Raw genomic sequence first — 56214 nt, 5'->3', positions numbered from 1 at the left:
TGGATTCGGATCGACCTGGGCGGCTCGTACGCGATTTCCCGGGTGCGGTTGAACTGGGAGGTGGCCTACGGTTCGGCGTACCGGATCGAGGTCTCCCCCAACGACAGCAGCTGGACCAGCGTCTATTCCACCAGTTCGGCCGACGGCGCCGTCGACGACCTGACCGTCTCGGGGACCGGCCGCTATGTGCGGGTGTACGGCACCGCGCGGGGCACCCAATGGGGCTACTCACTGTGGGAGTTCGACGTCTACGGCACCCCGGCCGGGAGTGACACCACTGCCCCCAGCGTGCCCGGCAACCTGCGCTCGACGGGCACGACCTCCAGCAGTGTGTCGCTGGCCTGGAACGCTGCCACCGACAACGTCGGCGTCACCGGCTACGAGGTCTACCGGGGCGGCACTCAGGTGGCCACGGTCACGGGCACCAGCCACACCGACACCGGTCTGACCGCCTCCACGTCCTACACGTACACCGTCCGTGCCCGTGACGCCGCCGGTAATCGCTCGGCGGCCAGCACGGCGGTAACCGTACAGACCGGAAGCGGCGGCGGAAGCACCCCGGTCGCGGCCAACGGGCAGCTCCGGGTGTGTGGCACCAAGCTGTGCAACGAGGCCGGCAAGCAGATCCAGCTGCGCGGCATGAGCAGCCACGGCATCCAGTGGTACGACCAGTGTCTCAACAACGCCTCGCTCGACGCCCTGGCCAATGACTGGAAGGCCGACATCCTCCGGATTTCGATGTACATCCAGGAAGGCGGCTATGAGACCAATCCCCGGGCGTTCACCGACCGGGTTCACCAGTTGATCGAGATGGCCACCGCGCGCGGCATGTACGCCCTGGTGGACTGGCACATGCTCACCCCCGGTGACCCGAACTACAATCTCAGCCGGGCCAGGACGTTCTTCACCGAGATCGCCCAGCGCCACAACGCCAAGAAGAACGTGCTCTACGAGATCGCCAACGAGCCGAACGGCGACTCCGTCACCTGGTCTGTCATCCGCAACTACGCCAACCAGCTCGTCCCGGTGATCCGCCAGTACGACCCCGATGCTCCGATCCTGGTCGGCACTCCCGCCTGGTCCTCGCTCGGCGTCTCCGGTCCCGGCGACCAGACCGACACCATCCGCGGCAACCCGGTCAGCGGGACGAACATCATGTACACCTTCCACTTCTACGCGGCCTCGCACGGCACCGCATACCTGAACGCGCTGTCCCGCGCGGCTGACCTCCTGCCCATGTTCGTGAGCGAGTTCGGCACCCAGACCGCCTCCGGCGACGGCGGCAACAACTTCACCAGATCTCAGCAGTACATCGATCTGATGGCACAGAAGAAGATCAGCTGGGTGAGCTGGAACTACTCCGACGACTTCCGCACCGGCGCGGCCTTCACCACCGGCACCTGCCCGAACGGCCCCTACGCGGGGACGAGCAGGTTGAAGGAGGCCGGCGTCTGGGTCCGCGACCGGATCCGCACCGCCGACGACTTCTGATCAAGGAGTCCCACGGAACGCGCGAGGGCGTGTCCCTCCGGGGGATGCGCCCTCGCGCGAACCACTCGGACATTCCGGTACCTGGGGTCCGAACGAAATCTCGCGCGCCCGACCCGTGCTTACGGCGTGCCGGAAGTGCACGTGCGAAGACCCTCACACTCGTGGTCGCGATGGCGATCACGTCCAGTTCGTCCTGGTCACGAAGGAACGGTGGGCGGACCGAAGCACGATGGTCAGGGGGAGGTGCTCATGCTGTGTGCAGGTACACGCAGCGTGCGCCAGGTCTCTTAGCTGTTTGTCCGTGAACGCCATTGCGACCCTTGTGCCTGTTGCCGTCCCTCGCTGGCCGTCGGTTCTCCCAAAGTCCGTACAGCAAATCTGCCTGCTTCCAGCTGCTCCATCAGCAGGATCGGCGGGTTCCCCTTCGGCCACGGAGCAAGGCCCTGCTTGATGAGCCAGCGGCCGATTTGTCCGCTTCGAAGTTCGGTGCAGCGTTCCCAGAAAGAGGGTGCGATGGAGACAGCAACGCCTTGATCGGTCTGGCCCCCAGGATGTCACTTCGGCCAGGCTCCACCAGCCAAAAACCACTTTCGTGATCTAGGAAGCGGCGTCCGTACCATTCCCAGTGGGAACCAGCGCGCCAGGTCGGGACAGACTAGGAGCGTGCGGGGGCCGTACAAGCGACTATCGTCAATGTGCCAAGCCCGCTTGGGATCAAGTTGGTGGTCAACTCTGGGGCGAAGGTCATGAAACGCGAGCGCAGGGTTCGCCGCCTCGTGGATGGCGACACCATATGGTTCTGGTCGGTGCGTCAGAAGCTCGACAGGGGCCGGTATGAGAACTGCCTGCTAACCCTGTCGCTGCGCCGCGAAGGCTCACGTTCCCGCCTGTCGATCGTCTTCCGGCCCGGTCCGGACAGAGTTATTTCCAACACGTATTTCGAGGCGGGCACCGTGGTTGCCGGTCCCGAACGGAACTGGTTGAACCTCTACGAGCCCAACGCGGTCCGGGGGCTTCTCCGGATTGCAGCAGCGCGCGGAGACTTGCCGACAGAGCCCGGCACCAGGGAAGTCGACGGGTGGTACCTCTTTGAAGCTTTGGTGGCTGCGCAGAACGCCGGGCCTTGACGAGAACAGCCACCGTACACGCCCGCAGCTCCCAACCCATCGGCCCGCGCGCCACAGTGCAGGGGGCAGCCACTGTCGGCTAGGGCAAGGTTTCGTACGGGATGCCTCATCGTGGGCGAGTGACCGGGACCACGGTGAGGAGGTGGTCGAGGCCCTTGAAATCCTTCGGGTTGCAGGTGTAGAGGGGCAGCCGGTTCGCGATGGCCACGCAGGCGATCATCAGGTCCGCTGTTCGGGGGCGGGGTTTGTGGCCTGAGGCGATGACAGCGGTCCACAGCTGGCCGTACTCGCGGGCGGCGGTGTCGTTGAAAGGCAGGGGATCGAACTCGGCCTCAACGGTCTGAAGGATCTTCATTCGCTGGGCGAGTTCCTGCGGTCCGTTCGTCACCAGCACGCCGACGGAAAGCTCTGCCGTGGTGATGGCGCTGATCATCATCTCGTCGGGCAGTTCGTCGGGGTCGATGCCCTCGCGCAGGATGAGGATGTTGGTATCGAGCAATCCTTGCGTGTGGGTCATTCGTCGTCCTGCGCGAACTCGCCTCTGCCATAGGCGCGGTCGTAAGGGTCGTACAGATCGTCGTTGACGTGGTGATCCATGTCTTCGCGATATTTCCGGTCGTCCAGACGAGGCATCCCTCGGGAAACAGCCGCGAACTCCGCCCGAGAGACAGCCCGGCGCCGACGACGGATGGGCACCAAGTCGCCGATGTGGTGTCCGTTGCGGGTTACGGCGTATCGCTCACCCCGTTCCAATCCGTCCATGATCTCGGCTGACCGGTTGCGAAGGTCGCGCTGGGAAATCTGGTGCGAGGGGTCGGGTTCGGGAGTACTCACTCCTCAAGTTTATAGCCGGTGTGCCATCAAGTGCCACGTGGTAGCACAAAATGCGCGTTCAGAATGTGTACGCGGGATAGAACGAGGCACCGATCGGCGGCGAGGTTCAGGGGAGGGAAGCTTCTCCGGGGGATCTTCCAATCGTCCACTCCCGCCGTCTCATCGGCGGAAGGGAGTGTTCGACTGCTTTGCGGGCCTGAATTCGCGTCCCGCTGCGTTCGCTGGCCTCGACGATGATCGTCGCCATGGCGTGTCCGGACATGGTGCCGTTGCGCATTGGGAAGGTGAGCTTGCTCCGACTACCGCCACTCCCTGGTCATCCGCCCGGACTGTGCTGCGTGCGAAGAGTAGCGGCGGCTTGTCGAACACGTCGCGCAACCGGTAGAGGTACAGATCGTCCCCCATGGTGAGGACCTGGATGCCATCCTGTTCCCACGAAACGATCTCAAGCCGCGCTCCTTCCACAGCGGCATCGATCGGGTCGGAGAAGAGATCTACCGGGCCGACGCGTTCTCGCAGGAATGCCTCGGCCCGTCCCCGATGCGCTGGAGCAGGTAGCGCTCCGCGGGCGCGGGAGGGGCGGCGTCGTGGAATGTTGCGTACATGCGGGTCACCTCCATGAGGCGATCCTCGCCGGGACAGGGTGGGCTCACCTCGGAGTCGTTCGTGAAGCGACACGCCGAGGTTCCAGCGGGCGGACAAGTGGCAGAAGCCGTCAATACACGAGGTGTGAGGGCGATCGACGAGCCGGGGTTTCGTTTCTCGTCGATGTGACCGCTTGCTCGTGGATGTCCGGGATTTCTTGATCGGCACTTGACCGAATGGTCGCAGAGGTTGGCTTCCTGCGCTGTTAGCGTGCTGATGACTTTGATCCAAATGGTTCGGAGTCCAAGATATCTATGAGCTATTCCAGGGGAATCCAGGGGAATGAACAGGCATTTCATTAGCACCCGTTTGGTGGGACTGATAGGAGCAATCGCGTTCGGGGCGGGAGTGCTGACCTCAACGCCCGCCCACGCGGACACGTGCGCCGCGAACACGGCGTGCAGCACCACGACCACGTTCGACGTGACTGCGGGCGTGCTGGACATCACCGTGCCCGATACAGCCGACCTCGCCAACGACGCAGCGCCAGGCGAAAACGCCTACGGACAGCTGGGGGCGATCACGGTGAACGACGAGCGCGCGTCGGCCACTCCCACCTGGACGGCTAGCGTGGACATGACTGGGACGACGGGCTTTACGACCGCCGGCGGCGACGGCGCGGGCGAGGTCATTCCCGAGACCAGCGTGTACTACTTCTCAGGCGATGCCACCGCCACGACCGGCGACGGAACCTTCACAGCCGGCCAGCCGGGTACGTTCACCGAACCACCTACCACCCCGCAGGGGCAGACACTGGCTGCCTCGCGCACCGCGTACGGCCACACAGGTGGCACCGGCAACAACTCCGCGACCTGGAACCCGTACATTACGGCAGCACTGGCCCTCAGCAACGTGTCGGGCCAGTACACCGGCACGATCGCCCACACAGTGGTGTAGCCACGTGCCACTGCGTTCCAAGCTGCTCACCTCCATTGGGGTCCTTTGCCTGCTGCTGCATGGAGCGTTGGGCGTCTCGGCGCTCGCAGAAGGTGGCTCGGGTACGTCGTATCCGAGCCACCGGGAGCCCGACGGCAGCATCGGCATCAAGTTGCTCGAAGCCTCGTCCAATCGTAAGAACGACCCTCGCGCTTATCTCTACATCGTCGACCACATCAACCCCGGCACGAGGGTCTCCCGGCGATTCGAGATCAGGAACACCTCCAGCAGCTCCCAGCGCATCAAGCTTTACCCAGGCGCGGCGGAGATTCGCCACAACACGTTCGTGCCGGCGGCAGATCGCCATGCGAACGAGCTGGGCTCGTGGATCTCTATCGACCGCCCCGAGCTTATCGCGCCGCCAAATAGCCGTATCCAACTGAACGCGAAGATCAGCATCCCGAAATCCGCATCCGAAGGGGAACGGTACGGCGCCATCTGGGCCGAGGTGGCCTCCCCCTCCGTTAAGCCAGGGTCTGCCGGAAATATCCAGATGATCAACCGGGTAGGGATAAGGGTCTATCTCGACATCGGGCCAGGCGGTGATCCACCATCGGACTTCCGCATCGAGCAACTGACACCCGGCCGTACCGAGGTCGGCATGCCGGTGGTGAAGGCAACGGTCAACAACACGGGGGAACGTGCCCTCGACCTGGGCGGACAGATGTGGCTGTCCGACGGGCCGGGTGGACTCAATGCCGGACCATTCCGCGCGCAGGTAGGTACGACGCTTGCACCCGGCTACAGCGCGCCCGTCATGGTCATGCTCGACGATCGGTTGCCTGACGGTCCATGGCAGGTCAAACTCATGCTGGAAAGCGGCCGGGTCCACCACACGGTCACCGGCACGCTCACCTTTCCGGAGAAGCCTGCGACCTGGGGCCTGCCGGCCCTCCTGGACTCGTTCCCGCTGTGGGCTCTCGTCATCGTCGGGTCGCTCGCCGCCGTGGCCGTCGCCTTCTTTCTGGTCCTCGCCGTACGTCGTTTGCGCCGCCGGCGTCGCGTGGCCCAATAATCCGATGCCAACGGTTGAGAGTTCCTCACCGAAACGGGGGACTCCTCCCCGCGTCACCCCCGTCTCAGAGCGGTCAATCAGAAAAGAGTTGGGGGTTCGGCTGGCATTGGGTCGGGGAGTGGGTCGAGGGCAGGTAGCCGGGTGCGTACGTCGTCGTGAAAACGGCGGGCGAGTAGCAAGGCGTCCGCGTTGTCGGGCGTGTGGATGAACACGGTCGGCGAGCGTCCTTCGCGGAGCCACGTGATAACTGTCTCGACCCAGGGTTGCCAGCCCTCGACTGTGCGGGCTGTGGAATCACGGCCGAGATAACGGACGATGGGGCGGTCGGTAAGCGCCCGCATGCGGCGAGCCACGCGAGGCTTCCTCATCCAGGCTTCACGCTCGGCATTAGTGGTCGGCGGACTCTCAAACAGAGTCGTCGTATCGAAAGGAATCCACTCCGCGTTGGCGTTGACGAGCACCCTTTCGAGAAGCTGTGCGGACCGCGGGTCATCGAAGAAAGCGCGATGGCGGACTTCGACGGCGTAGCGCGGTGAGCGGGGAAGACGGTGCAGGAAAGCCGCCAGCGCGCCAAGATCGGCAGGCCCGAACGACCCCGGAAGCTGCACCCAGAGCGCGTGGATTCGCGGACCGAGTGGCTCGATCGCGTCCAGGAACGAGCCGAGGTCCTCGTCGGTATCGGCGAGTCGCCGCTCATGCGTGATCACCTTGGGCAGCTTGACCACGAAACGAAACTCCGGAGCGGTCTGCTGGGACCACGACTCCACGGTGCTCCTCGCGGGCGTCGCATAGAAGGTCGTGTTGCCCTCAACCGCATCGCACCAGGTCGCGTACGCCTTCAGCCGCTCCTTGGGCGAAAGCGGATGAGGCAGGAAGCGCCCCTGCCAAGGCGCGTGAGTCCACATCGCGCATCCCACATGAAGCCGCATGACCTCGACGTTACCGAAGCCGAGGGATAGCCCCGGGGTCGCCGCCCACCGGACTCTCCATTATGGATATGGCGTGAAATTCGCGGACGAGTGGGTGACAATATCATCACTCTCGGTTCATGACAGGCTAAGGACGCCAATGGCCCACGTGCAGCTTCCTGAACTGCCGGAACACACTCTCAGCTTTGTTGTCGACGGCCGGGTGCGTGCTCCGTCCGGACCGGAGGCGGCGGAAGAAGAAGAGCCGGAGGATGAGGCGCCCGAACTGGCGGGCCGGGTTGTTCTCGGCGGGCCGGTGGCCTTTCCGATGACGGCCGAGCGGTATCCCGAGGTCGCCGCCTACATCGAGCAGGAGGCCGCTCACCATCGCTATCACGAGGTCCATCTGTCGGTCACCTTCGTAGAGAAGCAGGACGGGCCGCCGTTGCATTCGGTCACCCTTCGGGTGAATCTCGCGGCGAAGGCCCCGGCGGACCAGCCGATCGCGTGGTCGATGGCGCCCGCCAGGATCGACGATCCGAGCCAACGGGACGTCCAGTTCGAGATCAAGCCGCAGCTCAAGGTGGCCGGAATCGAGGCCTCGATCGGCACGCTGGGCGGGACTCTGCCCGGTTCGCACACCCCGTTCCTGCGAGCGACGCGGGAACTGCGGTCCGATCCCCGATGGGAGCTCAAGCGGACCAAGAATCTGCCCTTGGACGGGACCCAACGCGTGGTGCTGGTCGTCCGGGCCGACGCCGGGGCGGTGGCCTCGATGACGGTGGAGGTCACGGCGGCCACCAGGTCATCGATCTTGCGGCGATATCGGGCGCTGCCCACTCCGCTGCGGCTCGCGGCCGATCTCTGATGAGCGACGCGCTCTCCGACGCCGAGGTGGCGGCATTCGCCGCCGCCTATCCGACGGTACGGGCCGAGAAACTCCTGTGGAACGCGAGATTTCCCGACTCGGTGATTCCGAGCACCGTATTGAACGCCGGTGACTTCTGGAGCGAAGTATCCCGCGTGCTGGCCAACGGCGCGTTTCCGGGAGGGCGACGGCGTTTACTCGCGATCGCGCACCGCAGTTTCCCGGCTAACGCCGCGTTCGCCGCCGGGCGGGTTCGGCGAGTTCTGGTGGTCGGGGCCAGTCCCGACGAGGAGGACGCACTGCGCGCCGACCGTGAGCTCAGGGAGATCCGCAAAGCGGCTCGGCTGGGTCATCTGGAGGTGGCGTCCGTGCTCGCGGCGCAGGTGTCCGATTTGCGAGCCGTACTAGCGGAGCGGCCGGACATTCTGCATTTGTCCGTGCATGGGGATGGGACGTACCTGTATTTCGAGTCGGCGCTCGGGGACGGGCAACCTGTCGCGGCCCGCGACGTGGTGGCCACGCTGGCGCGTTATCGTGACGCCGATCAGGTCAGGCTGACCGGGCTGATCCTCCAGTCGTGCGAGAGCGAGTCGGTCGCCGCGGAGTTCCTGGACGTCGCCGAGGTCGTCGTCGCGCATCGGGGCCGGATCGACGACGCCTGCGCCGTCCTGTTCGCCGCACGGCTGTACGAGGAGCTACGGGACACCCCGTCCCTGCCCTCAGCAGTACGGAATGCGAGCGCGGACGACGAGCCGAGCTGCGACTTCCGCGACAACGTGATCGTTCTCGTGAGGCGGGCCTGACGTGGAACCCGAATGGCGTCCGGCGGTGCTGACCGCGCCCCTGCCCGGGGGTCGGGTCCGATGTGGACTCTGTCCGTACAACTGCGGGCTTGACGAGGGCCAGACCGGGCCCTGCCAAGTGCGCAGGAATCGGGACGGGGTGCTGGAGACGGCCACGTTCACGGCGGCGGTCGCTCATATCGACGCGATCGAACGCAAGCCGTTCTACCATCTGCGGCCCGGCGCGCGAGTGCTCACCGTGGCCAGTCCCGGGTGCACGTTCTCCTGTGGATACTGCATCAACCACCGGCTCTCCCAGTACGGCCGGGAAGCTACGTCGCCATGGCTCGGCTCGGCTGCGGTCCCCGCGGAACTCGCAACCCAGGCCCGGGAAGCCGACGCCATGCTGGGCCTGTCCTACACCGAACCGGGACTCGCGCCCGAACTCACATTGGCGCTGGCGGAACACGGCCTGCCGATCGTATGGAAGACCAACGGGTTCCTCACCCCGGCGGCGATCGACCTGGTGGCCCCGGTGCTGCTCGGCGTCAACATCGACGTGAAAGCGGCCGATACTCGCTCACACCGGGATCTCACAGGCGCCCCACTCGGACCAGTTCTGGACGCGATCGAACGTTTCCTCGCCGCCGATGTCTGGGTTGAGGTCTGTACGCCCCTGATCCCCGGAGTATCCGCGTCACCCGAACAACTCGACACCATCGCCCACCGGCTGGCCGCGATCTCCCCCGACCTGCCCTGGCATCTCCTGCGCTTCACGCCGGACTTCAAAATGCTGCTGGACCCACCCACCCCGCCCGCCATGCTCGAATCCGCCCGGGAGATCGGGCACCAGGCCGGCCTCCGATTCGTCTACGTAGAACGGGCACTCGGCACGCCAGGCCGACGAACGGAATGCCCGGATTGCGCGGCCACGCTGGTGGAACGCGGGATCTGGGCGACCCACGAAGTCCACCTCCGCGGCGACAAATGCCCCAACTGCGGCGCCCACATCCCCGGCCGCTGGGAGGTTCGCCCATGACCGACCCACGCCTCCGCGCCTGGGCCACCGCCCACGCCCGCTCGGCAGGCCGCTCGGGCATGCACCAGTCCGCCGGTACGGCAGGCGCCATCGAACTCGTCGACCAGGAAACCTGGCTCCCCCGCGACACCGCGATCCGCGCCCTGGACTGGACGTTCCTCGAGGACGGCCGCCCGGCGCTCGCCTGCTCCGACGGCGCCTCGGTGTACGTGCTGGACGGGGAGACCGGCGCGATCATGTCAGGCTGGGGGACACCCACCGCGGTCGTCCAATGGTGGCGGCGGCGAAAGCCGGACGCCGACTACCTCATGATCGCCAACGGCGACCTGGCGTTGCTCTTCCACCCGCACGGCGATTCCCCGGAGCGGCCCGAGATCCGCGCGGCCCCCCTCGGCACGGCCATTCAGACCGTCGCCGCCTCCTCGGAGAATTCCCTGTTCGCGGCCGCCGGGCTGAGCAAGGAAGTGGTCCTGTTCCGCCTGAGCCGGTCCCATGGGCTGACCCGGGACTCCACCCTGCTCGGGCATCGCGACTGGGTCGTCGACCTGGCCTGGTGCCGTGATCTCCTGGCCAGCGCGAGCGCGGACGGCACCGCCAAGGTGTGGAACGGCAAGACCGGCCGGCTCCTCCAGACGCTCGACCACCGCGGCTGGGTGTCGCACGTGGCCTTCGCGGAACTCCCCGACGGCACCATGCTGCTGGCGACCGCCGCCCAGGACGGAAAGGTACGCGTCTGGAACCCCCTCACCGGCGAGCTGATCCACACGCTGACCGGCCACATGATGGAGGTCTCCTGCGTCGCGTGGACGGTGCTCCCCAACGGCCGGGCGTTGCTGGCGTCGAGTGGTTACGACCAGATTGTCCGGGTGTGGGATGGTCAGACCGGTGCGCGCCTGACCGAGAGCGCGCCCCTCGGCGACATCCTGCACGCCGTCATCTGGGGACCCACCCGCGACGGCAGGCTCAGACTGGTGGCCGGCGGCGCGGCGGGCGGCCTCGACGTCTTCACTCTGGCCATCGACACCTCGACGGCCGAGACCGACTCGCGCAAGGCCAAAGCGGCCAAGAAGGTCAAGCCGATCAAGTCGCTGACCGCCGACTCCGTCCCGCTGCCCGCTGGAGTCGACCCGAATCTGCGATCCTGGCCCCTACCCGGCGATCTGATCGCCACCACGCTCAAGAACCACACGATACGCGTGGTCAACCGAACCGGCGAGCACGTGTTCGATCTTGTGGGTCACCAGGGATTGATTCTGTCGGTAGAGGGATATGTTGACGCCGCTGGGCGATTTCTGGTGGGGAGCGTGGCGGCTGACGGAGCGCGAGTGTGGAGCGACATCAGCCCCCATCTTGGGGGGATTGAGTCGGGACCCCGCTGGATGCGGGGAAGCGCGGTGGATGACGGTGTGGGAGTGCCGACCGGCGTCGCCGGCAACCCGGTGGAGATCGCATCATCACGTGAATCATCATTCGGCCAGATGCGAAGCGTGGCCTGGGGGACACGTCCAGATGGTGATGTCATTCTCACCGTGGGGGGTACTGCGGGCGACTTAGCGTTGAACTTGTCGCGCGACCGAGCCCCCATACGTCATCGTCGAGGTCAGGTGACTTCGGTTGCCTCGGCCGAACTCCCCGACGGAGAGCTTTGGCTGGCCATCGCTGTTCCCCGCGCGGGCATCGAGATCCTCAACTCGAGGAACGAAACCATCGCCATGCTGCGCCACACCCCCTCGCCGAACGCCGTCGCGTGGGCGGTTCTCCCTGACGGAGATCTGCGTCTGGCGAGTTGTGGTGTCGATGGTGTCGTCAAGGTCTGGAACGCCGAAGACGAACAGGTCACGACCTTGTCCGGGCACAACAAAGCCGCCAACGCGGTCGCGTGGGCCGTGCTTCCCGACGGCAGGCTGCTGCTCGCGAGCGGCGGCAGCGACGCCGTCGTCCACATATCCAACGGCCACTCCGGCAAGGTGCTGGCCTCGGTGACCGGATACGGCGGGCCGGTCATCTCGCTCAGCTGGGAGATCCGCCCGGACGGCACCATCGAGCTGTGGACCAGATCGTCCAGCGGCACCGACCGCTTCGAGGTCAAGATCACCCCACCGCTCCCACCGGCTGAGCCGGTAAAACCGGCACCCCCTCCGCCGATCGAGCGTGTCCTTCCCGGATCGATCGCAGCAGGACTGCTCAAACTGGGCGAAGGAGCCCTGTGGCCCGCGCTTGGACTGACCGCCGACTTGATCAGCCTCACCGCCCCCACGATCGGCACGCTGCATGATCCGCAGCTCAAAGCCTTCGAGCACCACCCGGGCATCGTCCGGCTACGCGCCCTCGCCTGGCCGGAAGCGGCCCGTACCGCATTCGCCGCCCTGCTCCTGGCCCCCCTCGACCACAGCCCGATCTTCACCCCTCCGACCGACGGATCGGACGTGATCGAGACAGCCCTCGCCCACGCCCTGACCACCGACCCCATCCGCGCCGTCGCCACCGGCTTCGACCTGGACCAGCTGAGCCGCGCCGCCTACGGAATCACCGAACAGACGATCACCCTTCTGTCGCTGATCGGGTCACAAACCGCCATGGACGACCCGCTGCTCCCCCTCCGGATGAACCACCACGTCCCGCAACTCCCCGCTCTCACCGAACGCCAACTCCGCCTGCTCGCCGACCACAGCCACACTCCTGACCGGCGGTTACGCCGTTCCGGCGGTGGAACGCTCCGGCACACTCCCGGCACGGCGGGCATCATCCGCCACGGCCAGCCCACCCACCTTCTCCACACCGACCTGGCCCTCCCGGTCGACCTGTTCAACCTCCGCAGCCTGCAAAGCCAACTCCTCTACCGCCGCCACACCACCCCCCAACCCCCGGTCCCCCGCCCGCTGACCCTCATCCTCGACACCACCCCGCCCACGTACGGCCCGGCAGAACAAGCCCTGCGCCTGGCCGCCCACGCCCTCACGGTGGCCTCCTGGTCGTACGGACTGGAACCCATCCTGATCACCCTGACCGACCCCGACCAACCGGTCCCCCTCGCAGGAATCGAACAACTGCTGCGAATGTGGACAAGCAGAACCCTCGAAGCCCCGCATCCCGCCTTGGAGAAGGCCCTCGACACCGCCTCGGCGACCGCCAGAACGACAGTGGCTCTGCTGCACCAGCACGCGCCACGCCGCGGCCACGCCGCCAGCTCGTCCGTCCCTTTCGTCACCACCCGACACCCGGCCGAGCCGGTGGGGCCGCGCGCCGGAAACGCGTACCACCACGAACTGCCGCCCAGTCCGGGCGGCGCCGACCTCACCGCGCTCATCAACGCGCTCCTGCTCCCCGGAACGGCCCGCCAAGCCTCCACCCGACCACGCCCGTGAGGAGTCAGCCCGATGGCCGACCACAGGTTCGTCGCCTCCCTGCCCGACTTGATCGACCCCGCCGAATATGACGCCCACCCGGACGGCGGCCTGATCCGGCTGCGGATCACCGTCACGGACACGGGCGTCGAGGTGCTCGGCGACGGCATGCGCCCCGAGCAGATCGAAGCGGTCCTCAACGCCCTCAACGGCCCGGACGACGAAGGCCCCGAAATGGAGCAGATGCTGTGCGGCTAGATGACGCCCTCGCCGGTCCCGAAGCCACTATGCCGTTTGACGCCCTTACCGGGAGCCCCGAAATGGAGCAGATGTCGTGCGGATAGAGGAGGAGTTGACGCGTGGCATCGAGGCCGGGCTCGCGCCGGCGCCGAGTGAACCGGAGACGCGCGAGGGCCGGGCGGTGACCGTGCCGTCGCACTGGTGGTTCAACCTGGTCTGCCATACGTGCGGGCACACGTTCCGGCGCGGCGATGCGGTCCTGGTCGACCTGGCGGCCCGTACGGTACGGCATCTCGAACCAGGTCTGGACTGCGCGGGCGGACCCGGCACCGAGCCGTCCGCCACGGTCGCCGAGTTCGCAAGCGGCTTGCAGGACGGGTGGCCCGCGTCCGTTCCTTTGGTACGGCTGGCGAAAGACGACTGGCGGGTACCACGCCCGGGACAGCGCCACCCGGCCCCGCGCTGTCGCTACTGCGCCCACACGTTCCGCCCGGGCGAGCACGTCGTGGTGTGCCCGTGCCGGATCGAGGATCCCGCCTGCGGCGCGGCCGTGCACCGCGACCCGGCACGCGGCCTGTCCTGCTGGGAACGCTGGCAACCGGACGGCGTGGTCGCCATCTGCCCGGTCGCCAAGACGAAGGTGACCGACCATGATTGACGGCTTGCCCGGCCGGGAATCCGTGGCGACCGACATGGCTGACGGCCTGCGCGGTCGGGAGTCCGCGTACGACCGGCAGCGGCTTATCCCCGGCTGGGATCAGGATCGGCTGGCCGCCGCGACGGTGGTGGTCGCCGGGGTGGGCGCTGTCGGCAATGAGATCGCCAAGAACCTCGCGCTCGCGGGTGTCGGCCGATTGATCCTGTGTGACCCGGACGCGGTATCCGTCACCAATCTGAGCCGTACCGTCCTGTTCACCCCCGGAGACCTGCACGGTCCGAAGGCCGAAGTGGCGGCCGAGAGCCTGCGCCGCCTGGTCCCCACGCTCCAGGTGGAGCCCCGGATCGCGCCCTTGATCAGCGGCGTAGGTCTTGGTGAACTGGCGGACGCGGCCTTGGTGATCGGCGCCGTGGACACCATCAGGGCCCGCATGCAGCTGCTCGGCCGCTGCGCGCTGGTCGGCGCCGCCCTCGTCGACTCCGGCACCCAGCCCTGGGGCGGCGAGGTCCGCTTCCGCCCACCCGACCAGCCGGACGAACCGTGTTACGCCTGCACCCTGACCGAACATCAGCGCAGCCACAGCGACCTGCCCTGGAGCTGTTTCGAACCACGTGACACCGGCCCGGAGCCCGCCAGCATCGCGGCCGCGGCACTGGTCGGAGCCTGGACCACCACCGCCGCGCTGGAGTTCCTGATGGGCCGCCCTCCAGCCTGGCGGCTGCTCTCCATCGAGTTGACCGGCCGCACCAGCCCGGTACAAATCAGCCGCAACCCATCCTGCCCGTACCACCATCCATGGACAGACCACCCGTCACCACTGGCGTCAAGCGCCGACACAACCGTGGCCGAACTCCTCACCGAGTTCGCCCCAGAAGACGAGCCGGAAACATGGACCGACTTCCCGCTTCCCCTGTTCTGCCGAGTGTGCGGCCTTTATCCTCAACTCGCAGATCGGCCCGACCGTGACCACGTCCAGCTGTGCGCGCGGTGCGGCGCGCTGCTGCGGTCCGTCACCAGCGTGCGCCTGCGGGACGCCGGATCTGACATCCGGCTGCGGGAGCTGGGCGTCGCACCAGAGGAGATCCTGCCCGTCCGCGGAGCACAGGGAGAGCGCCGATGTGTGCGTTTGAGTCGCGGCTAGGCCGCGAGCAGGAGCCCGACGGACCGGACGCCGTCGAGGACATCCAGATGACCCGGGCCGATCGGGCGGACTTCCACGGCGTGCTGGCCAACATCTACTCCACGGTCGCCCGCGCCGACCTGATCCTGGACGCCATCGAATTCCCGCCGCTGCGCCGGCCCTCGTTCACAGACACCGCGGAAAGCGCCTGGAACGACATCTTCCGCGAGATCAACAACGGCATCGTGCAGGCCGGCTATCGAGGGCTGCTGGAGCACGCGCTGCGCGTCTACGGCAACAACCCGCACCTGCAGCGGCTGCGCGACCGCTACCTGCGCCCGTCACCCCGGCCGGCGCCCGCGCCGGAAGCCCAGGAACCCCAGGAACCCGAGGAGCCCGCGCGGGCGGCGCCGCCGGAGACCTGCCACGTGATCTTCCGGGCCGACAACGAGAACGACCGGGCCGCGGCGCGCGACCTGCTGGAGGCCGCCGGACTGGCCCCGGCCGAGGTCTGGTCGACCCCGTCCGCGGTGTCCTTCCGGGTCGGCTCCGCCGACTCCACGATGATCCGCCGGATCCTCGACCACACCGACTTCGGCTGGACGGTGGTGCCGCCCGGCATCCCCGACTACCTGCTCAGGCAGCTGTTCATCGAAGGTCCGGACGGGCGCCAGTTCCGGATCGTGGACGCCCCGGCGCAGCAGACGGTGGGGCATGTCGCCGCCGAGGTCGTCGGCGCGTACGGCCAGAACTTCCCGGGCGGAAAGCGGCCGACGGTGATCGACCACGTCAACCCGGACGGCTCGGGCCGGCGGTTGAATCCGGACGGGACCCTGCACGAGGAGGGCGTGCACGACGGCGATCGCCTGCGGGTCGGGTTCCACGCCACCGCCGCCGCGGTGAACCCGGTGGATCGCGAGGACGCCCTGTTCCGGGTCAAGAACCAGGTGCTCGACTACGCGGCCGCCCACCCCGATTTCCGGGTGGAGGCGAATTCGCTGCTCGCGCCCACCGAATACCGGCTGGAGTTCGAGCAGCCCAGTTTCGGGCCGCCGGAGGTGCCGGGCGGCGAGCCGGTGGACATCGGCTTCCACGTGGTCGTGATCATGCTGGGGCCGGAGTTCCCGGTGGTCGCGCCCCAGGTGTTCTGGATGACGCCGTTCTTCCATCCGAACGTGTGGCCCAACTACGACAGCCCGCGCATGCGGGAGAACAAGTCCGCGGCCGGTCTTGTCTGCCTCGGCGCGCTGGACGAATCGTATGAATCCTCCCTCGACTTCGGCACCCTGTGCGCGATGCTGCGCGAGATCGCCGCCTACCGCAACTACAGCGTGTGGAAGGACGACGGCTCGGTGGACTTCTTCGACGGCGACGCGGCCCGGTGGGCGGAGCTGGCGGGCGGGCCGCGCATCGCGCGGATCGGCGGCACCCCGTCGCACGCCAGGCTCCAGCGGAAGGGCAGCTACATCAACGTGATCGAGCAAGCATGAGTTACGAGGTGGAGCTCTTCCGGGGCGGGGATCAGACGCCGGTGCGCCGGGTGCCGCTGGAACCCGTCCTGCGCCGGTTCTTCGAGAGCCAGCTGGACCAGGCGCTCAGCGGCGCCGTCATCCAGCTGCTCTTCCTGCCCGAACCGGAACCAGGACCCGCCGTCTCGCTGGAGAACACCGGCGGCTTCTCCGTCGCCAACCTCCGCCCCAGATACGGCCACGTACAGGTCCGGGTGCTCCTCAACGACGAACTGCTGTACCAGCATCCGCACCCGGTAAGTGAATTGCTGGGACGCGCGTTGCGAGACACACTCAGGGAGTTGGCACCCGACGAACGGCATTGGGGGTTCGGGTTGCACGGGCCGAACTTCGACCATGGACCGCTGGTGCGTCCGGTGCCCGAGATGGAGCACGGTGTGCACATCGAGGTCGGCGCGCACCGGGGCCGCATCTTCGATCTGGAGGAGTTACCCCCGCCGGACCCGCCGCTGAGCACCCTCGCCGCCCTCGGCGCGGATGCCACGCCGAGTCCGGGCAAACCTATCGCGGTGGTCCTCGGCAAGAGCATGTACGCCTCGTTCACCGAAACCCACCCGTTCTCCACCGAAGTGGAGGAGGGCGGCTTCCTCGCCGGGCGCGTCTACCGGGACGCGGCGGCCCCCGACCGGCACCTGATCGAGCTGACCGCGATGATCCCCGCGCAGCGCACCGGCGCGTCCATGTTGAGTTTCACCTTCACCGGCGAGAGCTTCCTGAGCGTCGGCGAGCTGCTGGCGGTGCGGCGGCAGGGCGAGGAGCTCGTCGGCTGGTACCACACCCATCTGTTCGCGGCCGGTCGCGGCCTCGGCCTGTCGTCGGTGGACGTACGGCTGCACCGGTCGACGTTCCAGCGTCCGTGGCAGGTGGCGGCGCTGGTCAACATCTCGCGGGGCGCCCGGGTGCTGCGGTTCTACTGCCGGGATGACGCCAGGGGGATGATGCTGGCGCCGTACTGGACGGTGCCCTGATGGGGGCGGTGGAGACGGCGCAGCGGGTGCTCGACTGGGTGGCCCGCCCGGCCGGAAATGTGCCCAACGGCACCTTGTGGAAGGCCGCGCGGCTGGCCGACCCGCCGCCGGACGTGGTTCGCAGGCTTGCGGAGATCACGTGGCGGAGCAACGCGGTGCGGGGGATGGGCAATCCGCCGTTCGGGGAGGCGGCGCGGGTCGGGCTTGGCGGGGTGCTGCTGGCGGCGGTGATCGGCGGTCGCGATCATCCGGAACCGGCGATGATGATCGCGAACTCGCTGGTCAGGACGCGGTCGCGGCTGCCGGACGCGACGGCCCGGCACGCGGTGGTGCTGCCCGCGCTGCGCGGCGTTCCGTCGTGGCAGGGCGTCGAAGGGCTGCCCGACCTGCTGCTCCGCGCCTCACCGCTGACCGCCGTCCTGCACCATCCGCCGGGCGATCCGGATTCCTCGGAGTATCGCGCCGTGCAGGAACGCGTGGCCGAGCTGGTCACGCGGCCACATGGACGGGCGGTGGTGGTGGGCACGCTGGCCGAGTGCGACTCGGACGTCCGGGTGCTGGGCTGGCGCGCGTACCTGCTCAACCAGTGGTTGCGCCACGGCGAGCTGGACCTGGTCAGGGACGTCTACGCCACGGCCTGGCTGCGGCACGGCAAGGCGTGGGCCAGGCAGATCGGCCAGGCACTGCGCTGGGAGGGCAAGCCGACCCCCGTGATGAAAGCCACCGGAGCCTACTGGGCGGCCGCCGAGCGAGTGGACCTCGGCAGAACACGACCGGTCGCGCGCGGCTACGACAGCGCGCTCCGGCTGGTCCACCGCTACCGCACCTGGAGAGGGAGATGATGGCGCCCCGGCCGCACTTCCGGTTCGTGAGCGCGGATCCGCAGCGGTTCGACGATCTCGTCATCATGCACTCCGACGACTGGACGCTCGGGCAGCTGCTGGCGGAGGTTCCCGCGTTCCTGCTCGAACCGGACTTCGATCCCGCCCATCTCGACGTCGGTCTGAGATCGCTGAAGCTCACGGTGACCGGCGATCCGGGTGGTCGTCCGCTCTACCTGCCGCCGGGTGTCGCGCTGACCTCGCTCACGCCCGCCGAGCCGCCCCCCGCCGAACTGGTCGTGGAGGTATCCGCACCCTTGCGGGAGTTCGCGGACGAGGGCCACCCGGAAAACCTGAGCGAGCGAGCCGCGGTGCTGATCGCCCACCAGGTGGAGATCGACCGCGCCGGCGCCTACCTCAAACGCGGCTTCTCCGTCCTCATCCAGTGCGAGAAACTCCTGGTCGAGCACCTCATCGACGAGATCGTGCACCAGTCCGACCGGGCCAGAACCGTGATCAAGGCGGAGCCGGACACCGACTCCACGCTCGGCCTGCCCCCCGCCGGCCGGCGCAGCGCCCAGCTGGCCGCGCTGGAGAAAGAGGTCAACGACGCCGACGAGGAGCGGATCGTCGTCGTCCCCCACCTCGACCTGCTCGCGGGCGGCAGCAACACGGCGATCAGCTCCGAGGCCCGCGAGCTCACCGACGTCCTCTACGAGAACAGCACCCGGGTGCTGCTCGCCTTCACCGACCCGTCGCTGGTGCTGCCCGAGGTCCTGGCCGACCGGTTCGCGGTCCGCCTCTCCCTCGACGTGCTGCCCCGCGAGGTCGCCACCGCCGGCGGCCGCCGGGTCCCCGTCGGCCAAGCCCTCGTACGGCGGGAGGAAGCCGAGCTGTTCCGCGACTTCAACCCGATCGCGCTCTACAAGAACATCGCCGGCATGAACGCGGTACGCCTCCGGCACGGCCTGCGCTTCGCCTACCACGAGCACCACCAGCGCCCCGAACCCACCTTCGCCGACCTGCTCCAGGAGCTGGCCCTGTTCAAGGCGCACACCTCGAACTCCTTCGAGGTCCCCAACGTGCCCTTCAGGAAGATCGGCGGCTACCAGCCGGTCAAGGACGAGCTGAACCGGGCGCTGTCCATCATCTCCGGCGCCGCCGCGGGCTTGGCCGACCTGCCCGAGGAGGTGCGCCAGGACCTGGTGCCGCGCGGCTTCATCTTCCACGGCCCGCCCGGCACCGGAAAGACGCTGTTCGCCAAGGCGGTGGCCAGCGAACTGGACGCCACCATCCTGGTCGTGTCAGGACCCGAGGTCACCGACATGTACGTCGGCGAGAGCGAACGCAAAGTCCGCGAACTCTTCGCCGAAGCCCGCCGGAACGCCCCCTCGGTCCTGGTCTTCGATGAGTTCGACTCGATCGCGGCCAAACGCACCGGCCGGGACGACGGCGGCAGCCGCGCGGGCAACGCGGTGGTGGCCCAGCTGCTGACCGAGCTGGACGGCTTCCGCCCGGAAGTGCCGGTCCTCATCATCGGCACCACCAACCGGATCGACATCATCGACGACGCGCTGCTGCGGCCCAGCCGGTTCCGGGCCATCAAGATCGACCTACCGGACGAGGAGGCCAGGGCGGCGATCGCACGCGTGCACGCGGGCACGTTCCTGCGCGAGCAGCCCGACGACGAGCTGTTCGCCGCGATCGCCCGGGCCACCGAGGGCATGAACGGCGACGAGATCCGCTCGATCTTCCGCGACGCCCGCGCCGACGAGCTGATCGGCGGCCCCGACGCCCGGCCGGACGCCCGACGGCTGGGCGAGCTGATCGGCGCTCTTCGCCGGGCGGCGCAGCAGCGCGAGATCGACCAGCGCCGCCCTGCGGGCCGGCCGGCCGAGGCCGCTTCCTACCTGCCGCTCACGCCGCGGCACCGCCCGATCCTGGCGGAACTGACGGTTCCCACATCGCGGGAGGATGAGTGAAACGTACTCCGGAAAAGCTTGGGAAGGCTTTCGCCGGGCGTCTCGACGATGTCAAGGACATGTTCGTCGACCGCGGCGACGTGGTGGACGTGCTCGCCCTCGGCGTGCTGAGCCGGGAGCACGTGCTGGTGGTGGGCCCGCCAGGCACCGCCAAGTCGCGGCTGCTGGAACGCTTCTGCCGGTTGCTGGAGACCAAGCCGTTCAGCTACCTGCTCACCCGGTTCACCGAACCGGCCGAGATCTTCGGGTCGATCGACGTGAAGGAGTTCCAGGACAACAGCGTCTACAAGATCAACACGGCGGGGATGCTGCCCGAGGCCAGGATCGCCCACCTGGACGAGGTGTTCCGGGGCAGCTCGGCCATCCTCAACACGCTGCTCAGCCTGATCAACGAACGGACCTTCCACACCGGCCAGACCGTGCTGCGCAGCCCGCTGATCTCGCTGGTCGGCTCGGCCAACGAGATCCCCAACGACCCCGAGCTGGAGGCCTTCAGCGACCGCTTCCTGCTGCGCTGCACCGTGCAGTACGTCGGCGACGACGACCTGGACGACGTCCTCACCCAGGGCTGGAAGGACGAGCAGAACCGCATCAAGGCGGACATCTCTTCTGACGACGACCGCTGGGACCGTGATCTGGTCCCGCTGCAGCCCGCGGAGCTCGCCGACTTGCAGCAGGCGGTCGGGAAGGTGGAGTTGGCGCCGGTGCGGGCCACGTACACCAAGATCCTCCGGTCGCTGCGGGCGGAGGGCGTCGCGTTCTCCGACCGGCGGGCGGTGAAGGCGCAGAAGGTGTTCGCGGCGTCGGCGCTGCTGCGCGGCCGGATGACGGCCGATGAGAGCGACCTTGCCCGGATGGTGCACCTGTGGACGGATCTGGCGGACGAGAGCACCTTGCGAAGGATCGTCGCCGACCATGGCGTGCCCGTGGACGCCCCTGGCAGCGGGGCCAGGGACCCGGTGCTCATCAAGATCGACCTGCGCGGCATCGCCCGGCTGCGGGAACAGGCGACCACCGGTGCGGAGCTGCAGAAACTCGCGCAGGACAACAAACGTCTCGCTCACGAGCTGCGGCGGCAACATCCGGGCGAGGCAGATCTGATCAAGGCGGTCGAGCAGGAACAGATCGCGCTGATCACCAAACTCCGGGAACTGGACCCGGAAAGGTGGCTGAGCTGATGTGCAACCCGCGCCGGATCCGTGTCCGCGCCACCCGGCTGCTGGCCGAGTCCTGGGATCACGAGGTACGCCGGTCGGTCGAACTCACCGACCAGGTCGTCGGCGAAGCCCGGGTCCGGGAGCGGCTGAGCCGGTCGGTCGGGCTGCCGACCTTGACCGCGCTGGCTCGCGTGCTGGGTCGTACCGAGGGGTGGGAGGAGGGCGAGGACGGTGTGTTCCGGCACCCGCTCGACGGGGGTGTGCTCTCCTACGATCCCGACTCGCGTGACCTGGAGATCGTGGCCCGGGTGAGCGACCGGGTGCGCGCCACCGGTGCCGCCAGTACGACCGTGCGGGCCGAGATCAGGCACACCCTGGCCGCGACCGGCATCGGCACCTACTACGACGACGAGTGGGGCGGCGTCACCGAGGAGGACGCCCGCAGGGAGGCCAACCGCGACGCCGAACTCGCTCTCGGCGAGGCAGCCGAGACCGCCAGGGTCAAGCAGCGCGAACAGGCCGAGAAGGCACACGGCGACGCCTTGACCGGCCAGGCCCACCGCAACGCCCTCGACACGCTGGCGACACTGCGCGGAACCCGGGAACGTGAACTCGCCAACGAGGCGTCCCGGCTGCTCAGCGACATCGGCGCCGACGCCCGCGCGCTGTTCCATCGCGCTCTCGCGGAGGCCTACCGCGACGCCATCCTGGCGTACGCGCGGACCCGGAGGGCCACCGGGATCAGCTCCACGGAGGGTCCCGACGGCGTTCTGGACATCGAATTCGAGCTGGAGGTCTGAGGTGCGGGTCCGGGTCAAATTCCGGTACGACCCTGTCACCGGCGAGGTGGTGATGTTCCAGGTCGAGGACGTGTCCACCGGCCCTCAGGAGGCCGACCACAACGCCCGCCACGACCGGATCACATCCGAAATCGCAGGCTTGGTCGAACGCGGCGCGCAGATCGTCGAGCTCGCCCCCGGCCAACTCCCCGACCGATTGATCGGACCCACCGAGACACCCGAAACCGAGGACGAACAACGGGAACGGGGTCGCGATGGTTGATGCCATGTCGTGCCCGAAGGTGGCGCTCTGTCATGAGCTGCGTGTCACCTTGTGCCGGAGGGCGGCGCTCTGCTGCGGGGACGGGGTCGTGATTGATGCCACCCTGTGCCGGAAGCGGGGGTCGTGATGGTTGATGCCACGCTGTACCGGAAGGCGGCGCTTTGCTATGAGCAGGCCAGGCATTGGGAGGATGCGGCGCGTTGCTATCGCGCGGCCGGTATCCCGTTGCGCGCCGCCGCGCTGCACGAGCAGATCGGCAGGTACGACGAAGCCGCCACGGACTACCTGGCGGCCGACGAGTTCGAGATCGCAGGCTGGCTGCGGGTTCACCACCTGAACCAGCCGGAACCGGCCAGGGAGGCGGTCGAGGCCGCTGAGGACGGTGCTCGCCGCGCGCTGGTGCTGGCTCGGTGCGATCTGGCCGAGCATCGCCCGTTCGAGCTGGTCGTGCCAGCGCTTGACCTGGTCAGAGCGGATCTCGCCGATCCGATCAACGTTCCGTTCCCGCATCGGGAGCTGGAACGGTGGGCGGTCGCGGTGGCGGAGCTGGCGGGCAGGTTCGACCAGGTCGCGCTGATCTTCGCGGCCGCGGTCAGGGGCGGACGGCACAACGCGGGGGAACGCTGGACCGACTGGGCCAAGCGGGTGCTCGCCACTCCGCTGGTGATCCCCGAAAGGTAGACGCGATGGCAGGGCGGTTCCCTCGGGTGGGGTTTCAGATGAGCGGTTGTCCTTTGGCAACGGCGCGGATGGGGTCGTCCTCGGGTGGGGATTCGGATGAGTGATTGTCCTTTGGCAACGGCGCGGATGCGGGTCGTCCTCGGGCGGGGATTCGGATGAGTGGTTGTCCTTGAGCAGGGGCGCGGATGGGTGGTTTCCGTCGGGCGGGAATTCAGACAAGCGGTTGTCCTTGGTAGAGGACGTGGAAGGGCGGTTTCCTTTGGGCGGAGGTTTGGAAGGGTCGTCGCGGCCTGAGCTTGTGGTGCGCTTCGGGGCCGCGACCACGGCGTTGATGTTCGCGGCGCAGTTGCACCGTTCGGACGATCTTGCCGGGATGGGCTTCCTGCGCGCGGACAACGCCTGGTGGGTGCGGGTGGATCTGTCCCTTGACGTGGTCAGGGAGGCGGCGCTCAGCTGTGGTGGGCGAGTGCACGTGACGTATGCCGGGCAGCTCGTCCCAGACCGCGGCTGGGGCGAGCCGCCCACCGAGGGCGTCGGACTGGAGCTGTCATCCCTCACCGAGACGCCACTCGTCGAGGCCGTCAGGATCGCCGGGTTGGTCAAGACGCCGCCGACGCCGGTGTCCCAGGTCACGATCGTGGTTCCGGGGCTGCGGCTGGCGGAGCTGATCCGGCGCGCGCTGGACCTGAACCTGACAGTCACCTACCAGCGGGTCGATCTCACACCGCTGTTCGAAGCCGGGGACGGCGATCGAGCTCACGCTCCGGGTGGCGGGCCTGGGCGATCCGGGTACGCCGGCACCCAATCGCACGCTTCGGGTGGCCGATCCGGGTACGCCAGGGGCAGTGACCGAGTTCACCCTTCGGGCGGTGGGCCTAGGCAATCCGCGTATGTCAGAGACGTCGATCAAGCGCATGCTCCGAGCGGCGGGTCTGGCCGATCCGGGTATGTCGTGGATCTGGTGGCGGGTGCGGGGAGCGTCTCGCCGTCCCTGGTCGCGGCGCTGGAACGAGACCCGTTCGTGCTGGTCTGTCGCAGGGTGCGGGACCGGCTTCTGATCCAGCACCGCCACGCGTCACCGCTTCCTGATCGGGTCCTCGCTGCTCTCGTCGACCACGGCGTCTGGGTGCTGGCCGCCGACGGGTACGGCTGCGCCCGCCTCACTGCCCACGGCGAGCCGCAGCCGGGAACCGCGTTCGTACGCTCGCCCGTCGACCGGCCCCTGCAACCGCTGGAATCCCTCCCTGAATGGCCTGACGCGGTGCCGGAGCCGCCCACCCTGACCGTGGTTCCCGCCAGGGCGCACGGCCAGAAGATCGACGCGGTGCTGCTCAGCGACGAGGGACTGGCCGCCTTGCCCTTGGTGCTGGAGGGCTTGCCCCTCGCTGAGACCGCCCAGCTCACGCTCGGCCGTGACCGCCACCTGCTGACCGCCACCGGCGGCGTGCTGGAGGACCTGCCGGTAGGGGAGCCGCTGCGTTGCGTCGGACCCGGCCAGCTCTACCTTCCGCTCGGCTTCCGGCTCAAGCCCCGGCTCCCACCCGCGGCACGCAGGGCCCTGTTCCCGACCGACCAGGGCGACGCGATCGTGCTGACCGCGAACGCCTGCTACGCGTTCCTGCTCAGGACCGCCGTACCCGTCTGGCAGTTGTGGGCGGGCGAACCGCTTGAGGTCGATGTACAGCTACCACCCGAGATGGAGCGTTCGCTACGTCTGATCGACGATGGGCTGACCCCTCCGGAACGCACCCGGCGAGTCGGTTTCCTCCCCAGCCTGAGCCGCCCTCGCCGGTCTGGACCCCGCGGGATCAGGCGGGAGCCGATGGAACGCGGCTCCTGGCAGGACCAGGCCTGGGCCTTGGAATCCGACGGCCAACTGATCCGGGCCGCCGAACTCCACAACCGCCACAACCAGCCACTCCAGGCCGCCCGCCTGTACGAACGAGCCGCCGAACTAGAAGAAGGCTGAGCCCGACGCCGCAGCCCGGCTAAGCGGAATCTGGGTTTGCTGTCATCGAATTTTCAGATCCGAGGTGAAGGGTGGTCGCTACCAAACGGAGGAGGGCACATGCACGATCACGACCGAGGACTCGCGTTCGATCTTTCCCGCTTGATGGGCCGCCGAGGGATGCTCGGCCTAGTCGGCGGCGCAGTGCTGGTCGGCGCAGTGGGCTGCTCCGAACCCGAACAGAACACGTCCACCCAGACAACCGGCCAGCCAGCGAGCGGCCAATCGCAGGAAGAGATTCCCGACGAGACCGCCGGCCCTTATCCAGGGGACGGATCCAACGGACCCAACGCGCTGACCCAGAGCGGCGTCGTCCGCCAGGACATCCGATCGAGCTTCGGCTCCGCATCGGGGACAGCCCAAGGAATTCCCCTGGTCGTGGAACTCAACATCATCAACGCGGGAGCGGCATACGCGGGCGCCGCCGTCTACCTATGGCACTGCGACCGCGAAGGCAGATACTCGATGTACTCCGAAGGCATCACCGAGGAGAACTACCTCCGCGGCGTCCAGGAGGCCACCCCAGCCGGCCTGATCCGCTTCACCACAATCTTCCCCGGCGCCTACTCCGGCCGCTGGCCACACATCCACTTCGAGGTGTACGGCAACCTCACCGAAGCAACCACCGCCTCAGACCCCGTAAAAACCACCCAACTGGCATTCCCGCAGGAAGCCTGCAGCGAGGTATACGCAACTCCCGGCTACGAACAGAGCGTCACCAACCTGGCAGGCTCCTCGCTAGAAAACGACAACGTATTCAGCGACGGCTACACAACCCAACTCGCCACCGTCACCGGCAACACCACAAACGGCTACACGGCCAAACTCGACGTACACGTCTAAAGCCCGGGCAGGGGTCGCCGTGGATGAGGTCATGGTGGCCGATGGGGTCGAGCCGGTCGAGCAGGTCGGCGAGTTCGGTTTCGGCGCTCAACACCGTGCCACTGCCACTCCTGGCCCCGATACCCCGAGAACCCACAGGATGCCGCCACTGTTGGTGTCGGTGCGGCGAGAAATAACGCCTGCGTGAACGGCGCCGGGTGACGGCGAGTGACTTGGCGACCTGTTCACGCTGTTGGATGCTCCAGGACGCTCGTTCAGGTTCAAGGACACTCGACGTTCGGGCCGAAGACACTCAACCGGATGCCGCTGGTGGCGCCGGTGCGGCGAGAAGTATCACCTGCGTGAACGGCGCCGGATAACGGCGAGTCACCTGGCGACCTGCTTATTCTGTTGGGTGGTCTATGGGGTGGCGTAGCCGGGGATTGATGGCCAGCGGACGGTCATGACGACGGATTCTTCTTCGGCGTGCCAGGAATGGTCGACGTTCTTGCCCCAGAGGACGTAGCCGCCCTGCTTGGACAGGAGGACGGTCTGGCCGGGGAGTTCTACCCGGAATCGGCCGCTGATCAGGATGAGTAGGGCGGTGCGGTGTTCGCCGGTCACCCATTGGGCGCGTTCGTCACCGGCGGGGTGGATACCCCATTTGATCTCGACGTCTTCGCTGTGCCGTACGTCGTCGGGGGATTTGAAGTGGCCCAAGAGCCAGCCTCGGTCGGTTGCCGCGTCCACGTTCGCGTTGCCTACGTACACGTTCACGGGCGATCACGGTAGCAATTGGGCCGGCGCCGCGTGGCGCCGACCCGGTGATGGTGTTGTCAGGGCATCGGGTGGGCGAGGAAGTAGTCCCAGCTGATGCCGGTGGCGTCGGGGCCGGCGGGGTCGCCGTAGAGACTGCAGGAGCAGCCGCCGGGGTAGCTGTGCCCGGCGCCGTTGATCATGTATTGGTCGACGATGGGCTGACCGGTGTTGTTGTGGTAGGTGAGTTTGGTGTAGCTGCGCCCGCCTGGAACCTGCCCGTTGTCTGTGACGTCGGGTGTGGTGTCCGTGCCGGCGACGGTGGCCCATTGCCCGGCGATGCGGTAGGCGGTGGAGGGTGCCACGGCTGGGTCGACGGTGCCCTGGAAGATCGCGACCGGGACGGTGCGGGCACGGCTTCCCATTTCGCGTAGTGCGGCTTGGCCGGATTGCTGCGGGGTGGTGATCTGCAGCGGGTCGCATTGGTATTCGCAGCCGGCGACGAAGCTGGCGGCCGCGTAGACGTCGGAATAGGCGACGGCCATGATGTTGGCCATGACGCCTCCGGCGGAGATGCCGGTGACGTAGACGCGGCTGCGGTTGATGCCGTACTGGCCGCTGACGCGGTTGGTGATGCCGGCGATGATGGCCGGCTCGCCGCGACCGCGGTGCTGGTTGCCGGACAGGATCCAGTTCCAGCAGCCGGCGGGGTTGGCGAAGTTGTTCTGGTCGGGGAAGACGACGGCGAACCCTTCCTGTTCGGCTTTGGCGCTCCAGCCGGACAGGAGGTCGAAGCCGACGTCGTTCTCGGTGCAGCCGTGCAGGGCGACCACGAGTGGCAGTGGCGTGCCAGGACGGTACGACGAGGGCAGGTAGCCGTGGTAGTCGCGGACGCCGAATACCGACACGTAGACACCGTGGAACAACGTTCCGCCGGCGGCCTGTGCGGGCATGGCGAGGGTTGCCGCTGCGGTGGCGCCGGCGATGACGCAGGCAGCCAGTGCACGCCACCACCGGGCAGAGGTGAGTGCCATGTTCCGCTCCTTACGAACGATCGGTTGTTCGGCAAGCATCAGAGTGAGTCGCGACCGTGTCAAGATGACGACGAAGTTTCGTCAGCGTGAAGTGCTTGAGTCTTGACGTTTCTTTCCTACGACATGAGACTGTGGCAAACAGTCGTTCGTTAGGGAGCTGCTATGGATGTGTTGACGGGACGGGAGGCGCGCGGCCGCGTCGCCGGTGACGGTGTGGAGCTGGCGTTCGGGTTCTGGCCGGGCCGGGGCAAGCCGGTGGTGGCCTTACACGGGATCACGGCGTCGTACGTCAACTTCGTCGGCATCGCCGAAAGGCTGGCCGGGCGGCGCCCGCTGCTGGCCCTGGACCTGCGTGGGCGCGGGGACAGCGACAAGCCGGATGGCCAGTACGGCATGGCACAGCACGCCCGAGATGTCGCCGCGGCGATGGACGCCTTCGACCTCGATGACTGTGTGATCATCGGTCATTCGATGGGCGCCTTCGTGGCCGCGGCGTTGGCAGCCGAGCACCCGGGGAAGGCGGCCGGGGTGATGCTCGTCGACGGCGGACTGCCGCTGCCGGCGCCACCCGGGGTGGATCTGGTCGCGCTGCTGGACACGGTGCTCGGGCCGCAACTGGCCCGGTTGCGGCAGCAGTTTCCCAGCCGGGAGTCCTATTTCGACTTCTGGCGGCCGCTTCCGGCATTCCCGGCGGCGGCGTGGGGGCCGTGGGTGGAGGCCTATCTGGACTACGACCTGGGCGGCACCGAGCCACAGCTCATGCCGAAGGCCGCGGAGGCCGCGGTGCGTGGTGACTATCTGGACACACTCGACGCCGAGGCACTGCGGGAACGCCTGTCGGCCATCAAGGCACCGGTGCTGATGCTCTCCGCGCAGGAAGGCTTCTATCCAGGACAGCCGCCGCTGTACGGCGAGCCGGTGGTTTCAGCGGAAAGCGCGGCGGTGACCCGTTTCGAGCATCAGCTGGTGCCGGACACGACGCACTACACGATCGCGCTGGCCGATCCCGGCGCCACCATCTGCGCGGACGCGCTGGTGGAGTTCGCCGGCCGCTGCGGCAAGTGATCCGGCCATGATGGACATTCCGCTCAACATCTGGACCTTGTTCGCGTCGGCGCAACGGCATTACGGCGACGTCGACATCGTCACCAGCCACGCCGACGGCTCCAGCCACCGCTACACCTACGCTGATTTCGCGCAGCGGTCACAGCAACTGATGCGCGCTCTGGACAGCCTTGGCCTGCCGGCGGATGCGGTTGTGGGGTCGCTGGCGTGGAACACCTACCGGCATCTGGAGGCCTATTTCGGTGTCCCGGGCAGCGGTCGTGTCCTGCATACCCTCAATCTGCGGTTGTCGGCGCAGGAACTCGCGGCGGTGATCGACCATGGCGGTGACGTGGCGATCCTGGCCGACCCTGAGTTGATTCCGTTGCTGGAAGACGCCTACGCGGCCGGCGGGCTGCGCAAGGTCGAGCACGTCATCGTGCTGGCCGGGGAGGCGCCGGACGCCGACCTGCCGGGCCTGCTGGCGTACGAGCCGCTGATCGCCGACCAGCCGCGGCAGTACCCGCGCACGCCGTGGGCCGAAGACCGGCCGCTGGGCATCTGCCACACCTCCGGCACCACCGGCCACCCCAAAGGTGTCGTCTATACGCACCGGTCGACGGTGCTGCACGCCCTCGGTGTCGCCTCCGGCGCCGGGTTCAGCCTCGGGCCCGGCGACTGTGTGCTGCCGGTTGTGCCGATGTTTCACGGCAACGCCTGGGGTGTTCCGTACGCGGCGGCCATGGTCGGGGCCAAGCAGGTCTTCGCCGCCGGGCCGTTCACCGCGCAGCGCGTCATCGGGCTTCTTCGCGAGGAACAGGTCACTGTCACCGCGGGTGTGCCGACGATCTGGATCGACGTCGCCGCGCACCTGGACGGCCCGAAGCCGTTGCCTGATCTGCGGCACATCATTTCCGGCGGAGCGCAGCCGCCCCGGTCGCTGATCGCCCGGTACCGGGCCGACTTCGGGATACCGATCCTGCAGGCGTGGGGGATGACCGAGACCTCACCGCTGGCAAGCGTCGCCTGGCCCAAACATCATCTGCGCGGTCTTCCCGACGACGAGTTCATCGAGCAGGCCGCGTCGCAGGCAGGGCTGCCGGTACCCACCGTCGAGCTCGTCATCCGCGATGGCGACGGAGCGGACGTCGACTGGGACGGCACCCAGGTCGGCGACCTGTATGTGCGTGGACCCTGGGTCGCCGACGGCTACCTGCACGGCGATGGCGCGGACCAGTTCCACGGCGGCTGGTTTCACACCGGAGACGTCGCCGTCGGCTCGCCTGGCGGTTACTTCCGGATAGCGGACCGCACCAAAGACCTCATCAAGTCCGGTGGCGAATGGATCTCCTCGGTTGACATGGAAGCCGCGCTGATGTCCCACCCGGACATCGCGGAGGCAGCCGTGATCGCCATCCCGGATGCCAAGTGGCTGGAGCGGCCTTTGGCCTGTGTGGTCACCCGCGGCGTACTGACCCTGGAGCAGATCCACGAGCACCTGATGTCCCATGGCTTCGCCCGCTGGCAGCTGCCGGACCGCGTGGAGTTCCTGGATCAGGTTCCCCGCACCAGCGTGGGCAAGTTCGACAAGAAGGTGCTGCGCGCACGGTTTCCCGCCTGAGGTGGGGCATACGAACGAACGGTTGGCAGGTGGTGTTATCGGCGCAACATGTTCCGTGCGAGGCCGGCGTACTGGGCGGCCAGATCATCGATGGTGATGCCCAGCTCAGGGTTCCACCATTCGGCGACCCGGATACCCATGGCACCGATCGCGGCAACCCCGATCAGCGGGTCCACCTCGGCGCTGAAATCGCCGAGCTGCTGGCCGCGGTTGATCACATCCATGAACAGCCGCTCGGACTCCAAGCGGATGCCGGTGACCTCATCGCGGGCGGCGCCTTCAAGGGCGCCGAGTTCGCGATTGGAAACCCTGGCCAGCAGCGGGTATTCGGCGTGCATCCGCACGTGGGCCCGGGTGAGAGCGGCGATCTGGTCGCCTGGGTCGGCGCCGCATTCCAGCAGCGCCTGGCGCAGCCGGTCACGATGCTCGGCGTGCCCGAGGCGCAGCAGCTCGGCGAGCAGGTCCGCCTTCGCCGGGACGTGGGAGTAGATGGAACTCGGGTGAATGCCGACACCGGAGGCCAGGTCCCGCACCGAGACGGCGTGATAGCCGCGGGCGGCGAACTGGCGCACCGCCTCCTCCTGGATCCGGCGCAGCGTTCCGGCCGCTTTGGCACGCGGCGGAAGCAGCCCTCCCGCGCCTTGCGCGGGCGGCCCGGCCGCGCTGATCTCGGTCAGCAGCCGGTCGGTGTCGGCCGGTTTCGCGGTACGGCGCCTGCGACTGCCAGCGGCCTGTTCCGTCACACCCGTACTCCTTCGATCTGATCTGCCCGCTCCACCTTGACACACCGTTGGAGGCGGCATCAAACTCGGCAGCCAAACGATCGTTCGTATGTAACTCTTTGGGAAAGGGCCGGACATCATATGAGCCGCACCTATTTACCGGGCCGCAGGGCGGCCGTGGCCGCCCTGCTCGCCGTGACCGCGGGATGCACGAGCCCAGACGCCGCACCGCAGCCTGACGCACCGGTCAAGTTCGGGCTGATCTCCACCACGTCCGGGCCGCTCGCCGCGTACGGACAGCAGTATCTGCAGGGCTTCGAGGCCGGCCTGCAGTACGCCACGAAGGGCACGGGCAAGGTCGGTGACCGCATGATCGAGGTCACCCAGGTCGACGACGGCGGCGACCCGGCCAAGGCGGTCGCCGCAGCCAAAGACCTGGCCGGTAAAGGCGTCAAAATCATTGGCGGATCGACGTCGTCGGCCACCGCGCTGCAGGTCGCCACGGTGGCCGCACAGAACAAGATCCTCAATTTGTCCGGGCCCGCGGCCGCGGATGCGATCACCGGAGTGAACCGGTACACCTTCCGTACGGGCCGGCAGACGTTCCAGGACATCGCCTCAGCCCAGTCCTACCTTTCGGCAGCCTCCGGCAAGAACGTGGTGGTCTTCGCTCAGGACAACACGTTCGGCCAGGGCAACCTCGCCGCCGTCAAAGCGGTGATGGGCGCCTCCGGCGCCACGGTCGGCAGTGTTCTGGTGCCTGAAGCCACCACCGAATTCACCCCGTTCGCCATCAAAGCCAAAGAGACCAAGCCGGATCTGCTGTTCGTCGCGTGGGCCGGCACGACAGCCACCGCGATGTGGCAGTCACTGCAGCAGCAAGACGTGCTGTCCGCCACCACGGTGGTGACCGGGCTCGACGCACCGCAGACCTGGCCGGCGTTCGGGCCCGCCGGCGCGGAGATCTCCTTTGTGGCGCACTGGGTCGACGGCGCCGCCGACAATCCCGCCGCCACCGCGCTCAAGGCCGCACAGGGCAACACTCCGGGCGGAGTGTTCGGGCCGGACGGGTTCAACCTCGCGCTCATGCTGGTACGGGCCATCGAACAGGGCGGTGGCGACGACCCGGAGAAAATGATCGCCAGCCTGGAGGGGTGGTCGTTCGACAGCGTCGCCGGCAACTTGACGGTCCGAGCGGCCGACCACGCGCTGCTTCAGCCCGCGTTCCAGGTCAAACTCACCGGCACCGCGGAGGCGTACACCGCGCAGATTCTCAAAACCCTGTCGGCGCAGGAATGCGCCCCGCCCGTCACCGCGATGAAGGGCTGACCCGTGACCGGCACCGCACCGCTTCTGAGCATGCGCCGACTGTCCTGGTCGGTCGGCGGCATGTCCATTGTCGACGACGTCAGTCTGGACGTGGCGGCGGGTGAGTTCGTCGGGGTGATCGGCCCCAACGGCGCCGGGAAGACGTCGCTGTTCAATCTGCTCACCGGCCTGTGCAAACCCGTAGCCGGAAGGATCATGCTGGCGGGGCGTGACATCACCGGTCTCGCGCCACACCGCCGGGCCCGGCTGGGGCTGGGCCGCTCCTTCCAAGCCTCGGCCATCTTCGCCTCGATGACCGTGCACGCCAACGTGCAGCTGGCGTTGCAGGCCGCGGCCGGCGGCCTGAGGTCCCTGCGCCGCACCAGCGACGACCGGATCCTGCACGTGCTCAGCGACGTGGGGTTGTCGATGCTCGCGACCCGTCCGGCCGGTCTGCTGTCACACGGCGACAAGCGCAAACTGGAGATTGCGATGCTGCTGGCGGCGGCCCCCGCCGTGCTGCTGCTGGACGAACCGCTGGCCGGCGTCGCGACCGCCGACATCGACAGCCTCACCGAGGTCATCGCCGGCCTGGCCGCCGGCGACAGCGCGCGCGCCGTTCTCATGGTCGAACACGACCTCGACGTCCTGCTTGGACTGTCCACGCGGGTCGCGGTCATGCACCAAGGGGCCCTGCTGGCCGACGGCAGCACCGCCGAGGTGATGGCCGATCCGGCCGTCCAGCGCGCGTATCTCGGGGCTGCCACATGACCGGATCCCTGCTGCGGGTGCGTGACCTGTCGGTGCGCGCAGGCAGCCTGCAGTTGCTCCATGACATCAGTTTCGACGTCGCGGGCCAGGGCACCACCGTCATCCTCGGCCGCAACGGCGCCGGGAAGACCACCACCTTGCGCGCGATTCTCGGCCAGCTCCGCAGCTCCGGAAGCGTCTGTTTCGCCGGCCAGGAGGTGGCGAACATGCCCACACATGCCCTGGTGCGCATGGGCATCGGCTACGTGCCCGAAGACCGGCGCGTGTTTCCCGGCCTGACGGTGGCCGAGAACCTGCGCCTGGCCGAACGGGACCGGCCCGACTACGACCGCGTCCACACCCTGTTCCCGGATCTAGCGCACCGGGGCAAACAGCGCGCCGGCACTCTGTCCGGTGGACAGCAGCAGATGTTGTCGCTGGCTCGCGCGCTGCTCAACGACAACCGGCTGCTGGTCATCGACGAGCCGACCAAAGGACTCTCCCCCGCCGTGGTCACCACGGTCACCGCCGCGCTGGCGGCCGTGGCGCGAACCGTTCCGGTCCTGCTGGTGGAACAGAACCTGCAGGTGGTGTCCGAGCTGGCCCACGGCGCGGTGGTCGTCAACGCCGGCCGGGTGGCCTGGACCGGGAACACGCGTGCGCTCCTGCACGATGCGCACCTGACCCGAACCCTGCTGGGCGTGGCGGCATGACCACCATCGTGCTGCTCGCCGTTACCGGCCTGGGGCTGGCGGCCCTGTACTTTCTGGCCGCCAGCGGCCTGACCCTCGTCTTCGGACTGGCCGATGTCCTCAACCTCGCCCACGGCCTGCTGGTATCCGTGGGTGCGTACACCGCCTGGGTGACGGCGACAAGCCTTGGTGGCAGCCACCCGTCCACCCGGGACATCGCCATAGCCGTCGTCGCCGGCACGGCCGCCGGGGCGCTGGTGGCCACCGTGGTCGAGGTGACCATGATCCGGCCGCTGTACCAGCGCACCTTCGAGCAGATCCTCGTCACCGTGGGTCTGTCGCTGGCCGGTGTCGCGCTGCTGCAAATCGTGTGGGGCACCCAACCGCTGACCTTTCCCAAACCGGCCTGGACCGCCACCGTCAGCACCATTGCCGGGATGGCCGTTCCCAATCACAGCCTCATCCTCATCACCGCCGCCGCCGCTGTCCTGATCGGGCTGACGCTGTTTCTGCGGCACACCCGCATCGGCCTGATCGTGCGTGCCGGGGTGCAGGACCGGGAAATGGTGATCGCCCTCGGTGTCAACGTGCGGACCGCGTTCACCGTCGTGTTCGCCATCGGCGGCGCCGCCGCGGCGCTCGGCGGCGCGCTCGGCGGCATCTACTTCGGGGCCATCGACCCGTCCCAAGGCGCGGCGCTGCTCATCTTCGCCATCGGCGTCGTCATCATCGGCGGCAAAGGATCCATCACCGGGACCGCCGTCGCCGCAACCGTCGTGGGCCTGCTGCAGCAGTTCGTCAACTACTACGCCGCCGCCGGGGTGGGCGACTTGTGCGTCATCGCTTTGCTGGCCGCGGTGGTACTGGTCCGTCCACAGGGTCTGGCCGGAGGGAAAACCGCGTGAAATCCCTGCCGTACCGCGCATGGCCTGCTGCCGTAGCGGCCGTCCTGGCGGTCCTTCCGTTCTCCGCGGTCGATGTCCCGGTGCTTTTCGACGGGCCGTTCGCCCAGCCGGGAACGCTGCAACTGCTGGCCATGTGCTTGATCTTCGCCGGGGTGGTGCAAAGCTACGACCTGCAATTCGGCCGTAGCGGCTTGATGTCGTTCGGTCATGCCCTGTACTTCGCCGCGGGTGCCTACCCCACCTGCGTACTCGTGCGCGCCGGATGGCCACTGTGGCAAGCCGCGGCAGCCGCGCTCTGTGCGGGAACGCTGCTCGCGGTGGTGCTCGGGGCGATCGCCCTGCACACCGAGGGCATCGGCTTCGCCATGGTCACCCTCGCCTTCGCCCAGGCCGGAACCCTCACCATCAGCCTCAACCCCGCTGGTCTCACCGGCGGCGACGAAGGCCTCGCCCTCAACGGTCCCGGTCTTCCCGCCTGGCTGACCGGTGTCACCAACACCGCCAACCTGTACTGGCTCGCGTTGGCCTACGTGTGCGCCGCCGTGGCCGTCGTCTGGCTTCTCATGGCCTCACCGGCCGGGCGGATCATCACTGGCGTCCGGGACGACGCCCGCCGGGTCTCCGTTCTCGGCCTGAACTCCTACGTGGTCAAGCTTTCCATGTTCACCCTGTCCGGTGTGCTGGCCGCAGCCGGCGGCATCGTCTACGTGCTGACCACAGGAGGGGTGTCGCCGCACGTCGCCTCGACCGCGTTCACCCTTACTCTGCTGGTCATGGTCGTGATCGGCGGGCCGGGGACCCGCTGGGGACCCGTGCTCGGCGCCGTCGTCTACACCTACCTCGACCAGCGCCTCACCGCCGTCTCCGGTGCGGTCTCGGTCTCGCCTGGCACGCCGGGATGGCTGGCCGGCCTGCTGTCACAACCCTTGCTGCTGCTTGGAATCGTGTTCATCCTGCTGGTCTACTTCGCGCCAGGAGGACTCTCCGCGCTGCGGCCACGGCTGGATATCACTTCGCCCGGCCATTTCCAGAAGGCGCGGCGCCGGTGATCTTCTCTTTACCGGCGGGTACGGCCTGCTTCTGACCACGTTCTCGCCTGTTGCGGGCGGGAACGGCCAGCTGCTCCTCGACCGGCATTCTGGTCACAGTGAGGTGCACGCTGCCGCGGTTGTTCCCGTAGAAACCCCAGGCGTCGTTGGCGAAGGCGTACAGATACCCGCTCCTGGTCACCCGGCAGGAGGCGCCGGCGCCGATGGCGATGCGCTCGTGGGCCCTGTACTCACCGTCGACCGCTATCGCATCGTTGGCGACGACGCCGGCCAGCGACATCCATGGCATGTCCTCCTCCCGGCGCGTGCCGATGAAGTCGACCATCTTGTTCCGCGTCACCAGCCGGAACAGCTTCTCGGCCTGACCCAGCAGCGTGCCCACGAGCCGGAGCCGCTCCACCAGCGGATTGAAGCGGCGCGGACCTGTGGTGCCGGCGGGACCGGACAGGATGGCGGCGTCGCGCCACTGCCCCTCAGCCGTGAAGCGATAGTCGCCGGCTTCGAGGTAGAGCCCCGTCTCGTTCCACGGCTCGTGGGCGAGCACCTCGACCGTCCTGCTCTGCCCTGGAGCGAGCACCTGGGTAGGCCGGTAGGGCCCGCTCGTGATAGGCGGGTTCTGGTATCGGTCGTATACCGACTGGTGGATCAGGGGGGTTGTCGCGTCCGGGTCGATTCTGGGCACGGCACGCGGCCGTGGCTGCAGGAAGATCTCCAGCACCGGCTCGAGCTGCGGGTCGATCAGAGGTTCAAGCACGCCGACCACGCCATGGTCGTCGTCGTGCAGAACGTCGAGCGGATTGGGAGTGATCTGGTCTTCCACGGTCGTCTTGTAGAAACCGATCCCGACCGCCTCGCGCGCTTCGTCGATCATCCACCGCAGCGCGCTGTCGCTCAGCCCTCGCTGAAGATGACCGCCACCGACGTCCATATGGCTGCCGGGGAACCACACCTGCTTGACGACCTGTTCCGTCCCGTACGGCTCCGACCAGAGCGCGGGCGTATAGGGACTGCGGCGCTCGTCCATGGCCACGGCGTGGCGGCCGTGCTTGATATACGGGTTGAGCCGCACGTCGTGAAAGTCGTGCCGATGCAGCGGGTCCAGCAGGCTGAGCCAGCCCATGTAGGCCGGAATACCGAGGGCGCCGACGGTTTCCCACACCCCGATGAAATGGATGGGGATCTGGTGGCAGTCGTCCGGGTCCCAGCGGAAGGTGAGCCCGTTCCGCCATTCCCGGCCCTGGGGGTCGCGTTTTCTCTGCCGGTACCCGCGGTTGTACAGATCTTCGATCTGCGGCCAGAGCCTGGCCGGGTCCATCTTGGTGGTGTCGATCAGCCCGCACGCCGAGATCATCCCGGCGAGGCTCCGGGCCGTGTAGGCGCCGCGGCTGAATCCGAACAGTGAGATGCGGTCCCCTGGGGTGTATCGCATGGTCAGCCAGAGGTAGGCGTCCATCACGTTGTCGGACAGGCCAAGCCCGACAGCTCCGCCCAGCAGCCTGTTGCGCAGAGCGCCCACGCCGGGCTGGTAGTAGGCCGATTGGCGGCCTCCGTCGACGCCTGTCTCGGTGAGGGCGTTGTACAGCCGGCAAACATTGGTGACCGACTCGATCTCCGGAGAATTCCAGGTACCGTCACAGCACACGATGAGATGGGTCATGGTTCCCCCGCGATCCGCCGGAGCCTCGTCGAGGCCGTGATCGTACGATTACCGGTCGTGGTTCCATGGAAACTCACCACGAATTCAAGGTTGGGGTTCTTCCCTAGAGGCGAGGGTTCCTTGTGGGCACGTTCCCAGGTCCGGGGTCCCGCGGCGCCAGTCCCGGCGCATCATGTGCACGTTGTACCGTCGCGCGATTGACGATGTCGGAGTGCACGGGTGCCCGCAGCGTCACCTTGGGGCTTGCAGGCCGCTTCCCATCAGGCGGACACCGCCCGGTCGAACCGGGCGATCATCTCGTTCGCTGGTCGACCGCCGGCTGGCTGTTCAGGCATGCGCAGGAGGCCGACGAGCGAGCCCCGGGCCGGGGCCTGGGCCGCCTGCGGCCGCCCAGGCAGGCGGATTGGACGGATCCGTCACGCCGAATCCGTCCGGCAACGACGCGCGGGGTGGTTATGCGAGGCGGATTGAGCCCTTCTTGACGGTGATTCGCTTCTTGGGGAGGGGCTTGGTGGCGGGGCCTTGGACGACGTGGCCGTCGGTGATGGCGAACTTGCTGCCGTGGCAGGGGCAGTTGATGGTGCGGCCGCTGACGCTTGCGATGGTGCAGCCCTGGTGGGTGCACTTGGCGGTGAAGCAGCGGAAGACGTCCTTGCTGGGCTGGGTTACCACGTATCTGGTCTTCTTGACTTTGATGATCTTTCCGCCGCGGAGCGGGATGTTCTTGGTCTTGGCCAGGAAGGCGCCCCGCGCGGCTTCGGTTTCGGTGTCGGCGGTCGCGGGTCTGACGAGCGCGACGGCTGAAGTGAGCGCGGCGGTGAGACCGCCGGTGATGCTGCGGAAGATGAACTTGCGGCGGGAAGTTCCCGGTTCCTCCATGGAAGTGCCCTTCTGATCGCACGAACACGGATGCCCCCGTACGGGTGAACGGACGCCGGGATGATGTGGTTCATAGTGGTTTGAGGCGAAGGCGCAGAGTGGTCTCCGGGGTGTCGGCGACGGTGAGGGTGCCGCCGTGGGCATGGGCGATGTCGCGGGCGATCGCCAGACCGAGCCCGGCGCCACCGGCGTCGCGGTCGCGGGCCTCGTCGAGCCGGGTGAAGCGATCGAAAATGGATTCGCGGTGTTCTGGGGGGATGCCCGGGCCGTCGTCGATGATGTCGAGGGTGGCGTCGGGGGTGACGCGTACGGTGATCGCCGATTCGGCGTGACGGAGGGCGTTGCTGAGGAGGTTGGTGATCACGCGGGTGAGGTGCGCGGGGGAGGCGTTCACGAGCACATCGGGCGCTATGTCCAGAAATATCGGGATCGGGGGGCGGGTTGCCTCTCCCGTGGCTGGTTGGCCGGTGTCTTCTGCGCGTCCCCGATCTCGGCGATACGGTCCGTGGTGGAGGGCCTCTTCCGTGCCTGGTTGGCCGGGTGCGGCTATCGGCTCGGCCGCGAGCCTGAGGTGGAGGGCCTCTTCTGTGGCTGGTTGGCCGGGTGCGGCCGTCGGCTTGGTCGCGAGCGCCGACTTGAGGCGGAGGGTCTCTTCTGTGGCCAGCTGGCCCAGGTCGACCTCTTGGGTGCGCAAGGGTTCGCCGGCGTCCAGGCGGGACAATAGCAACAGGTCAGTGGCCAGGGTCTGGAGTCGGGCCACATCGGTCAGGGATTCGCGGGCCAGTTCGGGTGCGGCGCGTTCGCCCAGCTCAAGGCGGGTGCGCAGGGTGGCTATCGGGCTTCGTAGCTCGTGCGCGGCGTCGGCGACGAATCGTTTGTGGTGTCCGACCGCGGTTTCGAGACGGTCAAGCGTGGCGTTGACCGTACAAGCTAGGGCGTTGATCTCGTCGCGGCCGCTGGGCACCGGAACCCGTTGGTGCAGGTCGCGTGCCGTTATATCGGCGAGTTTGGCGGTAATTCCAGATACGGGAACCAGAGCTTTGCTCATGAAGAGCCAGGTCAGCACGGCTACCAGGATCAGCAGGGCCGGAATTCCGAAGATCAGCAGTGTTCGAAGGGCGGTGAGGGCGCGTTCGGCGGGCTCCAGCGAGGCTCTCCCGTGGATCACCAGCGTCCCGGACTTGGTGGCCACCGTCTCCGCGACGACGACGTAGCCCTCTTCGGCCCACGCCTTGCCAGTCGTCCCCGCCCGCAGAACCTGCACGTCCGGATCGAGCACCGCACTGAGAGATCCCTCCCCGGGGGTGGTGATCGTGGTGAAAGGTTCCGTTACGCCGTAGAGGGGCAACGCCGGAGCCGCGGCCACCGACAGACGCCCCGCCGCACTCGTCGCCCGCATCTCCGCCTGGTCAGTCGCGCTTCGCTCCAAACTCCCCCGCAACACCCCATTCAGCACGGACGCCGCCCCCGCCAGTGCCACCGCGACCACCAAGGTCGCCACCACAGTCGCCCGAACCCGCAACGACCACCCCCCAACCAGCCCTTTCACCGACCACCCACTGACCAGCTCTTTCGCCGATCGCCGTGGGATCAGCCCGGTCACCGGCCATCGTGGGACTGGCCACTTCACCGGCCTCTTCATCGGCCGGCCTCCAGCCGGTAGCCGGCGCCTCGCACCGTCGTCAGGGTGGTACGCCCGAAGGGTGCGTCGATTTTGCGGCGAAGCGCACTGACATACACCTCGATGATGCTGGGGTCACCGTCATAGGCGAAATCCCAGGCCTGAGCGAGGAGCTCCGCTTTTGAGACGACTTCCCCTGGTCGGCGCGCGAGTGCGTGCAACACGGCGAACTCCTTGGGAGTGAGCGGAATCGTGGTGTCCCCCCGGCGGCACGTGAGGCTCGCGGGATCCACAACCAGATCCCCGACAGTGAGCGCAGCCGGACGTTCCCGGCCACCCCGGCGGATCAGGGCACGCAGCCGCGCCAGGAGCACGACGTACGAAAAGGGCTTGGAGAGAAAGTCGTCAGCCCCGGTGTCGAGGGCCTCGGCTTCGTCGTATTCGCCGTCTTTGGCGGTGAGCATCATGATGGGCGTCCAGTTCTCCGCATCGCGGAGCCGCCGGCACACGGCATACCCGTTGAGACGCGGCAACATCACATCCAGCACGATCGCGTCATAGGGATTCTCACCGGCCAGCCAGAGACCTTCTATCCCATCGTTGGCGATATCAACAGCGAACCCCTCCTCAGCCAGCCCGGTCTTCATCAGGTCGGCCAACCGCCGCTCATCTTCCACCAACAGCACGCGCATGCGCTTCAGCGTGCCCGACCCCACCTAAAGTCAGGCTGAAGATCACTTCAGGCGCCTTAAGCTCCATTTCAGGTACGACCCGCGAATGTGGACCCACCCAATCAGAAGGAGTCCGCATGCGCCCGAAACGCGTGCTCATCGTGAGCGCCCTGGCGATCGCCCTCGCCACCACCCTCACCGGTGCCGCCAACGCCAGCGAACCCACCGAACCCACCCCCGACTCGATCTCCATCGCGGCCTGCGGCGAAGGCAAGATCGTCGTCATGCAGCTCAAGGACGGAAGGGTCTTCGTCAACGGCGAAGAAGTCGAAGCCGTCCCCGCCACCAAGGCGATCCCCGCCCTGCCCGGCGATGCCGCACCGAGTACCCTCCCCGGCTCAGTGGACTTGGCCGTCCCCTCCGGCGCCCCAGACGCACCGGACGGATCCCCCCAATTCACCGTGACCACCGAGGCCGGCGCCGTACACGTGAGCGGCAAGGCCACCCGAACCCTCGAAGCCGGCTCGACCGAACTCCCCCCGCCACCCCCCGGCGCGATAACCCACGCCACCACCTGCGCGGAACCAGCCCAGCCCTCCACAAAGTAGCCAGCCAGCCGGGTTTCTCGCCGTTATCCGGCGCCGTTTACGTCTGAGCCGCTTCCCACCGCTCCGGCGCCAAAAGGGCTTGGCCATGGCGACCGCCCATCCGGCAAGCGCTCGTACCACATCAAGGTACGGCCGGTTTCGCTAACCGGCCGTACCTGGAGATAGAGGTCTACGGCTTCTTGCCGGGGACCTCGTCAGTCCGCTTGCTCGGCTTTTCGCCCATGGAACCCATGGATTCAGCTGTCTCGCCGACCTTGCTCTTCGCCTCGTCCGCGCTGCTCTTCATCACTTCCGCCCAATGCTGGGCATTCCTGCGATACATCACGAACCCGGCTGCTCCCACCGCAAGCCCTGCGAAAAGGATCATTGTCGGCCAGGAGCGTGACTTCACCTTCATCGGTGTCGGTTCCACCCGACGCGCCGCCTGCGCGAGCAACATGCTCAGGCGTGGCGCGAGTTGATCCTCGACCGAGTGGGCCGCATGGTCTAGCTTGGGTGCTGCCCAGAAACGGGCATCTTCCAATCGGTGGTACGCGCCCTCGCGGGCGCTGCTGGCCATCGGGCCGACCCTGTCGGCAGCCCGCACGGCCTGGGCCTTCATGCGGCCCGACCACGTCGTTGGTATCACCATTTCGACGCGGCGTCTTCTGAGATTTAGGGACACGGCAAACCTCCCCTGTGGTTGGGGCCCCGTTGCGTCCCCTTCCCGCCTGACTAGCCCTCAATCCTGGCCGGGCTCCGCCGGGAGCCTCGATACCCTGTCATCGGACAATGAACACCGAGACCGGAACAATCACCGACCAAGGGGGCGGCATTCTCATGGCTGAGAACCTCATCGCGAATCTGCGCACCAACCATGGCACGATTCGCGTCAAACTCTTCCCGAACCACGCGCCCAAGACGGTGCGTAACTTCGTCGAGCTCGCCGAGGGCACCCGGGAGTGGACCCACCCGGAGACCGGCGCCAAGACCACCGACCGCCTCTACGATGGAACGATCTTCCACCGGGTCATCGGCGGATTCATGATCCAGGGCGGCGACCCCCTGGGCCTGGGCATCGGGGGCCCGGGCTACGACTTCGACGACGAGATCCACACCGAGAACATCTTCAACCGCAAGTACCTGCTGGCCATGGCCAACGCGGGCAAGCGCCTCGGCCGGGGCACCAACGGCTCGCAGTTCTTCATCACGGTCGGCCTCACGCCGCACCTGAACCAGGGTCACACCATCTTCGGCGAGGTGATCGAGGGCACCGACGTGGTGGACGAGATCGCCCGCACCGAGACCGACAGCCGGGACCGGCCGCTCAAGGACGTCGTGATCGAATCGGTCACCATCGAGCGTTCCTGACCCACGCATAACGCCGCCCCGGCCGCTGATCTCGCGGCCGGGGCGGCGTCTTCGTGTGGCAGTCTGTGGATAGACCCCTTTGGAAGGACCCCATGACCACCCAGCCACCCTCGATGCAACCGGGTGCGGTGCCGGTCCCCACCTGCTACCGGCACCCCGAACGAGAGACCTACGTCCGCTGCCAGCGCTGTGACCGCCCGATCTGCCCCGACTGCATGCGTGATGCCGCCGTCGGCTTCCAGTGCGTGGAGTGCGTGCGGGACGGGAACAAGGACGTCCGCCAGGCGAAGGCGGTGTTCGGCGGCGCCGCGGTGAGCGTGCCCCGGGTGACCTGGACGCTGCTGGCCATCAACGTGGTCGCCTACTTCGGGGAGATCGTGCTGGGCGGCGATTTCGTCAGCGAGTTCAACACCGCGCCGGGGGCGATCGAGCAGGGCGAGTGGTGGCGGCTGCTCACCGGCGCGTTCCTGCACCTGCGCCCGACCGGCACGTTCGCGATCACCCACATCCTCTTCAACATGTGGGCGCTGTGGGCGATCGGCCCCGAGCTGGAGCGGCGGCTCGGCCATGTCCGGTTCGCGGCGCTCTACCTGCTGTCCGCGCTGGGCGGCTCGGTGGCTGTCTTCCTGTTCAGCATCTACCCGTCGGTCGGCGCGTCCGGCGCGATCTACGGCCTGTTCGGGGCGCTGTTCGTGGTCTCGCGGCGGCTCGGCTACGACGCCAGGGGCGTGGTCTGGCTGATCGGCATCAACGTGGTGCTCACGTTCCTGATTCCGGGGATCAGCTGGCAGGGCCACCTCGGCGGCCTGGTCATCGGCGTCCTGGTGTCGGCCGTCTTCGCGTACGCACCGGAGAAGAACAGGAACACGATCCAGCTGGCCGGCGCGCTGGTCATCCTGGCCATCCTGGTGGCGGCCGTGGTGCTCGGCGATCCGTACGCGCTGATAGCGGAGATCGAACGCAGGATCGGCTAGGGTTCCGGGCTGTTTCCCCAGGCTGTGGATAAGTCTGTGGAAAGTTCCAGCCCGGAACGCCGGGAGCGGCTTAGCGCCACTTCGTGGAGAGCACCACACCGAAGATGATCAGGGCGAACCCGATGAGCAGGTTCCAGTTGCCGAGCGGTCCGAAGACCGGTCCGGTGTTGCTGACGATGTAGTATGCGGCGATCCAGCCGATGCCGAGGATCCACGACGCCACCATCACGGGCGCCAGCCAGCGCGGGCTGACCTTGACCGTTGAGGTCTTCTGCGGCGGCGTGTAGACGGCCTTCTTGCGTACGTTGGACTTGGGCACGGGAAGTCTCCTGGTGGTCACCCGCGCTGTCTTGCGGGTTTGTCAGTAAGCGTAGTCGCTGGCGAGCGAAGTCCGGAGTAAGAATAGTCGCCGCCCGTCGTCAGGGCCATTCCGAGCAGGTTCGATCCTGATCGCGGCGATCAGGTCCCTGGCGATGAAATGCAAACAATGCGCCAAACGCGGGCCCGGCGGGCGGGCTCCGCGGCGCCCCCGGTCATAGCGTGGGGCATCGTCACATGAGGGGGTGTGCGGTGCGCGCGGTGCTCCGGACGTTCGGTGAAGTAAGCATCACCCTCGGCCTGGTCCTGCTGATGTTCTGCGCGTATCTGCTGTGGGGGACCACGGCCTACACCGAGCAGCACCAGGAGCTGCTCCAGCGCGAGCTCACGTCGGAGACCACGATCACGGGGGACGGCAAGCTCGACAGCATCGAGCTGGGCCGTGCGCTGGCGATGATCCGCATTCCCCGGCTGGGGGTGGACTACAAGTACGCCATCGTCGAGGGCATCGACGCCGAACACCTGCGCCAGGGCCCCGGGCACTACCCCGGCACCGCCCTCCCCGGCGAAGTAGGAAATTTCGTAGTTTCGGGCCACCGCACCACGTACGCGGCCCCGTTCAACCGCATCGGCGAGCTCCGGCCCGGCGACGAGGTGATCATCGACGCCCGCGAGGCCCGTTACACCTATCGGGTCACCAGCAAGAAGATCGTCTACCCCACCCAGGTCGACGTGATCGAGCCCGTCCCGGAACACCCCGGCAAACGTCCCAAACAGGCCCTGCTCACCCTCTCCACCTGCCATCCCGAATACTCGGCCCGGCAACGCCTGATCGTGTACGGCGTCCTCGACGCCACCCACGAACGCCGTACCTAACCGAAAGCAGACATGTACGGATTTATCTGGCGAAAGCTTCCCGGCGGCACCACGCTCCGGCTCTGCGCCACCCTGGTGCTGCTCACTGTCATCGCCGCCCTACTCTGGTATGTCGTGTTCCCTTGGGCGGAACACCACATTCCGCTGGACCGGGTCACCGTCGGGTAAGGAGCAAGTCGCCATGCGCGTCCTCGTCGTGGACAACCACGACAGTTTCGTGCACACGATCGTGCAGTACCTGCGCGAACTGGGCGCCCACTGCGACGTCCGGCCCCGCGACGTCGTCTCCACCGCCGACGCCGACGCCGACGGCTTCGACGGCGTGCTCGTCTCGCCGGGACCCGGCACCCCCGAAGCCGCCGGAGTCAGCGTGCCGCTGGTCCACCACTGCGCCGCCCGCCACCTCCCGCTGCTCGGCGTCTGCCTCGGCCACCAGGCCATCGCCATCGCGTACGGCGCGAAGGTCGGTCGGGCGCCGGAGCTCATGCATGGGCGTACGAGCAGGATCCAGCACGACGGGCGCGGGGTCTTCCGCGGCGTGCCCACCCCGGTCACGATGACCCGCTACCACTCGCTTGCCGTCGAACCCGGCACCGTCCCCATCGACCTCGACGTGACCGCGACCACGCCGGACGGCGTCATCATGGGCCTGCGCCACCGCACCGCCCCCATCGAAGGCGTGCAGTTCCACCCCGAGTCGGTCCTGTCCGAACACGGCCATCGACTATTCGGAAACTGGCTCGCTCAAATCGTGTAACACCAGCCGACCGCCAGACGACATCTGAGTGAGGGTTTCCGCCATCGCCCCCGAGTGGCGGAAGCCCTCTTTTCACGCCCAAAAAACAGGGCCTCCCCCCGGAGGGGAAGGCCCTGGACGATCACTGGTTCGGATCGACGCCGATGTCCACTTCACCGTCCGTCGGGGTGTCGGTCGGGAAGTCGTTCGGATCCTCGGTCGGCGGGTCGGTCGGGAAGTCGTTGGACGGGCCGCTCGACACGATCAGCGTGATCGTCCGGCCCGGCGGGTGCTTGCTCCCGGCCGCCGGGGACTGGTCGATGACCTGACCCGCGACCACCGAGTCGCTCGCCTGCTCCACTTCCTTCACCTTGAAGCCCGCCTGCTCCAGCGTGGTCCTGGCATCCTCGATGGTGATGCCGATCACGCTCGGGAGCTCCACCAGCTCGGTCGGCAGGATGATCCGGACCTTGCTCTCCTTCGGCGCCTCGGCGCCCGCCGCCGGCTTGGTCTCGATGACCTTGCCCTGCTCGGCGGAGGAGTTCTTGTAGCCGAACGTCACCGAGAAGCCCGCGTCCTGGAGCATGGCCGTGGCCTCCTCCTTGGTCTTGCCGGTCACATCGGGCACCAGGACCGTCTCGATGCCCTTGGAGACCTTGAGGACGACCGCCTCACCCTTCGCCAGCTTGGTGCCGGGGGCAGGATCGGTGGTGATCGCGCGGCCCTTCTTGACGTCGGAGCTGAACACCTGCTCCGGGGTGACGTTGAAGCCCGCCTCGGTGAGCAGCTTCGTGGCCTCCGCCTCGGTCTGGTCCTCCACGATCGGGATCTCGACCTGGTCGCTCGTCGTCGGCTGGTTGGGCGAGCTCAGGAACATGTATCCCACGCCGATGAACGCGCCGATGATCAGCAGCGGGATGAGGATCCAGGCGGCCGTCTTGAGCGCGGTGTTGCCGCCCCGGTCCCGGTGCCGGTCGCTGCGGCTGCCGCCGCGGTCCTCCGGACCGTACTCATACGGCTGGATGTTGCGGGTGCTCTGGGTGGGCGGGCCGCCCGCGGCGGTCATCGACCGGGTGCGGTCGGCCCCCGCATACTGCCCGTAGTTGTTGGCCAGCGCCATCGTCTGCGGGTCCATCGGCATGCCCTGGACCGCGCGCTGCAGGTCGGCGCGCATCTCGGCCGCGCTCTGGTAGCGCTGCACCGGATCCTTGGCCATCGCCTTCAGCACGATCGCGTCGCACCAGCGGGGAATGTCCGGATCGATCCGGGACGGCGGGATCGGATCCTCCCGCACGTGCTGGTAGGCGATCGCCACCGGCGAGTCCCCCGTGAACGGAGGCTGGCCGGTCAGCAGCTCGTAGAGCACGCACCCGGTCGAGTAGATGTCGCTGCGCGCGTCCACCCGCTCGCCGCGCGCCTGCTCCGGCGACAGGTACTGCGCGGTGCCGATCACCTGCGCGGTCTGGGTCATCGTGGCGGCCGAGTCGGCCATGGCCCGGGCGATGCCGAAGTCCATCACCTTGACCTCGCCGTTGCGGGTCACCATGATGTTGGCCGGTTTGATGTCCCGGTGCACGATCCCGCCGCGGTGGCTGTAGTCCAGCGCCCGCAGGATGCCGTCCACCAGCTCCGCCGCCCGCTCCGGCATCAGCCGCCGGTCGGCGCGCAGCAGGTCGCGCAGCGTCCGCCCGTCGACATACTCCATCACGATGTACGGCACTGGCGTCCCGTCCGTCATGTCCTCGCCGGTGTCATACACCGCGACGACCGCCGGATGGTTCAGGGACGCGGCCGACTGTGCCTCACGCCGGAACCGCGCTTGAAAGGTGTGATCCCTGGCCAGATCCGAGCGGAGCGTTTTGATCGCGACGATGCGGTCCAGCCGGATGTCCCGGGCGCGATACACCTCGGCCATGCCGCCACGCCCGACGACGCCGTCGAGTTCGTATCGACCGCCGAGTAGTCGTGGCTGAGTCATTTCCTGCACTGTCCCTTGCCGTTCATCTTGGGGTGCCGCCGGTGTCCATCATCGACCCCGTACGTCATGGCGTCTCCTCATTGGAGAGGGTCGAGGCGCTTGGGGTAATTGAGGGGGTTGGTGGAGTCTCACTTGGCGTCAGAGTCTCGCTCGGCGTCGGGGTCGGGGTGGGAGTCGGGGACGGAGACGGCGACGGACTTGGCGTAGGAGTCGCCGTCGTGCTAACGGTAGCCGACGGGGGCGGTGTCGGACGGGCCGACGGCACCGTTGGCGTGGGCTTGGACGCCTTCGGTGACGGTGATTTCTTGGGCGTGGGTACCTGTGAAACAGGGATGACCTGCGTAGGTTTGCCCTCATTCGCCGGTCTGCCCGGGTCCCGCAATTCCATGATGGCAACAGTGCCCAGACCGAGGGCCAAGGCAACACCCGCGAGGGTGAACGCCAGGAGTGGCGACCTCCGGCGCGGGGGCGGCGGCGTGGGCGGCAGCGCGGGAGCCGTACGGGTGCCGGGGCCGCCGGACGGCGGCGAGCCGACCCGGGTCAGGCCGCCGGTCACCGGGAAACCGGACGGATCGGTGAGCGTGCTCAGGGCCTGGCTGCCACCCCCGGCGAGGGAGTCGCGCAGCACGAGCGCCCGGTCGCCGAGCTCCCGGGCGCTGGCCGGCCGCATGGCCGGATCCTTCGCGAGCATCGCTGCCACCAGGCCGCGCAGCGGCGGCGGCACGCTGTCCGGCAGCGGCGGCGGCGGATCGTTGAGATGGTGCAGCGCGATGGCCACCTGCGTCTCGGCCGTGAACGGCGGCCGGCCGGCCAGGCACTCGTAGGCCACCACGCCCAGCGAGTAGATGTCGGTGGCCGGGGTGAGCGTGGTGCCGGAGGCCTGCTCGGGGCTCACGTACTGCGCGGTGCCCAGCACGGTCCCGGTCTGGGTCACCGGCGCCGCCTCCAGCGCCCGGGCGATGCCGAAATCGGTGATCTTCACCATGCCGGAGTCGGTGATCAGCAGGTTGCCCGGCTTGATGTCCCGGTGGATGATGCCCGCCCGGTGCGCCACGTTCAGGCCCCGCGCGGACTGCGCGATCACGTCCAGCGTGACCTCCGCGCTCAGCCGCCCGTTCCTGGCCAGGATCGCCGACAGCGGCTCGCCGTGCACCAGCTCCATCACCAGGTAGGCGGTGTCGTCCTCCTCGCCGTAGTCGAAGACCTGGGCAATGGCGGCGTCCGTCAGGCCCGCGGTGAACCGGGCCTCGCTGCGGAACCGTTCCCGGAACGCGGGGTCGGCGGCCACGTGCGCCCGCAGCAGCTTCACCGCCACCTCGCGGTGCAGCAGCTCGTCGGTGCCGCGCCACACCTCGCCCATCCCCCCGGCGGCGATACGGGCGGTGAGCCGGTAACGATTACCGAGCAGAGGATGGCTCATTTCGCCGACAGCACCGCCTGCATCACGTCCTTGGCCAGCGGCGCGGCCGTGTGGCCGCCGGTGGCGTCGGTGCCGGCGCTGCCGGACTCGATGAAGACGCAGACCGCGACCTCGGGGTTGTCGGCCGGGGCGAAGCCGATAAACCAGGCGTGCGGCGAGGGACTGTTCCCGTGCTCGGCGGTGCCGGTCTTCCCGGCCACGCTCACGCCCGGGATCTGCGCGGCGGTCGCGGTGCCGGCCTGCACGACCGAGACCATCATGTCCTTCAGCTTGCCGGCCACCTCGGAGCTGACCGCCTCCGACATCGGGTCAGGCTCGGTCTCGTCCAGCACCCCGCCGTCCGGGCCGACGATCTTGTTGATCAGGTACGGCTTCATGACCTCGCCGTTGTTGGCGATGCCGGCCGCGACCAGCAGCATCTGCAGCGGCGTCATCTGGTTGTTGCGCTGGCCGATGGAGAGCTGGGCGAGGGCCGCCAGCTCCTCCTCCGGGCCGATGTCGCTCTTGGCCACCGGCAGCGTGAACGGGATCGGCTCGCCCATGCCGAACTTGGCGGCCTGCTCGCGCATCTTGTCCCAGCCCAGCTCCATGCCGAACTTGGCGAACGGCGTGTTGCACGAGCGCTCCAGCGCGTACCGCAGGGAGACCTGGCCGCCGCCGCAGGCGGCGCCGCCGTAGTTGGGCAGGCCGACCGTGGTCTGCGGCAGATCCAGCACCTGCGGCGCGGCCACCTGCGTCTCCGGGGTGCGGCTGGGGTCGTCCTCCAGGAACTCGGCCGCGGTCACCACCTTGAACGTCGAACCCGGCGGGTAGGTCTTCTCGGTGGCCCGGTTCAGCAGCGGGTCCTGCTCATCGGCGTCCAGCTTGTTGTACGCCTTGGCGGCCGTCGACTTGTTCGGCACCGCGATGGTGTTCGGGTCGTAGGTCGGCAGCGACACCATCACCTGGACGGCGCCCGTCCGGGGGTTCATCGCCACGATCGCGCCCCGCTTGCCACTGGCCCGCAGCGCGTTGTACGCGACCTCCTGCGCCTTGGGGATGATCGTCAGATCGACGCTGGCGCCCTTCGGGGGCTCGTTGCTGATGAAGTCGATCGCGCGCCGGACCAGCAGGTCAGGGTGGCTGCCGTCGAGGTACTTGCCGGCCGCCAACTCGATCCCGCGGGAGCTCTCCGGCGCGAAGAAGCCAAGAATGTGGGCATACATCTTGCCGTTCGGGTACTGCCGCTCGAAGCGGTAGTCGCTGTCGGTCTCCACCGTCTTGGCCAGCGTCGTCTTGCCGTTGTCGGCGGTGATCCAACCCCGGTCGACGCTGTAGCGGGCGTAGAAGGCGCGCTGGTTGCGCGCGTCGGTGCGGTAGTCCTCCGCCTTGACCGCGCCCAGATAGTTCACGTTGAGCATCAGCAGGCCGAACATGAGCAGGCAGGCCAGGGCGGCGCGCTTCAGAGTACCGTTCATCGCTGGAACACCTGTGTCAGTCCCTCGTCCTGGATGGCCTGGGGCGGCGGTCTGCGGGCCGCGTCTGACATGCGTACCAGCAGGGCGATAAGGATCCAGTTAGCCAGGAGCGCGGAGCCGCCCGCCGACATGAACGGAGTCACCAGGCCGGTCAGCGGGATCAGGTTGGTGACACCGCCGACGATGATGAACACCTGCCAGGCCAGAATGAAGGACAGGCCGCCCGCCAGCAGCTTGGAGAACGGGTCCCTGGCCGCGATCGCGGTGCGCAGGCCCCGCTCGACGATCAGCGCGTACACCATCAGCAGCGCCATCAGGCCGGTCAGGCCGAGCTCCTCGCCGGCCGCGGCGAAGATGAAGTCCGAGAACGACAGCGGGATCAGATCGGGGTGGCCTTCACCGAGGCCGGTGCCGAGGATGCCGCCGGAGCCGAGGCCGAACAGGCCCTGCATGAGCTGGTAGCTGCCGCCGAGTTCGCGGTCGTAAAGCTCCGCCGACTCGGGTTGGAGGAACACCTCGAACCGGGCCGCCACGTGGTCGAAGACCTGCCCGGCCAGGATCGCGCCGCCGAGGAAGAGCAGCACGCCGATGAGCACCCATGAGGTGCGCTGGGTCGCGATGTAGAGCATCACGATGAACGTGCCGAACAGCAGCAGCGAGCTGCCCAGGTCCTTCTGCAGGATCAGCACGGCCAGGCTGAAGCCCCAGGTGATCAGGACCGGGCCGAGGTCACGGGCCCGGGGCAGATCGATGAAGAGCAGCCGCCGCCCGGCCAGCGCCAGCACGTCCCGCTTGGCGACCAGGTAACCGGCGAAGAACACCACCAGCGCGAGCTTGGCGAACTCGGCGGGCTGGATGGTGAAACCGCCGACGCCGATCCAGATCCGGGCGCCGTTGATCTCCTTGCCGATGAACGGCACCAGCGGGAGCACCAGCAGCCCCAAGCCGACAAAGCCCATCGTGTACGTGAGGCGCTGCAAGGCGCGGTGGTCCTTCAACACGATCAGAGTCGCGGAGAACATGACCACGCCGAGCGCCGTCCAGAAGAGCTGGTTGGTGGCCGAGGCACCGGGCTGGCCGGCCTGCTCGATCCGGTAGATGACCACCAGGCCGATCCCGTTGACCAGCGTCACCAGCGGGAGCAGCAGGGGGTCGGCCCACGGGGCGAACCTGGCCAGCACCAGGTAGGCGGCGACCATCAAGCCACCGAGCCCGAGGCCGTAGGTCAGCATGCCGGCGGGGATCTTCCCGTCCAAGCCGAGACCGACGCTCGCATACGCGACCATCACGACGGCGATGGCGAAGGCGAGCATCGCGAGCTGCGCCCCCCGCCGCTTCGCGGTCATGGGGACGGGCGCGACCTCGACCGCCGGCGCCGCGGTCACTTACCCGACTCCGTCGGGGAGGGCGACGCGGACGGTTCCGGGGTCTTGACGGTGCCCTGCAGCGTCAAGATCCGTTCCTTTCCGGCTTCCAGGCTGTCGACAGGGATGGTGCCGCGGACCCGGGCCTGCTCCACCGGAGGCAGCGCGGAGACCGACAGTTTGGGGTCGTGCACGATGTGCTTGAGCGACACGATGCCCAAGTCGGCGTTGACACCCTGGAAGACGACCAGCTTGTCGCCTTCCGCGCCGACGTAGAACTGCTGTTGAGTCCACTGATAACCGTAATAGCCGCCGAGCCCGAGCGCGGCGGCGAAAACAACCAGCAGACTGACCAGAACCGGCCACGATCGTCGTTTCCGGGCCCGGCGGCCGGAGGCCAGGGCCTCCGGCGCCGGTTCGCCGTCCAGGTCGATGATCACCGGTTGCGGCGCGGTCACGGTCGCGGCGCGGCCGGCCGGGGTGTCCGGCGGCGCGGAGCGCACCCGGCCAGAGCCGGCGGCGCCCACCACCGCCGCGGCGTGGTTGTGCGGCTGCACGTCATCGATCTCCATGACGTCGGCCACCACGCAGGTGATGTTGTCCGGCCCGCCGCCCCGGTTCGCGAGGTCGATGAGCTGGCGCACCACATCGTCGGGATCGTCGATCGTCGACAGCGTGTGGTGCAGGGTCTCGGCGCTCACGACGGTGGACAGGCCGTCCGAGCACAGCAGGTAACGGTCGCCCAGCTGGGCTTCCCGGTCCTGCAGGTCGGGGTCGACCTCACCGCTGCCGTCGAGGGCGCGCAGCAGGATCGAGCGTTGCGGGTGGTTGGCGGCCTCTTCCTGGGTGATCCGGCCGTCATCCACCAGCGACTGCACGAGCGTATGGTCGTGGGTGATCTGGTAGAGCTCGCCGCTGCGCAACAGATAGGCCCGCGAGTCGCCCACATGGACGAGCGCGAACCTGGTGCCGTTCCACAACATCGCGGTGAGCGTGGTACCCATGCCCTTGAGGCTCGGATCGCGGGCGACCATCGAATGCAGCTGATGGTTGGCGTCACGGACCGCTGCCTCGATTGTGCCGAGCAGATCACTCCCGTAGGCGTCCTTGTCCAAGGACGACAATGCGGCGATGGCGACCGAGCTGGCCACCTCACCGTGAGCATGCCCGCCCATGCCGTCGGCGACGGCAAGCAGGCGGCCGCTAGCGTACGCCGAGTCCTCGTTCCCTTCGCGGAGGAGGCCGACGTCCGAGCGGGCGGCGTAGCGGAGTGCGATTGTCATTTGCGCAATTCGATGACGGTCTTGCCGATGCGAATCGGAGTTCCGAGGGGCACCGGCATCGGGCGGGTCACTTTGGAACGGTCGAGGTACGTGCCGTTGGTCGAACCGAGGTCTTCCACGATCCACTGGCCGTCCTGGGGGAAGAGCCGGGCGTGCCGGCTCGAAGCGTAGTCGTCGCTGAGGACGAGCGTGGCGTCAGTCGCCCGGCCGATGGTGATGGGCGTCTCCGTGAGGTTGATGATGGTCCCTTGCAGGGGGCCGCCGACGACGACCATTTGACGAGGTTCCCCCCTCTTGGGCTTCGACACCGGTTTAGCCGGTTTGGGTGGCTTCCGTGCCGTAGCCGGAGCCGTGCGTGGACCGAACAAGTCTGTCCGGATCACACCGACCGCGGCAATGACAAAGAACCACAGCACCGCCAGGAAGGCGAGCCGGATCAGCAGCAGCGTGAGCTCGGACATGGACCGTTTGTCTACCTCTAATCGCGCCTGAACACTAGAGTCGTGCGACCTAGTGTCACCCTCGTCCCGTCTTGCATCTCGACCCTGCGGACCGGTTGCCCGTTGACGAAAGTGCCGTTCGTGGAGCCAAGATCAACCAGGACGACCAGCTGACCTTCGACCCGTAGCTCGGCATGATGCCGCGATACGCCCGGATCCACCAGCCGTAGATCACAATCGGTACCACGACCGAGCAGTGTGACCGGCGTCGTCAACTCGTAGGACCGCTGGCCCTGCGGGTCGTCCTGGGTGGAAACCAGCAGCCGGGGATGGCCGCCGAACGCGCTCGACCGACCGGCGGGCACATCGCTCACCGGCTGGCGGATCTCGTCCTGCTCCACCGTCGCGCCCCGGATCACACCCGAACGGATCCGGAACAGCCCGACCGCGAGGTCGTCGGCCGTCTCGAACCGCACCCGGACCGGGCCCACGAACGAATACCCCTGCTCCTTGGCATACTCCCTGGCGAGGTTGGCCAGCTCGTGACTGATGCTGTCCGCATACACCTCCAGCCGTTCGCTGTCGGTCGTGGACAGTTCCACCACGAAGTCGTTCGGCACGAGCGTGCGGCCCTGAGCGACGATCGCGGCCCGCTCGTCCATCTCTCGCTGAACGGCACTGGCGACCTCGACCGGTTGAAGGTCGGACTTGAACGCGCGTGCAAAGGCGCCTTCAACCAAGCCTTCGAGCCTCCGCTCGAAGCGCTGAAGGACTCCCACCGGTTACCTCCCTTCCTCCATCGTCTACAGGGATCGTATCCGGGTTCAGTAGCACTGGCGGTTCCGTGCTAACCTTTCACAGCACCTGGAGACGGGGGCATCCGCAACGGGCAAGTGGCGGAATGGCAGACGCGCACGGTTCAGGTCCGTGTGTCCGAAAGGACGTGGGGGTTCAACTCCCCCCTTGCCCACTCGACGCAGGGGTTGGCTGGTCGGAAGTCTTTGGCTTCCTCCCCTTGGTCGTCTCGTCGTTACACGGGGGGACGACCCCCCGAACCCCCCGCTGTGGGGGGCGAAGCCCCCCACGCCCCCAGGGTTGGTTGCCCTGGTTTCGTTTTTACGGTTGATTGTCCCGGTTTCGTGCCCAGGGTTGGTTGCGCCGGTTCCGATTTCGGGGTTGGTTGCTGCGGCTTTGTATTTGCGGGTAGTTGCCCCGGTTTTGGGTCCAGGGTTGGTTGCTGCGGTTTTGTTCTTGGGGTTCGTTGCCGCAGGTTTGCTGTTGCAGGTGGCTGCCCTGGTTTTGGGTTCGGGGTTGGTTGCCGTGGTTTCGTTTTCTGGGGTGGTTGCCCTGGCTTCGTTCTTGAAGCATGTGGCGGGTTGTGCTTGAGGTTGTTGGTGCCGGTGTGGTGAGAACCCCCACCTGCGTGAGCGGTGCGGGGGAACGGCGAGTGACCCGGCAACATGCTCATTCTGCTGGGCGTTCTCAGGGTCGGCTGCCGTGACTTCGCCAGCGGCGTTGGTTGCCCCGGTTTTGGGTTCGGGGTTGGTTGCCGTTGTTGTGGGGCTGGGTTTGGTGATCGTGGCTCCGATGCCGATGCCGATGCCGATGCCGATGCTGAGGTCGGTGGTCGTGCGGAACCCCGGGAGTGTTGCTGGTGTGGTGGGGGGCCGGGGTGGGGGCACGGGAGCCCTCCTTTAGTGGGAGTACCGATCAAGGTAGTGGGTGGGTGGGCTGGTTTGAAGCCCTCTGGGCCTTCTGGGTGTTGTCGGTGAAGACTCTGGTGATTTTGTTGATCTCGCTTTCAAACGACTAGCCAGACGCTTGCGAGCACTTCTTTGCCTTGGGTCTTGAGCGGCGGGATGGACTGTCCCTCTATCTGGACTTCGTCGCGCGTTTGAACCCGGATTGGTCGGGCTGGGAGGAGTCGGCGGTGCAGCGGAGGCCGCTGGGGTGCCAGGGAGATCGGAGAACCCGCCAGACATGACTGTGCCCCGGCTGCATGCTGAGCAGAGGCGACACCTGGGGTAGACGGCTGCGTAGCCTGCTTTCGCAGGAGCGGGTGGCGGCGCTCGACGGCAGTGGCGTGCATCTGCGGATCCACGCGGGCCGCATGGCGGGCGCGGCGGAGTTCGTCGACGCGGTCGCGGAGCAGGTGACGGTCGGCGCGGTCCTGGTCGGCGTCACGCCGGAGCTCGCGGTGCGGTTTCAGCGCCGCTGCCCGCAGGTGGTGTCGCTCAGCGCGACCGCCGCCTCGGTGCCCGCCGTGGAGGCGGAGAACGGCGCGGGGGCCTATACCGCCGCCGTCAGCCACCTGCACCGCGTCGGGCGGGGGCGGATCGCGGCGATCCACGGGCCTGGGGTCAACGCGTGCGCGAGCGGCCGGCAGGACAAACCACCAGGAGCTTGCGCGAGGACCTGGGGTCAACGCGTGTGTGAGCGGCCGGAGAGCTGGTCACCTCGAGTTGATCGGGGATCTCGGCGTTTCCGACATCGCCGTGGACGGTGGGTTCCTGCGCGAGGGCGCGACGACCCGTGACATCTGCTCAGCGTTTCAGGGGAGGGTGTTGGAGCCGGGCCTGGCTAAGGCCCGGCTTCCGGGCCGGAGGCTGTTCGCGAGGCCGGAGGCCGATGGGGCCGAGCGCGAGCGGTCCAAAGGGCGGGTGG

Annotated in this window: 55 protein-coding genes, 1 tRNA gene and 1 pseudogene (1 of these 57 only partly in view); 36 read left to right on the top strand and 21 right to left on the bottom strand. The window is 67.7% G+C overall.

All coding sequences use genetic code 11. The features are described 5' to 3' along the window. Together Aple_RS54860 and Aple_RS32435 are read left to right on the top strand one after the other, a co-directional pair. Positions 1–1491, top strand: the 3' portion of a protein-coding gene (locus Aple_RS54860) for a cellulase family glycosylhydrolase (protein WP_170321761.1). It extends 195 nt beyond the left edge of the window; the window shows 1491 of its 1686 coding nt (coding positions 196–1686); the start codon falls outside the window, past its left edge; the stop codon is at positions 1489–1491. A 746-nt stretch (positions 1492–2237) separates the two neighbouring features. Beyond that, positions 2238–2618, top strand: coding sequence for a hypothetical protein (locus Aple_RS32435; RefSeq protein WP_155348530.1), 381 nt, complete (start codon positions 2238–2240; stop codon positions 2616–2618). Between the two features lie 106 nt (positions 2619–2724). Here the strand turns inward: Aple_RS32435 and Aple_RS32430 are convergent, their stop codons facing one another. The 4 genes and pseudogenes from Aple_RS32430 to Aple_RS55750 form a co-directional block, all read right to left on the bottom strand. After that, positions 2725–3135 (bottom strand): type II toxin-antitoxin system VapC family toxin, encoded by a 411-nt coding sequence (locus tag Aple_RS32430; protein ID WP_155348529.1) that lies wholly within the window; start codon positions 3133–3135, stop codon positions 2725–2727. Next, positions 3132–3452, bottom strand: a complete 321-nt coding sequence (locus Aple_RS32425; protein WP_155348528.1) for a type II toxin-antitoxin system Phd/YefM family antitoxin — start codon at positions 3450–3452, stop codon at positions 3132–3134. Before Aple_RS32425 ends, Aple_RS32430 begins: the two co-directional genes overlap by 4 nt. A 106-nt stretch (positions 3453–3558) precedes the next feature. After that, positions 3559–3735 (bottom strand): annotated as a pseudogene (locus tag Aple_RS32420) (DNA-processing protein DprA); the annotation flags it as partial. A 211-nt stretch (positions 3736–3946) separates the two neighbouring features. Continuing rightward, on the bottom strand, positions 3947–4072 hold the full coding sequence (locus Aple_RS55750) for a hypothetical protein (RefSeq protein ID WP_281361630.1): 126 nt from the start codon (positions 4070–4072) through the stop codon (positions 3947–3949). A gap of 337 nt (positions 4073–4409) precedes the next feature. Here Aple_RS55750 and Aple_RS32415 point away from each other — a divergent pair, with 337 nt between their 5' ends. Both Aple_RS32415 and Aple_RS32410 read left to right on the top strand, forming a co-directional pair. Then, positions 4410–4994 (top strand): hypothetical protein, encoded by a 585-nt coding sequence (locus Aple_RS32415; RefSeq protein WP_246264935.1) that lies wholly within the window; start codon positions 4410–4412, stop codon positions 4992–4994. 4 nt (positions 4995–4998) lie between these two features. Beyond that, positions 4999–6048: a hypothetical protein gene (locus Aple_RS32410; RefSeq protein ID WP_246264934.1), complete on the top strand. Its 1050-nt coding sequence runs from the start codon at positions 4999–5001 to the stop codon at positions 6046–6048. A gap of 77 nt (positions 6049–6125) precedes the next feature. Here Aple_RS32410 and Aple_RS32405 read toward each other — a convergent pair whose 3' ends face one another. After that, positions 6126–6977 carry a DUF72 domain-containing protein gene (locus Aple_RS32405; RefSeq protein WP_155348525.1) on the bottom strand — a complete coding sequence of 284 codons (852 nt, stop codon included), beginning with the start codon at positions 6975–6977 and terminating at the stop codon, positions 6126–6128. Between the two features lie 73 nt (positions 6978–7050). On the opposite strand from Aple_RS32405, the gene Aple_RS32400 reads away from it, so the two are divergent. The 17 genes from Aple_RS32400 to Aple_RS32320 all read left to right on the top strand — a co-directional run bounded on the left by Aple_RS32400 (position 7051) and on the right by Aple_RS32320 (position 26058). Continuing rightward, positions 7051–7824: a hypothetical protein gene (locus Aple_RS32400; protein WP_155348524.1), complete on the top strand. Its 774-nt coding sequence runs from the start codon at positions 7051–7053 to the stop codon at positions 7822–7824. Continuing rightward, entirely contained in the window at positions 7824–8627 is an 804-nt protein-coding gene (locus Aple_RS32395) for an effector-associated domain EAD1-containing protein (RefSeq protein ID WP_155348523.1), read from the top strand. Before Aple_RS32400 ends, Aple_RS32395 begins: the two co-directional genes overlap by 1 nt. A gap of 118 nt (positions 8628–8745) precedes the next feature. Then, positions 8746–9645, top strand: a complete 900-nt coding sequence (locus Aple_RS32390) for a radical SAM protein (protein WP_218038596.1) — start codon at positions 8746–8748, stop codon at positions 9643–9645. Then, on the top strand, positions 9642–13010 hold the full coding sequence (locus Aple_RS32385) for a WD40 repeat domain-containing protein (RefSeq protein ID WP_155348521.1): 3369 nt from the start codon (positions 9642–9644) through the stop codon (positions 13008–13010). The genes Aple_RS32390 and Aple_RS32385 overlap by 4 nt, the downstream gene beginning before the upstream one ends. A gap of 12 nt (positions 13011–13022) precedes the next feature. Beyond that, entirely contained in the window at positions 13023–13247 is a 225-nt protein-coding gene (locus Aple_RS32380) for a radical SAM-modified peptide, FtsH ternary system-associated (protein WP_155348520.1), read from the top strand. Between the two features lie 76 nt (positions 13248–13323). Further along, the gene (locus tag Aple_RS32375; protein ID WP_155348519.1) at positions 13324–13887 is read left to right on the top strand and encodes a hypothetical protein; all 564 of its coding nucleotides are present in this window, start codon (positions 13324–13326) and stop codon (positions 13885–13887) included. Continuing rightward, positions 13880–15028 (top strand): HesA/MoeB/ThiF family protein, encoded by a 1149-nt coding sequence (locus Aple_RS32370; protein WP_218038595.1) that lies wholly within the window; start codon positions 13880–13882, stop codon positions 15026–15028. Before Aple_RS32375 ends, Aple_RS32370 begins: the two co-directional genes overlap by 8 nt. Further along, positions 15004–16497, top strand: coding sequence for an effector-associated domain EAD1-containing protein (locus tag Aple_RS32365; protein WP_155348518.1), 1494 nt, complete (start codon positions 15004–15006; stop codon positions 16495–16497). The genes Aple_RS32370 and Aple_RS32365 overlap by 25 nt, the downstream gene beginning before the upstream one ends. Then, entirely contained in the window at positions 16494–17504 is a 1011-nt protein-coding gene (locus Aple_RS32360) for a JAB N-terminal domain-containing protein (protein WP_155348517.1), read from the top strand. Before Aple_RS32365 ends, Aple_RS32360 begins: the two co-directional genes overlap by 4 nt. Further along, a complete protein-coding gene (locus tag Aple_RS32355) occupies positions 17504–18346 on the top strand; it encodes a hypothetical protein (protein WP_155348516.1) in 843 nt (280 codons plus the stop codon). Before Aple_RS32360 ends, Aple_RS32355 begins: the two co-directional genes overlap by 1 nt. Beyond that, positions 18343–20307: an ATP-binding protein gene (locus Aple_RS32350; protein ID WP_218038594.1), complete on the top strand. Its 1965-nt coding sequence runs from the start codon at positions 18343–18345 to the stop codon at positions 20305–20307. The genes Aple_RS32355 and Aple_RS32350 overlap by 4 nt, the downstream gene beginning before the upstream one ends. Further along, the gene (locus Aple_RS32345; RefSeq protein WP_218038593.1) at positions 20304–21485 is read left to right on the top strand and encodes an AAA family ATPase; all 1182 of its coding nucleotides are present in this window, start codon (positions 20304–20306) and stop codon (positions 21483–21485) included. The genes Aple_RS32350 and Aple_RS32345 overlap by 4 nt, the downstream gene beginning before the upstream one ends. Beyond that, positions 21473–22264 carry a hypothetical protein gene (locus tag Aple_RS32340; protein WP_218038592.1) on the top strand — a complete coding sequence of 264 codons (792 nt, stop codon included), beginning with the start codon at positions 21473–21475 and terminating at the stop codon, positions 22262–22264. The genes Aple_RS32345 and Aple_RS32340 overlap by 13 nt, the downstream gene beginning before the upstream one ends. 1 nt (position 22265) lies before the next feature. Further along, a complete protein-coding gene (locus tag Aple_RS32335) occupies positions 22266–22526 on the top strand; it encodes a hypothetical protein (protein WP_155348515.1) in 261 nt (86 codons plus the stop codon). A 126-nt stretch (positions 22527–22652) separates the two neighbouring features. Further along, positions 22653–23207 carry a hypothetical protein gene (locus Aple_RS32330; RefSeq protein ID WP_155348514.1) on the top strand — a complete coding sequence of 185 codons (555 nt, stop codon included), beginning with the start codon at positions 22653–22655 and terminating at the stop codon, positions 23205–23207. 298 nt (positions 23208–23505) lie between these two features. Then, positions 23506–25176, top strand: coding sequence for a DUF8588 domain-containing protein (locus tag Aple_RS32325; protein WP_155348513.1), 1671 nt, complete (start codon positions 23506–23508; stop codon positions 25174–25176). A gap of 99 nt (positions 25177–25275) precedes the next feature. Further along, on the top strand, positions 25276–26058 hold the full coding sequence (locus Aple_RS32320; RefSeq protein ID WP_155348512.1) for a dioxygenase family protein: 783 nt from the start codon (positions 25276–25278) through the stop codon (positions 26056–26058). Positions 26059–26457: 399 nt separating this feature from the next. Here the strand turns inward: Aple_RS32320 and Aple_RS32310 are convergent, their stop codons facing one another. Both Aple_RS32310 and Aple_RS32305 read right to left on the bottom strand, forming a co-directional pair. After that, complete coding sequence (locus tag Aple_RS32310; protein WP_218038600.1) at positions 26458–26808, bottom strand: cupin domain-containing protein; 351 nt, start codon at positions 26806–26808, stop codon at positions 26458–26460. 65 nt (positions 26809–26873) lie between these two features. Then, positions 26874–27827: an extracellular catalytic domain type 1 short-chain-length polyhydroxyalkanoate depolymerase gene (locus tag Aple_RS32305; RefSeq protein WP_170321760.1), complete on the bottom strand. Its 954-nt coding sequence runs from the start codon at positions 27825–27827 to the stop codon at positions 26874–26876. Between the two features lie 162 nt (positions 27828–27989). On the opposite strand from Aple_RS32305, the gene Aple_RS32300 reads away from it, so the two are divergent. Then, on the top strand, positions 27990–28892 hold the full coding sequence (locus Aple_RS32300) for an alpha/beta hydrolase (RefSeq protein ID WP_155348508.1): 903 nt from the start codon (positions 27990–27992) through the stop codon (positions 28890–28892). 7 nt (positions 28893–28899) lie between these two features. Beyond that, positions 28900–30492: a long-chain-fatty-acid--CoA ligase gene (locus Aple_RS32295; protein ID WP_155348507.1), complete on the top strand. Its 1593-nt coding sequence runs from the start codon at positions 28900–28902 to the stop codon at positions 30490–30492. A gap of 35 nt (positions 30493–30527) precedes the next feature. On the opposite strand, the gene Aple_RS32290 is transcribed toward Aple_RS32295, so the two are convergent. Beyond that, on the bottom strand, positions 30528–31235 hold the full coding sequence (locus tag Aple_RS32290) for a TetR/AcrR family transcriptional regulator (RefSeq protein ID WP_170321759.1): 708 nt from the start codon (positions 31233–31235) through the stop codon (positions 30528–30530). Positions 31236–31355: 120 nt separating this feature from the next. Here Aple_RS32290 and Aple_RS32285 point away from each other — a divergent pair, with 120 nt between their 5' ends. The 5 genes from Aple_RS32285 to Aple_RS32265 are packed head-to-tail and all read left to right on the top strand — an operon-like array spanning position 31356 to position 35918. Next, positions 31356–32543: a substrate-binding domain-containing protein gene (locus Aple_RS32285; protein ID WP_155348505.1), complete on the top strand. Its 1188-nt coding sequence runs from the start codon at positions 31356–31358 to the stop codon at positions 32541–32543. A 3-nt stretch (positions 32544–32546) separates the two neighbouring features. Next, a complete protein-coding gene (locus Aple_RS32280) occupies positions 32547–33293 on the top strand; it encodes an ABC transporter ATP-binding protein (RefSeq protein WP_246264933.1) in 747 nt (248 codons plus the stop codon). After that, positions 33290–33985: an ABC transporter ATP-binding protein gene (locus Aple_RS32275; RefSeq protein WP_155348504.1), complete on the top strand. Its 696-nt coding sequence runs from the start codon at positions 33290–33292 to the stop codon at positions 33983–33985. The genes Aple_RS32280 and Aple_RS32275 overlap by 4 nt, the downstream gene beginning before the upstream one ends. After that, positions 33982–34869: a branched-chain amino acid ABC transporter permease gene (locus tag Aple_RS32270; protein ID WP_155348503.1), complete on the top strand. Its 888-nt coding sequence runs from the start codon at positions 33982–33984 to the stop codon at positions 34867–34869. The genes Aple_RS32275 and Aple_RS32270 overlap by 4 nt, the downstream gene beginning before the upstream one ends. Then, positions 34866–35918, top strand: coding sequence for a branched-chain amino acid ABC transporter permease (locus Aple_RS32265; protein ID WP_218038591.1), 1053 nt, complete (start codon positions 34866–34868; stop codon positions 35916–35918). Before Aple_RS32270 ends, Aple_RS32265 begins: the two co-directional genes overlap by 4 nt. Here Aple_RS32265 and Aple_RS32260 read toward each other — a convergent pair. The 4 genes from Aple_RS32260 to Aple_RS32245 form a co-directional block, all read right to left on the bottom strand. Beyond that, positions 35878–37575 (bottom strand): T6SS phospholipase effector Tle1-like catalytic domain-containing protein, encoded by a 1698-nt coding sequence (locus Aple_RS32260; RefSeq protein ID WP_155348502.1) that lies wholly within the window; start codon positions 37573–37575, stop codon positions 35878–35880. The two genes, Aple_RS32265 and Aple_RS32260, sit on opposite strands and share 41 nt — an antisense overlap. 453 nt (positions 37576–38028) lie before the next feature. After that, entirely contained in the window at positions 38029–38454 is a 426-nt protein-coding gene (locus tag Aple_RS32255) for a Rieske (2Fe-2S) protein (protein WP_155348501.1), read from the bottom strand. A 70-nt stretch (positions 38455–38524) separates the two neighbouring features. After that, on the bottom strand, positions 38525–39955 hold the full coding sequence (locus Aple_RS32250; RefSeq protein ID WP_170321757.1) for a sensor histidine kinase: 1431 nt from the start codon (positions 39953–39955) through the stop codon (positions 38525–38527). Between the two features lie 137 nt (positions 39956–40092). Beyond that, positions 40093–40767: a response regulator transcription factor gene (locus Aple_RS32245; protein ID WP_155348499.1), complete on the bottom strand. Its 675-nt coding sequence runs from the start codon at positions 40765–40767 to the stop codon at positions 40093–40095. A 116-nt stretch (positions 40768–40883) separates the two neighbouring features. Here Aple_RS32245 and Aple_RS55745 point away from each other — a divergent pair, with 116 nt between their 5' ends. Next, the gene (locus tag Aple_RS55745; RefSeq protein WP_155348498.1) at positions 40884–41354 is read left to right on the top strand and encodes a hypothetical protein; all 471 of its coding nucleotides are present in this window, start codon (positions 40884–40886) and stop codon (positions 41352–41354) included. A gap of 169 nt (positions 41355–41523) precedes the next feature. Here Aple_RS55745 and Aple_RS32235 read toward each other — a convergent pair whose 3' ends face one another. Beyond that, the gene (locus Aple_RS32235) at positions 41524–41955 is read right to left on the bottom strand and encodes a hypothetical protein (protein ID WP_155348497.1); all 432 of its coding nucleotides are present in this window, start codon (positions 41953–41955) and stop codon (positions 41524–41526) included. A 218-nt stretch (positions 41956–42173) separates the two neighbouring features. Here Aple_RS32235 and Aple_RS32230 point away from each other — a divergent pair, with 218 nt between their 5' ends. Then, entirely contained in the window at positions 42174–42704 is a 531-nt protein-coding gene (locus tag Aple_RS32230; RefSeq protein WP_155348577.1) for a peptidylprolyl isomerase, read from the top strand. A 92-nt stretch (positions 42705–42796) separates the two neighbouring features. Further along, entirely contained in the window at positions 42797–43678 is an 882-nt protein-coding gene (locus Aple_RS32225) for a rhomboid family intramembrane serine protease (protein ID WP_155348496.1), read from the top strand. Positions 43679–43748: 70 nt separating this feature from the next. On the opposite strand, the gene Aple_RS32220 is transcribed toward Aple_RS32225, so the two are convergent. Next, positions 43749–43997, bottom strand: a complete 249-nt coding sequence (locus tag Aple_RS32220) for a cell division protein CrgA (RefSeq protein WP_155348495.1) — start codon at positions 43995–43997, stop codon at positions 43749–43751. Positions 43998–44248: 251 nt separating this feature from the next. On the opposite strand from Aple_RS32220, the gene Aple_RS32215 reads away from it, so the two are divergent. The 3 genes from Aple_RS32215 to Aple_RS32210 are packed head-to-tail and all read left to right on the top strand — an operon-like array spanning position 44249 to position 45629. Continuing rightward, complete coding sequence (locus Aple_RS32215) at positions 44249–44872, top strand: class E sortase (RefSeq protein WP_155348494.1); 624 nt, start codon at positions 44249–44251, stop codon at positions 44870–44872. Positions 44873–44884: 12 nt separating this feature from the next. Further along, positions 44885–45040: a hypothetical protein gene (locus Aple_RS52335; RefSeq protein ID WP_170321755.1), complete on the top strand. Its 156-nt coding sequence runs from the start codon at positions 44885–44887 to the stop codon at positions 45038–45040. Positions 45041–45053: 13 nt separating this feature from the next. After that, complete coding sequence (locus tag Aple_RS32210) at positions 45054–45629, top strand: anthranilate synthase component II (RefSeq protein WP_155348493.1); 576 nt, start codon at positions 45054–45056, stop codon at positions 45627–45629. Between the two features lie 121 nt (positions 45630–45750). Here the strand turns inward: Aple_RS32210 and pknB are convergent, their stop codons facing one another. From pknB to Aple_RS32175, 7 genes are all read right to left on the bottom strand, one after another. Further along, the gene (gene pknB / locus Aple_RS32205) at positions 45751–47586 is read right to left on the bottom strand and encodes a Stk1 family PASTA domain-containing Ser/Thr kinase (RefSeq protein ID WP_155348492.1); all 1836 of its coding nucleotides are present in this window, start codon (positions 47584–47586) and stop codon (positions 45751–45753) included. Positions 47587–47650: 64 nt separating this feature from the next. Further along, positions 47651–49006 (bottom strand): serine/threonine-protein kinase, encoded by a 1356-nt coding sequence (locus tag Aple_RS32200; RefSeq protein ID WP_155348491.1) that lies wholly within the window; start codon positions 49004–49006, stop codon positions 47651–47653. Beyond that, positions 49003–50463, bottom strand: coding sequence for a peptidoglycan D,D-transpeptidase FtsI family protein (locus Aple_RS32195; RefSeq protein ID WP_155348490.1), 1461 nt, complete (start codon positions 50461–50463; stop codon positions 49003–49005). The genes Aple_RS32200 and Aple_RS32195 overlap by 4 nt, the downstream gene beginning before the upstream one ends. After that, a complete protein-coding gene (locus tag Aple_RS32190; RefSeq protein WP_155348576.1) occupies positions 50460–51809 on the bottom strand; it encodes an FtsW/RodA/SpoVE family cell cycle protein in 1350 nt (449 codons plus the stop codon). The genes Aple_RS32195 and Aple_RS32190 overlap by 4 nt, the downstream gene beginning before the upstream one ends. Before the next feature lie 35 nt (positions 51810–51844). Continuing rightward, the gene (locus Aple_RS32185; RefSeq protein ID WP_155348489.1) at positions 51845–53110 is read right to left on the bottom strand and encodes a Stp1/IreP family PP2C-type Ser/Thr phosphatase; all 1266 of its coding nucleotides are present in this window, start codon (positions 53108–53110) and stop codon (positions 51845–51847) included. Continuing rightward, positions 53107–53571: an FHA domain-containing protein FhaB/FipA gene (locus Aple_RS32180; RefSeq protein ID WP_155348488.1), complete on the bottom strand. Its 465-nt coding sequence runs from the start codon at positions 53569–53571 to the stop codon at positions 53107–53109. The genes Aple_RS32185 and Aple_RS32180 overlap by 4 nt, the downstream gene beginning before the upstream one ends. Before the next feature lie 17 nt (positions 53572–53588). After that, a complete protein-coding gene (locus Aple_RS32175) occupies positions 53589–54329 on the bottom strand; it encodes an FHA domain-containing protein (protein WP_155348487.1) in 741 nt (246 codons plus the stop codon). Between the two features lie 108 nt (positions 54330–54437). On the opposite strand from Aple_RS32175, the gene Aple_RS32170 reads away from it, so the two are divergent. Further along, positions 54438–54520 (top strand) — tRNA-Leu (locus tag Aple_RS32170). Positions 54521–55549: 1029 nt separating this feature from the next. Continuing rightward, complete coding sequence (locus Aple_RS32165; RefSeq protein ID WP_155348486.1) at positions 55550–56086, top strand: type 1 periplasmic-binding domain-containing protein; 537 nt, start codon at positions 55550–55552, stop codon at positions 56084–56086. Positions 56087–56214: the final 128 nt, after the last annotated feature.

It is taken from the genome of Acrocarpospora pleiomorpha, assembly GCF_009687885.1.
GTDB classification, from domain to species: domain Bacteria; phylum Actinomycetota; class Actinomycetes; order Streptosporangiales; family Streptosporangiaceae; genus Acrocarpospora; species Acrocarpospora pleiomorpha.
This window is presented reverse-complemented; position numbering and strand designations above follow the sequence as displayed.

What these genes read in the sequence shown, in the direction of transcription:
- Aple_RS32435 (WP_155348530.1), top strand. Translation starts at nt 2,238, where the DNA reads ATGAAACGCGAGCGCAGGGTTCGCCGCCTCGTGGATGGCGACACCATA.
- Aple_RS32430 (WP_155348529.1), bottom strand. Translation starts at nt 3,135, where the DNA reads ATGACCCACACGCAAGGATTGCTCGATACCAACATCCTCATCCTGCGC.
- Aple_RS55750 (WP_281361630.1), bottom strand. Translation starts at nt 4,072, where the DNA reads ATGGAGGTGACCCGCATGTACGCAACATTCCACGACGCCGCCCCTCCC.
- Aple_RS32405 (WP_155348525.1), bottom strand. Translation starts at nt 6,977, where the DNA reads ATGCGGCTTCATGTGGGATGCGCGATGTGGACTCACGCGCCTTGGCAG.
- Aple_RS32395 (WP_155348523.1), top strand. Translation starts at nt 7,824, where the DNA reads ATGAGCGACGCGCTCTCCGACGCCGAGGTGGCGGCATTCGCCGCCGCC.
- Aple_RS32385 (WP_155348521.1), top strand. Translation starts at nt 9,642, where the DNA reads ATGACCGACCCACGCCTCCGCGCCTGGGCCACCGCCCACGCCCGCTCG.
- Aple_RS32380 (WP_155348520.1), top strand. Translation starts at nt 13,023, where the DNA reads ATGGCCGACCACAGGTTCGTCGCCTCCCTGCCCGACTTGATCGACCCC.
- Aple_RS32370 (WP_218038595.1), top strand. Translation starts at nt 13,880, where the DNA reads ATGATTGACGGCTTGCCCGGCCGGGAATCCGTGGCGACCGACATGGCT.
- Aple_RS32365 (WP_155348518.1), top strand. Translation starts at nt 15,004, where the DNA reads ATGTGTGCGTTTGAGTCGCGGCTAGGCCGCGAGCAGGAGCCCGACGGA.
- Aple_RS32360 (WP_155348517.1), top strand. Translation starts at nt 16,494, where the DNA reads ATGAGTTACGAGGTGGAGCTCTTCCGGGGCGGGGATCAGACGCCGGTG.
- Aple_RS32355 (WP_155348516.1), top strand. Translation starts at nt 17,504, where the DNA reads ATGGGGGCGGTGGAGACGGCGCAGCGGGTGCTCGACTGGGTGGCCCGC.
- Aple_RS32350 (WP_218038594.1), top strand. Translation starts at nt 18,343, where the DNA reads ATGATGGCGCCCCGGCCGCACTTCCGGTTCGTGAGCGCGGATCCGCAG.
- Aple_RS32330 (WP_155348514.1), top strand. Translation starts at nt 22,653, where the DNA reads ATGGTTGATGCCACGCTGTACCGGAAGGCGGCGCTTTGCTATGAGCAG.
- Aple_RS32320 (WP_155348512.1), top strand. Translation starts at nt 25,276, where the DNA reads ATGCACGATCACGACCGAGGACTCGCGTTCGATCTTTCCCGCTTGATG.
- Aple_RS32305 (WP_170321760.1), bottom strand. Translation starts at nt 27,827, where the DNA reads ATGGCACTCACCTCTGCCCGGTGGTGGCGTGCACTGGCTGCCTGCGTC.
- Aple_RS32300 (WP_155348508.1), top strand. Translation starts at nt 27,990, where the DNA reads ATGGATGTGTTGACGGGACGGGAGGCGCGCGGCCGCGTCGCCGGTGAC.
- Aple_RS32295 (WP_155348507.1), top strand. Translation starts at nt 28,900, where the DNA reads ATGATGGACATTCCGCTCAACATCTGGACCTTGTTCGCGTCGGCGCAA.
- Aple_RS32285 (WP_155348505.1), top strand. Translation starts at nt 31,356, where the DNA reads ATGAGCCGCACCTATTTACCGGGCCGCAGGGCGGCCGTGGCCGCCCTG.
- Aple_RS32275 (WP_155348504.1), top strand. Translation starts at nt 33,290, where the DNA reads ATGACCGGATCCCTGCTGCGGGTGCGTGACCTGTCGGTGCGCGCAGGC.
- Aple_RS32270 (WP_155348503.1), top strand. Translation starts at nt 33,982, where the DNA reads ATGACCACCATCGTGCTGCTCGCCGTTACCGGCCTGGGGCTGGCGGCC.
- Aple_RS32260 (WP_155348502.1), bottom strand. Translation starts at nt 37,575, where the DNA reads ATGACCCATCTCATCGTGTGCTGTGACGGTACCTGGAATTCTCCGGAG.
- Aple_RS32255 (WP_155348501.1), bottom strand. Translation starts at nt 38,454, where the DNA reads ATGGAGGAACCGGGAACTTCCCGCCGCAAGTTCATCTTCCGCAGCATC.
- Aple_RS32245 (WP_155348499.1), bottom strand. Translation starts at nt 40,767, where the DNA reads ATGCGCGTGCTGTTGGTGGAAGATGAGCGGCGGTTGGCCGACCTGATG.
- Aple_RS55745 (WP_155348498.1), top strand. Translation starts at nt 40,884, where the DNA reads ATGCGCCCGAAACGCGTGCTCATCGTGAGCGCCCTGGCGATCGCCCTC.
- Aple_RS32235 (WP_155348497.1), bottom strand. Translation starts at nt 41,955, where the DNA reads ATGAAGGCCCAGGCCGTGCGGGCTGCCGACAGGGTCGGCCCGATGGCC.
- Aple_RS32230 (WP_155348577.1), top strand. Translation starts at nt 42,174, where the DNA reads ATGGCTGAGAACCTCATCGCGAATCTGCGCACCAACCATGGCACGATT.
- Aple_RS32225 (WP_155348496.1), top strand. Translation starts at nt 42,797, where the DNA reads ATGACCACCCAGCCACCCTCGATGCAACCGGGTGCGGTGCCGGTCCCC.
- Aple_RS52335 (WP_170321755.1), top strand. Translation starts at nt 44,885, where the DNA reads ATGTACGGATTTATCTGGCGAAAGCTTCCCGGCGGCACCACGCTCCGG.
- Aple_RS32210 (WP_155348493.1), top strand. Translation starts at nt 45,054, where the DNA reads ATGCGCGTCCTCGTCGTGGACAACCACGACAGTTTCGTGCACACGATC.
- pknB (WP_155348492.1), bottom strand. Translation starts at nt 47,586, where the DNA reads ATGACTCAGCCACGACTACTCGGCGGTCGATACGAACTCGACGGCGTC.
- Aple_RS32200 (WP_155348491.1), bottom strand. Translation starts at nt 49,006, where the DNA reads ATGAGCCATCCTCTGCTCGGTAATCGTTACCGGCTCACCGCCCGTATC.
- Aple_RS32195 (WP_155348490.1), bottom strand. Translation starts at nt 50,463, where the DNA reads ATGAACGGTACTCTGAAGCGCGCCGCCCTGGCCTGCCTGCTCATGTTC.
- Aple_RS32190 (WP_155348576.1), bottom strand. Translation starts at nt 51,809, where the DNA reads ATGACCGCGAAGCGGCGGGGGGCGCAGCTCGCGATGCTCGCCTTCGCC.
- Aple_RS32185 (WP_155348489.1), bottom strand. Translation starts at nt 53,110, where the DNA reads ATGACAATCGCACTCCGCTACGCCGCCCGCTCGGACGTCGGCCTCCTC.
- Aple_RS32180 (WP_155348488.1), bottom strand. Translation starts at nt 53,571, where the DNA reads ATGTCCGAGCTCACGCTGCTGCTGATCCGGCTCGCCTTCCTGGCGGTG.
- Aple_RS32165 (WP_155348486.1), top strand. Translation starts at nt 55,550, where the DNA reads ATGCTGAGCAGAGGCGACACCTGGGGTAGACGGCTGCGTAGCCTGCTT.